General features: G+C 65.6%; 56 protein-coding genes and 1 tRNA gene. 28 read left to right on the top strand and 29 right to left on the bottom strand.

Annotated elements, in window-relative coordinates; genetic code table 11:
- Positions 1-82: 82 nt before the first annotated feature.
- Positions 83-158 (bottom strand) — tRNA-Lys (locus tag GSQ76_RS06515).
- A 139-nt stretch (positions 159-297) separates the two neighbouring features.
- Here GSQ76_RS06515 and GSQ76_RS06510 point away from each other — a divergent pair.
- Both GSQ76_RS06510 and GSQ76_RS06505 read left to right on the top strand, forming a co-directional pair.
- On the top strand, positions 298-1,290 hold the full coding sequence (locus GSQ76_RS06510) for a TRAP transporter substrate-binding protein (RefSeq protein ID WP_158743105.1): 993 nt from the start codon (positions 298-300) through the stop codon (positions 1,288-1,290).
- Between the two features lie 49 nt (positions 1,291-1,339).
- Positions 1,340-2,839 (top strand): ABC transporter substrate-binding protein, encoded by a 1,500-nt coding sequence (locus GSQ76_RS06505; RefSeq protein WP_158743104.1) that lies wholly within the window; start codon positions 1,340-1,342, stop codon positions 2,837-2,839.
- Here the strand turns inward: GSQ76_RS06505 and GSQ76_RS06500 are convergent.
- From GSQ76_RS06500 to GSQ76_RS06470, 7 genes are all read right to left on the bottom strand, one after another.
- Positions 2,829-3,983: an AGE family epimerase/isomerase gene (locus tag GSQ76_RS06500; RefSeq protein ID WP_158743103.1), complete on the bottom strand. Its 1,155-nt coding sequence runs from the start codon at positions 3,981-3,983 to the stop codon at positions 2,829-2,831. The two genes, GSQ76_RS06505 and GSQ76_RS06500, sit on opposite strands and share 11 nt — an antisense overlap.
- Positions 3,980-5,425 (bottom strand): D-glycero-beta-D-manno-heptose-7-phosphate kinase, encoded by a 1,446-nt coding sequence (gene rfaE1 / locus GSQ76_RS06495; RefSeq protein ID WP_158743102.1) that lies wholly within the window; start codon positions 5,423-5,425, stop codon positions 3,980-3,982. The genes GSQ76_RS06500 and rfaE1 overlap by 4 nt, the downstream gene beginning before the upstream one ends.
- 9 nt (positions 5,426-5,434) lie before the next feature.
- The gene (locus GSQ76_RS06490) at positions 5,435-6,175 is read right to left on the bottom strand and encodes an ABC transporter permease (RefSeq protein ID WP_158743101.1); all 741 of its coding nucleotides are present in this window, start codon (positions 6,173-6,175) and stop codon (positions 5,435-5,437) included.
- 208 nt (positions 6,176-6,383) lie between these two features.
- Complete coding sequence (locus tag GSQ76_RS06485) at positions 6,384-7,166, bottom strand: ABC transporter permease (protein WP_158743100.1); 783 nt, start codon at positions 7,164-7,166, stop codon at positions 6,384-6,386.
- A 33-nt stretch (positions 7,167-7,199) separates the two neighbouring features.
- Positions 7,200-8,027 (bottom strand): ABC transporter permease, encoded by an 828-nt coding sequence (locus tag GSQ76_RS06480; RefSeq protein ID WP_158743099.1) that lies wholly within the window; start codon positions 8,025-8,027, stop codon positions 7,200-7,202.
- A 10-nt stretch (positions 8,028-8,037) separates the two neighbouring features.
- The gene (locus GSQ76_RS06475) at positions 8,038-9,093 is read right to left on the bottom strand and encodes an ABC transporter substrate-binding protein (RefSeq protein WP_158743098.1); all 1,056 of its coding nucleotides are present in this window, start codon (positions 9,091-9,093) and stop codon (positions 8,038-8,040) included.
- Positions 9,090-10,172, bottom strand: a complete 1,083-nt coding sequence (locus GSQ76_RS06470; protein ID WP_158743097.1) for an ABC transporter ATP-binding protein — start codon at positions 10,170-10,172, stop codon at positions 9,090-9,092. Before GSQ76_RS06470 ends, GSQ76_RS06475 begins: the two co-directional genes overlap by 4 nt.
- A gap of 82 nt (positions 10,173-10,254) precedes the next feature.
- Here GSQ76_RS06470 and GSQ76_RS06465 point away from each other — a divergent pair, with 82 nt between their 5' ends.
- Positions 10,255-11,565, top strand: a complete 1,311-nt coding sequence (locus GSQ76_RS06465) for an NtaA/DmoA family FMN-dependent monooxygenase (protein WP_158743096.1) — start codon at positions 10,255-10,257, stop codon at positions 11,563-11,565.
- A 7-nt stretch (positions 11,566-11,572) separates the two neighbouring features.
- Here GSQ76_RS06465 and GSQ76_RS06460 read toward each other — a convergent pair whose 3' ends face one another.
- On the bottom strand, positions 11,573-12,481 hold the full coding sequence (locus GSQ76_RS06460; RefSeq protein ID WP_254070274.1) for a DUF3445 domain-containing protein: 909 nt from the start codon (positions 12,479-12,481) through the stop codon (positions 11,573-11,575).
- Between the two features lie 102 nt (positions 12,482-12,583).
- On the opposite strand from GSQ76_RS06460, the gene GSQ76_RS06455 reads away from it, so the two are divergent.
- Positions 12,584-12,880 (top strand): hypothetical protein, encoded by a 297-nt coding sequence (locus GSQ76_RS06455; RefSeq protein ID WP_158743095.1) that lies wholly within the window; start codon positions 12,584-12,586, stop codon positions 12,878-12,880.
- Here GSQ76_RS06455 and GSQ76_RS06450 read toward each other — a convergent pair.
- The 4 genes from GSQ76_RS06450 to GSQ76_RS06435 all read right to left on the bottom strand — a co-directional run bounded on the left by GSQ76_RS06450 (position 12,877) and on the right by GSQ76_RS06435 (position 16,746).
- A complete protein-coding gene (locus tag GSQ76_RS06450; protein ID WP_158743094.1) occupies positions 12,877-14,481 on the bottom strand; it encodes a DHA2 family efflux MFS transporter permease subunit in 1,605 nt (534 codons plus the stop codon). The genes GSQ76_RS06455 and GSQ76_RS06450 overlap by 4 nt on opposite strands.
- An 8-nt stretch (positions 14,482-14,489) precedes the next feature.
- Positions 14,490-15,590 carry an HlyD family secretion protein gene (locus GSQ76_RS06445; protein WP_158743093.1) on the bottom strand — a complete coding sequence of 367 codons (1,101 nt, stop codon included), beginning with the start codon at positions 15,588-15,590 and terminating at the stop codon, positions 14,490-14,492.
- Positions 15,590-16,045 (bottom strand): MarR family winged helix-turn-helix transcriptional regulator, encoded by a 456-nt coding sequence (locus GSQ76_RS06440; RefSeq protein ID WP_254070273.1) that lies wholly within the window; start codon positions 16,043-16,045, stop codon positions 15,590-15,592. The genes GSQ76_RS06445 and GSQ76_RS06440 overlap by 1 nt, the downstream gene beginning before the upstream one ends.
- A gap of 119 nt (positions 16,046-16,164) precedes the next feature.
- Positions 16,165-16,746 carry a hypothetical protein gene (locus GSQ76_RS06435; RefSeq protein ID WP_158743092.1) on the bottom strand — a complete coding sequence of 194 codons (582 nt, stop codon included), beginning with the start codon at positions 16,744-16,746 and terminating at the stop codon, positions 16,165-16,167.
- Positions 16,747-17,614: 868 nt separating this feature from the next.
- On the opposite strand from GSQ76_RS06435, the gene GSQ76_RS06430 reads away from it, so the two are divergent.
- From GSQ76_RS06430 to GSQ76_RS06415, 4 genes are all read left to right on the top strand, one after another.
- Positions 17,615-18,844, top strand: coding sequence for an MFS transporter (locus GSQ76_RS06430; RefSeq protein WP_158743091.1), 1,230 nt, complete (start codon positions 17,615-17,617; stop codon positions 18,842-18,844).
- 150 nt (positions 18,845-18,994) lie between these two features.
- The gene (locus GSQ76_RS06425) at positions 18,995-19,174 is read left to right on the top strand and encodes a hypothetical protein (RefSeq protein WP_158743090.1); all 180 of its coding nucleotides are present in this window, start codon (positions 18,995-18,997) and stop codon (positions 19,172-19,174) included.
- A gap of 22 nt (positions 19,175-19,196) precedes the next feature.
- Positions 19,197-20,084, top strand: a complete 888-nt coding sequence (locus tag GSQ76_RS06420; protein WP_158743089.1) for a TauD/TfdA family dioxygenase — start codon at positions 19,197-19,199, stop codon at positions 20,082-20,084.
- An 82-nt stretch (positions 20,085-20,166) separates the two neighbouring features.
- Entirely contained in the window at positions 20,167-21,051 is an 885-nt protein-coding gene (locus GSQ76_RS06415) for a lauroyl acyltransferase (RefSeq protein WP_254070272.1), read from the top strand.
- On the opposite strand, the gene GSQ76_RS06410 is transcribed toward GSQ76_RS06415, so the two are convergent.
- Positions 21,048-22,013 carry a D-2-hydroxyacid dehydrogenase family protein gene (locus GSQ76_RS06410; protein ID WP_158743087.1) on the bottom strand — a complete coding sequence of 322 codons (966 nt, stop codon included), beginning with the start codon at positions 22,011-22,013 and terminating at the stop codon, positions 21,048-21,050. The two genes, GSQ76_RS06415 and GSQ76_RS06410, sit on opposite strands and share 4 nt — an antisense overlap.
- Before the next feature lie 186 nt (positions 22,014-22,199).
- Between GSQ76_RS06410 and GSQ76_RS06405 the strand changes: the two genes are divergently transcribed.
- Both GSQ76_RS06405 and GSQ76_RS06400 read left to right on the top strand, forming a co-directional pair.
- Entirely contained in the window at positions 22,200-25,583 is a 3,384-nt protein-coding gene (locus GSQ76_RS06405) for an acyl-[ACP]--phospholipid O-acyltransferase (RefSeq protein ID WP_158743086.1), read from the top strand.
- 11 nt (positions 25,584-25,594) lie between these two features.
- Positions 25,595-26,086, top strand: coding sequence for a GNAT family N-acetyltransferase (locus tag GSQ76_RS06400; RefSeq protein WP_158743085.1), 492 nt, complete (start codon positions 25,595-25,597; stop codon positions 26,084-26,086).
- A gap of 185 nt (positions 26,087-26,271) precedes the next feature.
- Here GSQ76_RS06400 and GSQ76_RS06395 read toward each other — a convergent pair whose 3' ends face one another.
- Entirely contained in the window at positions 26,272-26,532 is a 261-nt protein-coding gene (locus GSQ76_RS06395; RefSeq protein WP_158743084.1) for a hypothetical protein, read from the bottom strand.
- 339 nt (positions 26,533-26,871) lie between these two features.
- Between GSQ76_RS06395 and GSQ76_RS06390 the strand changes: the two genes are divergently transcribed.
- A complete protein-coding gene (locus tag GSQ76_RS06390) occupies positions 26,872-27,522 on the top strand; it encodes a TIGR02466 family protein (protein WP_158743083.1) in 651 nt (216 codons plus the stop codon).
- On the opposite strand, the gene GSQ76_RS06385 is transcribed toward GSQ76_RS06390, so the two are convergent.
- From GSQ76_RS06385 to GSQ76_RS06370, 4 genes are all read right to left on the bottom strand, one after another.
- Positions 27,506-28,126, bottom strand: a complete 621-nt coding sequence (locus tag GSQ76_RS06385; protein WP_158743082.1) for a TetR/AcrR family transcriptional regulator — start codon at positions 28,124-28,126, stop codon at positions 27,506-27,508. The genes GSQ76_RS06390 and GSQ76_RS06385 overlap by 17 nt on opposite strands.
- Before the next feature lie 14 nt (positions 28,127-28,140).
- Positions 28,141-28,929: an SDR family NAD(P)-dependent oxidoreductase gene (locus GSQ76_RS06380; protein ID WP_158743081.1), complete on the bottom strand. Its 789-nt coding sequence runs from the start codon at positions 28,927-28,929 to the stop codon at positions 28,141-28,143.
- A gap of 29 nt (positions 28,930-28,958) precedes the next feature.
- Positions 28,959-29,330: a response regulator gene (locus GSQ76_RS06375; RefSeq protein ID WP_158743080.1), complete on the bottom strand. Its 372-nt coding sequence runs from the start codon at positions 29,328-29,330 to the stop codon at positions 28,959-28,961.
- Between the two features lie 112 nt (positions 29,331-29,442).
- Positions 29,443-30,345 (bottom strand): flagellin, encoded by a 903-nt coding sequence (locus GSQ76_RS06370; RefSeq protein WP_158743079.1) that lies wholly within the window; start codon positions 30,343-30,345, stop codon positions 29,443-29,445.
- A gap of 147 nt (positions 30,346-30,492) precedes the next feature.
- On the opposite strand from GSQ76_RS06370, the gene GSQ76_RS06365 reads away from it, so the two are divergent.
- Positions 30,493-31,092 carry a nitroreductase family protein gene (locus GSQ76_RS06365; protein WP_216850929.1) on the top strand — a complete coding sequence of 200 codons (600 nt, stop codon included), beginning with the start codon at positions 30,493-30,495 and terminating at the stop codon, positions 31,090-31,092.
- Positions 31,093-31,139: 47 nt separating this feature from the next.
- Here GSQ76_RS06365 and GSQ76_RS06360 read toward each other — a convergent pair whose 3' ends face one another.
- Complete coding sequence (locus tag GSQ76_RS06360) at positions 31,140-31,652, bottom strand: flavin reductase family protein (RefSeq protein WP_158743077.1); 513 nt, start codon at positions 31,650-31,652, stop codon at positions 31,140-31,142.
- Positions 31,653-31,696: 44 nt separating this feature from the next.
- Positions 31,697-31,912, bottom strand: coding sequence for a DUF6356 family protein (locus GSQ76_RS06355; RefSeq protein WP_158743076.1), 216 nt, complete (start codon positions 31,910-31,912; stop codon positions 31,697-31,699).
- Between the two features lie 129 nt (positions 31,913-32,041).
- Here GSQ76_RS06355 and GSQ76_RS06350 point away from each other — a divergent pair, with 129 nt between their 5' ends.
- Positions 32,042-32,506 (top strand): Lrp/AsnC family transcriptional regulator, encoded by a 465-nt coding sequence (locus GSQ76_RS06350; RefSeq protein WP_158743075.1) that lies wholly within the window; start codon positions 32,042-32,044, stop codon positions 32,504-32,506.
- A gap of 130 nt (positions 32,507-32,636) precedes the next feature.
- Positions 32,637-35,735: a DEAD/DEAH box helicase gene (locus GSQ76_RS06345; protein ID WP_158743074.1), complete on the top strand. Its 3,099-nt coding sequence runs from the start codon at positions 32,637-32,639 to the stop codon at positions 35,733-35,735.
- Positions 35,736-35,749: 14 nt separating this feature from the next.
- Here the strand turns inward: GSQ76_RS06345 and GSQ76_RS06340 are convergent, their stop codons facing one another.
- Positions 35,750-37,651 (bottom strand): chloride channel protein, encoded by a 1,902-nt coding sequence (locus GSQ76_RS06340; protein WP_158743073.1) that lies wholly within the window; start codon positions 37,649-37,651, stop codon positions 35,750-35,752.
- A gap of 199 nt (positions 37,652-37,850) precedes the next feature.
- Here GSQ76_RS06340 and GSQ76_RS06335 point away from each other — a divergent pair, with 199 nt between their 5' ends.
- The 8 genes from GSQ76_RS06335 (at position 37,851) to GSQ76_RS06300 (ending at position 45,891) form a co-directional block, all read left to right on the top strand.
- The gene (locus tag GSQ76_RS06335) at positions 37,851-38,684 is read left to right on the top strand and encodes an SDR family oxidoreductase (protein WP_158743072.1); all 834 of its coding nucleotides are present in this window, start codon (positions 37,851-37,853) and stop codon (positions 38,682-38,684) included.
- Positions 38,685-38,734: 50 nt separating this feature from the next.
- Positions 38,735-39,730 (top strand): NAD(P)H-quinone oxidoreductase, encoded by a 996-nt coding sequence (locus tag GSQ76_RS06330; protein WP_158743071.1) that lies wholly within the window; start codon positions 38,735-38,737, stop codon positions 39,728-39,730.
- A gap of 4 nt (positions 39,731-39,734) precedes the next feature.
- Positions 39,735-40,484 (top strand): alpha/beta fold hydrolase, encoded by a 750-nt coding sequence (locus GSQ76_RS06325; RefSeq protein WP_158743070.1) that lies wholly within the window; start codon positions 39,735-39,737, stop codon positions 40,482-40,484.
- Positions 40,485-40,560: 76 nt separating this feature from the next.
- Entirely contained in the window at positions 40,561-42,117 is a 1,557-nt protein-coding gene (locus GSQ76_RS06320) for an ABC transporter substrate-binding protein (RefSeq protein ID WP_158743069.1), read from the top strand.
- A 7-nt stretch (positions 42,118-42,124) separates the two neighbouring features.
- On the top strand, positions 42,125-43,072 hold the full coding sequence (locus GSQ76_RS06315; RefSeq protein WP_158743068.1) for an ABC transporter permease: 948 nt from the start codon (positions 42,125-42,127) through the stop codon (positions 43,070-43,072).
- Position 43,073: 1 nt separating this feature from the next.
- On the top strand, positions 43,074-43,949 hold the full coding sequence (locus tag GSQ76_RS06310) for an ABC transporter permease (protein ID WP_254070271.1): 876 nt from the start codon (positions 43,074-43,076) through the stop codon (positions 43,947-43,949).
- The gene (locus GSQ76_RS06305) at positions 43,946-44,917 is read left to right on the top strand and encodes an ABC transporter ATP-binding protein (protein ID WP_158743066.1); all 972 of its coding nucleotides are present in this window, start codon (positions 43,946-43,948) and stop codon (positions 44,915-44,917) included. The genes GSQ76_RS06310 and GSQ76_RS06305 overlap by 4 nt, the downstream gene beginning before the upstream one ends.
- Positions 44,914-45,891, top strand: a complete 978-nt coding sequence (locus GSQ76_RS06300; protein WP_158743065.1) for an ABC transporter ATP-binding protein — start codon at positions 44,914-44,916, stop codon at positions 45,889-45,891. Before GSQ76_RS06305 ends, GSQ76_RS06300 begins: the two co-directional genes overlap by 4 nt.
- On the opposite strand, the gene GSQ76_RS06295 is transcribed toward GSQ76_RS06300, so the two are convergent.
- The gene (locus GSQ76_RS06295; RefSeq protein ID WP_158743064.1) at positions 45,888-46,370 is read right to left on the bottom strand and encodes a peroxiredoxin; all 483 of its coding nucleotides are present in this window, start codon (positions 46,368-46,370) and stop codon (positions 45,888-45,890) included. The two genes, GSQ76_RS06300 and GSQ76_RS06295, sit on opposite strands and share 4 nt — an antisense overlap.
- Positions 46,371-46,507: 137 nt before the next feature.
- Here GSQ76_RS06295 and GSQ76_RS06290 point away from each other — a divergent pair, with 137 nt between their 5' ends.
- The gene (locus tag GSQ76_RS06290; protein WP_158743063.1) at positions 46,508-47,101 is read left to right on the top strand and encodes a YqgE/AlgH family protein; all 594 of its coding nucleotides are present in this window, start codon (positions 46,508-46,510) and stop codon (positions 47,099-47,101) included.
- Between the two features lie 2 nt (positions 47,102-47,103).
- Here GSQ76_RS06290 and GSQ76_RS06285 read toward each other — a convergent pair whose 3' ends face one another.
- Positions 47,104-47,955, bottom strand: a complete 852-nt coding sequence (locus tag GSQ76_RS06285) for a TIGR01459 family HAD-type hydrolase (RefSeq protein ID WP_158743062.1) — start codon at positions 47,953-47,955, stop codon at positions 47,104-47,106.
- On the bottom strand, positions 47,952-48,995 hold the full coding sequence (locus GSQ76_RS06280) for a quinone-dependent dihydroorotate dehydrogenase (protein WP_158743061.1): 1,044 nt from the start codon (positions 48,993-48,995) through the stop codon (positions 47,952-47,954). The genes GSQ76_RS06285 and GSQ76_RS06280 overlap by 4 nt, the downstream gene beginning before the upstream one ends.
- Positions 48,996-49,074: 79 nt before the next feature.
- Between GSQ76_RS06280 and GSQ76_RS06275 the strand changes: the two genes are divergently transcribed.
- Positions 49,075-49,317 carry a hypothetical protein gene (locus GSQ76_RS06275; RefSeq protein WP_158743106.1) on the top strand — a complete coding sequence of 81 codons (243 nt, stop codon included), beginning with the start codon at positions 49,075-49,077 and terminating at the stop codon, positions 49,315-49,317.
- Positions 49,318-49,324: 7 nt separating this feature from the next.
- Here GSQ76_RS06275 and GSQ76_RS06270 read toward each other — a convergent pair whose 3' ends face one another.
- Together GSQ76_RS06270 and GSQ76_RS06265 are read right to left on the bottom strand one after the other, a co-directional pair.
- Positions 49,325-49,558 (bottom strand): hypothetical protein, encoded by a 234-nt coding sequence (locus tag GSQ76_RS06270; protein WP_158743060.1) that lies wholly within the window; start codon positions 49,556-49,558, stop codon positions 49,325-49,327.
- Between the two features lie 47 nt (positions 49,559-49,605).
- Positions 49,606-49,974: a hypothetical protein gene (locus tag GSQ76_RS06265; RefSeq protein WP_158743059.1), complete on the bottom strand. Its 369-nt coding sequence runs from the start codon at positions 49,972-49,974 to the stop codon at positions 49,606-49,608.
- A 176-nt stretch (positions 49,975-50,150) separates the two neighbouring features.
- On the opposite strand from GSQ76_RS06265, the gene GSQ76_RS06260 reads away from it, so the two are divergent.
- The 4 genes from GSQ76_RS06260 (at position 50,151) to GSQ76_RS06245 (ending at position 53,041) form a co-directional block, all read left to right on the top strand.
- Positions 50,151-50,798 (top strand): helix-turn-helix transcriptional regulator, encoded by a 648-nt coding sequence (locus GSQ76_RS06260; RefSeq protein ID WP_254070270.1) that lies wholly within the window; start codon positions 50,151-50,153, stop codon positions 50,796-50,798.
- A gap of 72 nt (positions 50,799-50,870) precedes the next feature.
- Entirely contained in the window at positions 50,871-51,332 is a 462-nt protein-coding gene (locus GSQ76_RS06255; RefSeq protein WP_158743057.1) for a hypothetical protein, read from the top strand.
- 14 nt (positions 51,333-51,346) lie between these two features.
- Positions 51,347-52,069: a DUF1194 domain-containing protein gene (locus tag GSQ76_RS06250; protein WP_158743056.1), complete on the top strand. Its 723-nt coding sequence runs from the start codon at positions 51,347-51,349 to the stop codon at positions 52,067-52,069.
- A gap of 12 nt (positions 52,070-52,081) precedes the next feature.
- Complete coding sequence (locus GSQ76_RS06245; protein WP_158743055.1) at positions 52,082-53,041, top strand: aldo/keto reductase; 960 nt, start codon at positions 52,082-52,084, stop codon at positions 53,039-53,041.
- A 31-nt stretch (positions 53,042-53,072) separates the two neighbouring features.
- Here GSQ76_RS06245 and GSQ76_RS06240 read toward each other — a convergent pair whose 3' ends face one another.
- Positions 53,073-53,498, bottom strand: coding sequence for a tellurite resistance TerB family protein (locus tag GSQ76_RS06240; protein WP_158743054.1), 426 nt, complete (start codon positions 53,496-53,498; stop codon positions 53,073-53,075).
- A gap of 2 nt (positions 53,499-53,500) precedes the next feature.
- A partial coding sequence (locus tag GSQ76_RS06235; protein ID WP_158743053.1) for an ATP-dependent DNA helicase occupies positions 53,501-55,819 on the bottom strand: 2,319 nt, incomplete at its 5' end.

The following is a 55,819-nucleotide window of genomic DNA, read 5'->3' as shown; positions in this document are numbered from 1 at the left end:
CGCGGGCGGAGCGGCCCGGAGATAGAGAGGGTGGAAAGTACCCGTCCACCAGCCGCTACGTTCATGAGTGCCTGAAGAGGCATGGTGGGTGATGTTGGGTTCGAACCAACGACCCGCTGATTAAGAGTCAGCTGCTCTACCAACTGAGCTAATCACCCGACGGGCGCTGTATAGGCATCCGTGGCGGCAAAGGAAAGCCCCTTTTCACGGTTTGGCGCTTGCATGCCTCCCTTGCACATGGGGCATCGCCCGTGTTTTCTCCGCCTCGGCACTGCCGGACCGTAATGGAGGATGTCCATGCCGCATGATCCTTGGATGGGCCGCCGGGCCATGGTTTTGGCAGGGGGTGCGGCGCTGGTGGCGTTGCCGATACGCCGGGCCTTGGCGGAGGGCGCCACCTGGACCGCCGCCACCGAGTATCCGGCGACCGCCATGCCGGGCGTTGGGCTGGCCAGCCTGGCACGGTTTCTGGCGGCCAGCAGTGGCGGGCGCATCGTGGTGCAACCGGGGTATGACGCGCCGGGCGGATTGCGCTCGGCCACCATTCCGGCGGCGGTGCAGGGCGGGACGCTGGTGGTAGGGGATGCTTTTGCCGGGGCGTTGGATGGGCTGGACCCGGTATTCCAATTGTCTTCCCTGCCCTTCGGCGCCACCAACGCGGCGGAGGCGCGGCGGCTATATGATGCGGCACGGCCCCAATATGCCTCGGTCTTTGCGGCCCGGGGGCAGCGTCTGCTGTATGCGACGCCTTGGCCGCCCAGCGGGATCTGGTGCCGCAATCCGGTTCGCACGGCGGCGGACCTGAAGGGCCTGGCCATTCGCACCTATGATTCCGCCAGCACGTCGGTGTTTGCCGGGGCGGGGGCGGCGCCGGTGCAGCTGTCGTTCGCAGATGCGATGACGCGGTTGAAGGACGGCAGCCTGGCCGCCGTTTTGTCCAGCGGGGATGGCGGCGCCGGGCGGCGGCTTTGGGACGAACTGCCCCACTTCACCGCGATCGGCTACGCCATGCCGCTGTCCTTCACGACGGTGAATACCGCAACCTATCAGGCGCTGCGGCCCGATCTGCAGCAGGCGGTGGACCAGGCGGCAGCGCAGACCGAGGCCGCGCAGTGGGCCTTGCTGGGGGAGCGGGAGGCCGCGAACCAGACCGCCATGCGGGCACACGGGATGACGATCGACATGCCGGACGCCACGCTCGACTCCGATCTGCGCCAGGCGGCGGTCGAGACGGTCGCCGCCTGGGTGAAATTGGCCGGCCCAGACAAGGCGGCCGTATTGAAGCATTAGCTGGCAAGGCGATTGCTTGCCTCGGGCCTGATCTACGAAGGACATGCGCATGCGCCGTTGGCTTTTCCTGGCTGCCCTGTTGCTGCCGACCGCCGGGCACGCCGCCGGTACGTTGCGGTTTGGGCTGGATTTCGACCCCGATTTCCTCGATCCGGCCCGTAGCACCTCGTATATCGAGCGGGTGGTCGCGACCTCGATGTGCGACCAGCTGCTCGGGCTGAACGCGAAGCTGGAATACGAGCCGCAATTGGCAACGGCGTGGGAGTGGTCGGACGACCATCTGGCGCTGACGGTGCATCTGCGCGCCGGCGTGCAGTTCCAAGATGGCGCGCCGTTCGATGCGGAGGCGGTGAAGGCCAACCTCGAGCGGTATCGCAATGCGCCCTACAGCGCCCGGCGGTCTGAGTTGAAGCCGGTCATCGGGGAGGACGTCATTGATCCACTGACCATCCGCATCCGGCTGTCCGCGCCCTACGCGCCGCTGTTGTCGCTGCTGGCGAACCGGCCGGGGGAGATGCTTTCCCCGCGCATCCTGGTGCTGTCGCCGGACGCGATCGCCGCCCACATCGTCTGCGCCGGGCCGTTCTCGTTCGTGGAGCGGGTGGCGCAGGATCACATCACGCTGCAGCGCTTCCCGGGGTATTGGAACGCCGCCAATGTGAGCCTGGACCGGATCGAGTTTCGGATCATGACCGATTCGACGGTGCGGCTGGTAAATTTGCAGTCCGGCCAGTTGGACATTGCCAATCGCATGGCCCCGACCGACCTGCCCGCCGTGCTGGCCAACAAGCAATTGACGGTGGCGACGCAGCCGTCCATCGGATTCGAGATGTTGTCGTTCAACCTGGCGCGCGGCCCGCAGGCGGACACGCCGTTCGCGCATGACGTGCGGGTGCGTGAGGCGTTTGCCAAGGCGATCGACCGGGAGGGCATCAACCAGGCGGTGTTCGACGGCAAATTCGTGCCCAGCAACCAGACGGAGGCGCCCGGCAGCCATTGGTGGGACACGGCCCACCCGGTGCCGAAGCGCGACCTGGCGGGCGCGAAGGCGCTGCTGGCGGCGGCCGGCGTGCCTCATCCGAAGCTGACGCTGAGCGTGGTGAACAACCCGGTTGAAGTTCAGGTGGGCGAGGTCATCCAGTCCATGGTGAACGAGGCCGGGTTCGAAGTGGAGTTGCGCAAGGGCGAGTCGGTGTCGCAAACCGCGGCGGCGACCAATGGCGACTACCAGGCCAACATGGTGATCTGGAGCGGCCGGCCCGATCCGGATGGCAATATCTCGTCGTGGATGCGCTGCGGCGCGCCGTTGAACTGGACCGGCTGGTGCAGCCCGGCGTTGGATGCGGCGCTGGACAAGGGCGCGGCGGAGTCGACGGATGCCGGGCGGATGGCGGCGTATCACGAGGCGGAAAACCTGTGGATGGCACAGATCGCCTATATGCCACTGTACCATTTCACGTGGTTTTGGGGGCTCAGCAACAAGGTCGCAGGCTTTAACCCGCGGCCGGACGGGCTGTTCCGGCCGATTGGGGTTTCGATCAAGCCGTAGGCGGCGCGGCCAATCCCTCCAGCTCCGCGAATGCCATGAACAGGTGGTAAAGCGAGCTGGCGGGGATCTTGTCGGCGATGTTCTCGCCACCGACGGAGGCGAAGTGTTCCCGCCACATGCCGCGGGGGCTGTGGGCGAGGTGCTGGTCCATCAGGTGGTTCAGCCCGGTTTCGATGCGGGGGCTGGCGTCGGCGCCGTGGCGCAGCATGGCAGCGTGAGCCTTCAGCGCCTCGGTTTGTGGCCATAGGCGGGATGAAGCGTGGCGCACCGTGCCGTCCCGGTGCAGCACGTCCAGCACCGCGGCGCCGGTGGGATCGCGGCCGTAGGTTTCGGCAAAGCGGTAGAGTTGGTCGATCTCGGTTTGCAGCGATACACCGAATAGCTTGGCGTAGCGGTCCAGCAGCCAAGCCCATTCGTATTGATGGCCGGGTTCGACATGGGTGCCGGCCTCGGCTGGGGCGGGTTGCAGCAGGTCGTCGTAGAACTCGCCAAGCGTGCCGCTGGCCGGGTGGTGCAGGTGGCTGCGGAACAGGGCGACCAGTTCGTGCGCCAATTCGGCGAAATAGGAGTCGTGGCTGGCCTCGTATAGGGCGAGGGCGGCCTCCAGCAGGTGCATGTGCGGGTTTTGTTGGCGATGGCCCGGCTCCACGGGCAAGGCATTGTGGTAGCCGCCGCCGGGCACGGCCATGTTTGCGCGGATCCAGGCAATCGTCTGGCGCGCTTCGGCGAAGGGGGTGGGATCGCCAGTGGCGCGGGCGAACCAGGCGAGCGCGAACAGCACGAAGGCCAGGTCGTATAGATCGGCCGCCGGATCCAGCACGCCACCGCGCCGGCCCATGCAGCGCACCCAGGCACCATCCGCTCGTTTGCCGTTCGCGACGATGAAGCGATAGGCATCAGCGGCCAAATCCGCACCGGCGGGGAAGCCTAAAAGATGGGCATGGGAGAAGACGTAGATCTGGCGCGCCTGCACCCGCATGCGCTTGAACGGTACATCGGCCGGGATGCCCGCCAGAGTCATATGCTCGCGAAAGCCTAGGCCGGGCTCGTCGCGCCCGGTGGTAGACCAGACGGGCAGCGCGTCGTCGAACATCCAGGCGCGAAACCGGGCCTGCGCCTTGCGAGCGCCCGGTTGCAGCATCATTCGGGATCGACCTGCATCCGCTGGATCGTGGCGGTGGTGGATTGGCCCGGCACCAGTGTGGCCAGGAACACGCGGCCGCCGGCAGCCTGCACGATGTCGGCGCCAACCGTGGTCGCAATGGTGTAGTCGGCGCCCTTTACCAGCACGTCGGGTAGCAGGGTTTGGATCAGTTCGAACGGCGTCGGCTCGTCGAAGGCGACCACGCAGTCGACATAGACGATGGCAGCCATCACCTGGGCGCGGGAGTTCAGGTCGTTGACCGGGCGCTGCGGACCCTTGAGGCGGCTGACGCTGGGATCGGTGTTGAGGCCGACAACGAGGCGGTCGCACTCGGCGCGAGCAGCCTTTAGCAGGGCGATGTGGCCGGGGTGCAGGATGTCGAAGCAGCCATTGGTGAAGCCGACGCGCAGCCCCTGCCCCTTCCACCGGGCCACCATCGCCTGGGTTGCGGCCAGGGAGTGCAGGCCGAGCAGCGCATCGCTGGTAGCGGCGCTGTCGCTCTCCAACTCGTGCAGCACCTCGTTCACCGTCACGGTGGCGGTGCCCAGTTTGCTGACGACGACGCCGGCCGCCGCGTTGGCGATGTGCATGGACTGGCTGAGCGACATGCCGGAGGCGTGGGCCAGCGTCATGGCGGCGATGACGGTGTCGCCGGCACCGGACACGTCGAACACCTCGCGCGGTCGGGCACGGACGGCATTGGTGGGTCCGCCAGCCTCCACCAGCATCATGCCCCGTTCGGAACGCGTGGCCAGGATGGCGACAGCCTCCGCGTTGGCCAGCACGTGACGGGCTGCAGCCTCCACCGCGGCGTCGCTGTCGACCGGCATCTTGCTGGCGGCGGCCAGTTCTAGCGTGTTGGGGGTGATGCAGGTGGCGCCCCGGTAGCGGCTGAAATCGTCGGTCTTCGGGTCGACGAAAACCGGGATTCTGGCGGCGCGGGCGCGGTCGATGATAAGTTCGATGATCGCCGGGCTCAGCACGCCCTTGCCGTAATCGGACAGGATGACGGCGCTGGATAGGGGCAGCTGCTGCGCCACTACGGCAAGCAGATCCTGCTCCTCGCTGGGTTGCAGCGGCAGGCGGCTTTCCTCGTCGGCCCGGACCACCTGCTGTTGGGAGGCAACGAAGCGGGTCTTGCAGATGGTGGGGCGGAGCGCGGTGGGCACGAAGCAGGGGGTGATGCCGGGGATGTCGGTCGCAAGGCGGTGCATTGTGTCCGCCAGCGGATCGGCGCCGACCAGGCCGACCAGCAGCGCCCGGCCGCCGAGCGTGGCAATATTATGGGCGACGTTGCCGGCGCCGCCCAGCATCTCCTGCGTGCGGGTCAGGTGGATGACGGGGATCGGCGCCTCGGGCGAAATACGTTCGATCCGGCCGTGCTTGAACCGGTCCAGCATCAGGTCGCCGACGCACAGCACGGTGACGTGGCTGAAATTCATGCGGCGGGCCTAGACCCAAAAGGCCAGTCGCCCGCGAACGCGTGCGAACATCAGCCACGCCACGATCACTAGCGCGACGCTGAATACGAGGGCGCTGGTCCAGACCACGCCGCTGGGGGGGGTGCCGTAGAGCGGGCCGCGCACGATCTCCAGAATCACGTAGACGGGGTTGAGCGGCATGAAGCGCGCGCCCTCCCGGATCTGATCGACCTTCCAGACGATCGGGGTGGCGTAGAAGGCGATCTGCATGATGCTGCCGACGATTTGCGGGATATCGCGGAAACGCGCGCAGATGGCGCCGAGCAGCATGCAGGCGGCGACCCCGTCGACCAGCCAGACGAGCAGGCCCGGGATGGCCCATAGCGCATTCCAGCCCGGCCAGGTGTCGTAGATCGCGAAAACGAGCACCACGATGATGAGATTGTGCAGCAACAACAGGAAGTTGCGCGTCATCACTCGCCAGATATGCACACTGAATGGCATCCGCATCGAGCGGATCATGCCCTCCGCCTGGGTGAAGGTGGTGCAGGCGTCGGTTACGACGAGGGACATCGCGGTCCAGAAGACCAGCGATAGCGACAAATATGGCAGGTAGTCGTGCATGTCCTGGTCGAACAGGGTCGAGTAGACCAGGCCGAGCGCCGCCACCATGACGCCCGTCGACATCGTGACCCAGAACGGGCCGAGGATGGAGCCGCGGTAGCGGAGCTTGATATCTAGCCAGCTCAGCGTGGCGATGAGCTTCCACATGGAAGCCGCGCCTGCCATGTCGCGGCGCGCCAGCATCTGCCGGTAGCCGAACGCGGTGGGCGAGCCCAGGTCGCCGACGAGACTCAGATCCGATTCGCTCAGCGGTCTATCCCTTCGAAAGCAGGCCCTGCCGGGTCGGGGATGCCCCCAGGCAGGCTGCAACCCGGCAGGCAGATAGCTCAAGTTTCCGCGAAAGGCCAACCGGCGGTTAGGTTTGCTCCCGCCGGGCGCGCAGCCATAGGTCCAGGAACAGCAGCGCCGCGCTGAGTATCACCAGCAACACCGCGACGGCGGCCAGGGTTGGGTCGAGCTTGTCGTTGATACCGTCCCACATGCGGCGCGGCAGGGTGAAGACCCGGCGGCCGGCAATGAACAGCACGATGACCAGCTCGTCCCAGCTATGGACAAAGGCGAACAAGCCGCCGGACAGCATCGCCGGGCGCAGCAGCGGCAGCAAGACGCGGCGCATGGCGACGATGGGGCCGGCGCCGAGGGAGCGGGCCGCCTGCTCTAGCCTGGCGTCTACGCCGGACAGGCCGGTGGAGACGATGACGACCACATAGGGAATCGCGGTGACGGCATGGGCCAGGATGATGCCCAGCAGCGTGTCGAGCAGCCCGAGCTGGGCGTAGAAGCGATAGAGGCCCAGCGCGTAGACGATGGTGGGCACCACGATGGGGATCAGCATCAGCGCCTGGATCGCCTTGGCCCAGTGATCGCCCATTCGCCAGCAGCCGATGGCGCAAAGCGTGCCCAGGATCACGGCGATCCCCGCCGAGACGCAAGCGACCAGCAGGCTTTGTAGGATCGACGATTGCCAGTCCGCCGAATGCAGCAGGTTGGCGTAGTATTGCAGGCTGAGCGTGTGCAGCGGCAGGGAGAGGTACGGTTGATCGGTGAGCGAGACCGGCAGAACCACGGCCAGGGGCAGCAATAGGAACAGGATCACCGTCCAGGCGGTGCCGCGAATGCCACGGCCCGGTCCTTCCATCAGTAGGGTCCTTCCATCAGTAGGGCCCTTCCATCAGCGTGCGCCGGACAAGGCCCGCAGCCCGACGGCGCGGGACAGCAGGAAGAGCAGCAGGCCGATCGCCGCGATCAAGGCCGTCGCCAGCATCGTGCCGGTGCCCCATTGCAGCAATTCCTGGATCTGTAGGCTGATATACTCGGCCACCATCCGAACCCGGCCGCCGCCCAGCAGAACGGGCGTGACGTAGAAGCCCAGCGAGAAGATCAGCACCAACACGCCGGCCCCGATGACGCCGGGTAGGCTCAGTGGCAGGAAGACCCGGCGGAAGGCTTGGGCACGGCTTGCGCCCATGCCGCGGGCGGCGGCCATCAGCGCGGGGTCGAGGCCGCGCATGTGGCTGGCCATGGGGAGGATGGCGTAGGGCAGCATGGTGTGGATCATGCCGACGGACACGCCGAACTCGTTCCACATCAGCGGTAGGGGTGACTGGATGAGCCCGGCGCCCATCAGCACACTGTTCACCACCCCCTCCCGCCGCAGCAGCGTCACCCAGGCGAAGGAGCGGGCGAGCACGGACACCCATAGCGGCAGCAGCACGCCCACCAGCATCAGCCGCCGCACCGCCGGGCGCGCCTGGGTCATGCAATAGGCGACGACGTAGCCAAGCACGAGCGCGGCGGTCGCGGTGATGACGCAGATGCGCGCCGTGGTCGCCAGCACCCGCGCGATGGAGGGGCTGGTGACGAGCAGCGCGTAGTTCCCCAACCCCAACTCCGGATCGGTGACCGAGATCATCAGCACTTGCGACAGCGGCACCAGATAGGCCAGCACCAACAACAGCAGCGCGGGGATGGGGAACCAGCGGTAGGCGCCGGAGTTCATGCCGGTTGGCCTATGCGGACAGGAAATCCAGGAAGCGCTTGAAGGTCTTGCCGTGATTGTCGTGATACCAATCGGCGTTGATCAGCGACTGGACTGCGGCGTTCGAGGGATAACCCGGGTCGATCGAGCGCAGATCCTCCGGCACCAGCGGCGCGGCCTTCGGGTTGGCGGGGCCGTTGCCCAGCGCGGAGAGCAGCTTCACCTGGTTGGCCGGGTCCTGCATGGAGGCGATGGCCATCATGGCCTGCTTGCCCGCCGGGTTACCCTTCGGCACGACCCACAGGCCGGGTTGCAGCACGCCGCCGGTGAAGTTCCAGTCGATCTTGCTGTTCGGCTCGCGCTTCAGCAGCGTGGCGCGGGTGTGCCATAGCCAGCCCATCGACACCTCGCCGTCGCGTAGCAGGGATTGGCTCTGCGCACCCGTGTCCCAGGTGAGGATCGAGTCTTTGATGGTCTGGAACTTGGCGATCGCCCGATCCACGTCCATCGGATACAGCTTGTCGATGGGGACGCCGTCGGCCACTAGGGCCATTTCGATCATGGCCTGGCTGTCCTTGCGGATCATGCGCTTGCCGGGAATTTTCTTCAGGTCGAAGAAATCCGCCATGGTCGGCGTGCCCTTCACCCGGGTGGTGTCCCAGGCCATGACGCTGCTGAACATGTAGTTGCAGACACCGTATTCGTAGGCGAAAGCGGGCTCGACCTTCGATTTGTCCACGACGGTGTAGTCGATCGGGGCCAGCAGGTTGCGGGTGGCCAATTCGGCCAGCCCGGTGACGCCGCTGTCGCATAGATCCCAGGAGACGTTCTTCGCCTCCACCATCGCGCGGATCTTGCCGTTGGTCGGGCCGCTGCCGTCCAGCACGAGCTTGCCACCGGTGGAGGTTGCGTAGGGGCCGACGAAGGCGTCGTTGAACGCCTTCATCGCGTCGCCGCCCCAGTTGCACATCACCACCTCCGGCACGGCGGCGCGGACCAGGCTGGGGGCGAAGGACGCCGCTGCCACGCCGCCCAGCAGCCCGCGCCGGCCGAGCAGCCGAAGGTCGTCACCGAATTCCTGTGTCATGCCGTGTCCCCTTCACTATCGTCGATGATTACGCTGGCATCGGCGTCCCAGCCGATGCGGATCGCCTCACCCATGTGCGGCGGGGTGCGGCGCCAGGTGGGTAGCATCGCCTGCATGCGGCCCAACCCGTCCACATCCAACTGAACCAGCCAGGAATCGCCGCCATAACTGGCGGTCGCGATGGTGCCGGACACCTGGTTGGCCGGGCCGCCGGCACCCTCCAGCACCATCAGCTTTTCTGGGCGCAGAGACACCAGCACAGCGGGGCCTGGCGGTTTTCCTGCCTGGTGCAGACGGTGCCCACCGGCCATGTAGGTGAACCCGGCAGCATCCTGCGCCGCGACACGGCCCTGCCAGAAATTGCTGCGGCCGAGAAAGCCGGCGACGAAGCGGTTGGCCGGCCGCTCGTAGAGTTCGGCCGGGCTGCCGATTTGCACCAGGCGGCCGCCGCGCATGATGGCGACGTCATCGGACATCGCCAGCGCTTCCCCCTGGTCGTGGGTGACGAAGACGAAGGACAGCCCGACCCGGCCATGCAAGTCGCGCAATTCGTCCTGCATGCTGAGCCGCAGGGTCTTGTCCAAAGCGGAAAGTGGCTCGTCCAGCAGCAGCAGGTTGGGGCGGAACACCAGGGCGCGCGCCAGCGCCACGCGCTGTTGCTGTCCGCCGGAGAGTTGTTTCGGCATGCGGAAGGCCAGGTGGCCGAGTTGCACCAGGTCCAACGCGGCCTTCACCCGTTCGGTCGTTTCGGCCTTGCCGACGCGGCGGATCTGCAGGGGAAAGGCAACGTTCTCGGCCACGGTCAGATGGGGGAACAGGGCGTATCCCTGGAACACCATGCCGAAATTGCGCTTTTCAGGCGCCAAATGCCCAATCGGCGCGCCGTCCAGCGTCAGCGACCCGCTGTCGGGCTGCACGAAGCCGGCAATCGCCATCAGCAGCGTGGTCTTGCCCGACCCGCTCGGGCCTAACAGGGTGACGAAGCGACCGCCGCCGACGCGCAGCGATACGTCGTCCAACGCCGCGACGGTGCCGTAGCGTTTGCACAGACGATCGGCTTCTAATACGTGCGCGGTCATGGGCCGCGAACAAGCAAGCGTGATGCCACTGGTACAAAGCTTGCCTGCCCTGCCCCCGACGACAACAGGATGACACAGGCGCATGCCCAACCGTTTCCATCTCGGCTGGTTCTTCCAGGGCTCCAGCGCCCAGGCCTGGGGGGAGCCGTGGACAGGCGCGATCGGCAGGGACTGGATGGCGCCGGACCTGGTCGTCGACGTCGCGCGCGCGCTGGAACGCGCCTGCCTGGATTACATGTTGATCGAGGACTCGTCCTATGTCGGGGAAAGCTACGGCGCCTCCCGCGACATCTATTTGCGCAATGCGCTGGCGGTGCCACGGCAGGACCCATCGGTGGTCGCCACCATCCTGACGCAGGCGACGTCCCGCATCGGCATCGTGCCGACCTTCGCAACGTTCGCCTATCCGCCCTATCTGCTGGCGCGGCTGATGGCCACGTTGGACCAGGTATCGAATGGGCGAATCGGCTGGAATGCAGTCACCGGGTCATCGGACATAGCGGCACGCAATTTCGGCTTCGACGGGCTGCCGGAGCACGACACCCGGTACGACATGGCGGACGAGTATATGTCGGTCGTGAACGGGCTTTGGGGCTCGTGGGAGCCGGGTGCCATCGTCAATGACGAGGCGAACGGCGTGTTCGTCGACCCGGCCAAGGTGCATAGCATCGATTTCGAAGGGCAGCATTACCGCAGCCGGGGGCCACTGAACTCCGGCCCGGCGCCGCAGGGACGGCCGGTGATCGCGCAGGCGGGCGGATCGCCACGGGGGCGCCAATTCGCGGCGCGGTATGCCGACACCATCGTTGCGGCGGTGCGGGGGCCGGAGGCGATGAAGGCGTATCGCGACGATCTGCGGGCGCGGGCAAAGGCGCAGGGGCGCAACCCCGATGATTGCAAGGTGCTGTTCCTGGTAGCGCCCATCCTCGGCGAGACGGAGGAGGAGGCGCAGTTGAAGAAGCGCTATCGGGCGGAATGGGCGGTGCGCAAGATCGATACGCGGCTGGCGTTCTTCTCCAAGATCACCAACATCGATTTTGGCGCGATGGATCTGGACACGCCGATCGGCGAGTTGACCACCAACGGCCACCAGCAGAGCCTGGACGAGTTCAAGCGCCGGGCTGGCAATCGCACGCTGCGCCAGACGATGTCGGATTTCGAGAGCACGGTGCAGTCGGTGGAACTGGTCGGGACGCCCGATGCGGTGGCAGCGCAGATGGGCGAGGTGATGCAGCATGTGGGTGGCGACGGGTTCCTGTTCTCGCTCCCCAATGTCAGCCGGCGCAGCGTGGCGGAGATCGCGGATGGACTGGTGCCGGCGTTGCAGAAGCGTGGGTTGACGCGCACGGCGTATGCCCACGCGCAGTTCCGCGACAATCTGCTGGAGTTCTGAGCCCGGGCTACGCGACGTCCAGACAGCCGAGCAAGGCATCCCGGAAGACAGGGATGCTTTTGTAGCGGCCAAAATCCTCCGGCAGGGCGCGGATCGCGGCGGCGAGGTCCGCCGCGGCGCCGGGCACGGTGGTGACGCGGGCGATCGGGTAGCTGTGGACGTGGATCGCGAACAGCACGGAGCCGCTCTCGGGCAGGCGGATGAGGGTTTGCCGTTCGACCCGCAGGAACAGCCGCTCGGCCGCGTTGTCGATCGTGATGGATGGGTCGTGGCCGGTGCGGTGCTTGCCGCCGACCTGGAACAACGCCGGGTCGTCGACGACGCTCCAATTCACCCGCTCCGCCAGTTTGCCGGGACGCAGGGCGTTCATGAAGCGGTCGACGGCGGTGGAGAGGCGGTCGGCGTAGAGCGGGACCGGGCCGTGCACATCGGCCAGGGGGCGCCCGATCTTGTCCGCCAGGCGCCAGCGGCTTGGGGCGCAGAGGATGGCGGCGGCCAGCACCGGGGATGGCCCGGCGGTATCGATGATGCACAAATCTTCCTGCACCATGCGGCCGGCGAGTTCCAACGGGTCGACCGCCGGGTGGCCGACATTCCAGGCCTCCCCCGTCAGGTCGTTGTGCAGGGTAGTGCCGTCGCGGGTGAACCAGCTGGGGTAGCGGCGGGGTAGCAGGCTGGCGACGATGGCCAAAACCTCGGCACGGGCGGAGCCGGAGCCGGGTTCGGCGGCGAAAACGTCGGCGTGGCGTGTGGCCAGAAGGTCCCGGCGTTCGGCCATTTCGTCGGGGTAGCGCTCGTCGATCTCCAGCAACTCGTCGGGGTCGCGGCCCTGCAGGCCCATCGCCATGCGGAACGGCCCGGATGAGAACGGCAGGTAGAGATGTTCGGGCGGTAAAGGCGGCAGGTCGTCGGGCACGGGACATCCTGGAGAGCGGCGGCGCCAGTGTCATCCTGGTGGCGCGTCCCCGCAAGGACGGCTATTCTGGCCGAAGCGCCACGACGAGGAGAGATACGCGGAATGGCGGAGGTGCTGGGGTTAACGCCACGCCCGGTCGCGACCGGCGAGGATTCGTTATGGGCGGTGATCGCCTGGCTCGGCTCGCAACGGCGCGTGGCTGAGGTCTTCCCATCCCGCGCCCGCGCGCTTGCCGACCGAGATTGGCGGGAGCGAGAGGTCCAGGCCTACCGCACTGTGTTACTGGGCACGACGCATCCTGTGCCGCGGTATAGCGTGGCGCCGATCCGCCGGTCGGATTTGCCGAAGCGCTGGCGCCCCCTGCCCGCACTGGGATTTCTGCGGGGGCAATTCATCTAATCCATCGCGGCGTGCGCATCCGCCGGCAGCGCGAGCATACGGCTGGGGCGGCGCAGCAGCAGGAGCAGCAGCACAGAGGGCGCGGCGGCCATTAGCATCAGTTTGAAATCGTCGAGGTAGGCGATGATCGCGGCCTGGTGGTTGAGCATGCCATCCAGCATGACGGCGTTGCCGTTTGGCATGTTCAGCACCTGGCTGCTTACCATGCCGCCCGGCACGACGAGGGGCGCGATGCCGGGCGTGGGGTTCAGCATTTGCTGGACCATTCCGCCGCCCTGCAATGCGCGATCGAAGGGAGTGATGCGCCCGGCCAAATCTGCATGCACCGCCTGGATGTTGCGGGCCAGCATGGTGGAAGTAACGGAGACGCCGATGGCGCTGCCGACGTTGCGGAATAGGCTGAGCAAGGCGGTGCCGTCGGTTCGCACCGAACCCGGCAAGGTGGCGAAGGCCACGACCTGCAGCGGGATGAAGACGAAGCCCATGCCAGCGCCCTGGATGATGGTGTTGACCACGACGCTGGTTTGGGAGGCGTCGGGCGTCCACCCGGTCATCGTCCAGAGCGAATAGCAGATCAGCACGATGCCGAACGCCATCAGTTTACGCGGGTCGACGCGGCCGGACAGCCGGCCAGCCACCATCATCGCGCCCATGGTGCCGATGCCACGGGGGGCGAGCAGAAGGCCTGCGGCTTCGACCGGGTAATTGCCCAGCGTCTGCAGCCATGGCGCCAGCAGCGCGGATGTGGCGAGCAGCAACATGCCGACCGAGAACATGATGACGAAGCTGACGGTGAGATTGCGATCGCGAAACACGAGCGGCGAAATGAACGGCCGCTCCGCCGTGGCCATGTGGACCACGAATAGGTACAGCCCCAGCCCGGCGAGCACGCCCTCGATCACCACTTCGCGGGAACTGAACCAGTCCTTCGTCTCGCCACGGTCGAGCATCAGTTGCAAGCCGCCAATGCCGATCGCGAGGACGGCGAACCCGAGCCAGTCGAATTTCATGCCGGATTGCTGCTCGGTTCGCGGGAGGAACAGCGCCATGCCGATGACGGAGAGGACGCCGAATGGCAGGTTGACGTAGAATACCCAACGCCAGTTGTACAGCTCGGTCAGGTAGCCACCGAGGGTTGGGCCGAGGATGGGGCCGACCATGACGCCCATGCCCCAGATCGCCATGGCGGAGCCACGTTGCGCCGGGGGGTAGATGTCCAGCATGGTGGATTGCGACAGCGGGACCAAAGCTGCACCAAACACGCCTTGCAGCAGGCGGAACAGCACCATTTGCTCCAACGATTGCGCCACGCCGCACAGCATCGAGGCGATGGTGAACCCGACCAGGCAGGTCATGAACAGGTTCTTGCGGCCGAACCGCGCCGCCAGCCAGCCTACCGGCGCCGTCATGATCGCGGCGGCGACGATATAGGACGTCAGCACCCAGGTGATCTGGTCCGACGTCGCGGACAGGCTGCCTTGCATATAGGGCAAGGCTACGTTGGCGATGGTGGAATCCAGCGCCTGCATGAGCGTTGCCACCATCGCGCAGATGGTGATGAGCGTGCGGTTACGAACCGGCACATCGACGGCGGCGTCCATCGGAGCGGTTAGAAAAGATCGTGCAGCGTGCGTTTATGCCCGGTGTCGACGTCGACGATCACGCTCATGCCTGCACGCAGCGGCGGATCGCCGGGCTTGCGGTCCACCCGCACGCGCAACGGAATGCGCTGCACGACTTTCACCCAATTGCCCGACGAATTTTGCGCTGGAATAATGGAGAATTGAGAGCCGCTGCCGGCGGAAATGCTGTCGACCGTGCCGGTCCAGACGCGCCCGGGATAGGTGTCGATTGCGACCTGAACCGGATTGCCCGGCTGCACCCAGGTTAAATCGGTTTCCTTCGGATTGGCGTCGACCCAGACATGGTCGGTCGAGATCAACCCGAAGGCGGAAGTGCCGGCTGGAAGAAACATGCCGGGCTGCAAGGTGGAGACTTGGGTGACGATACCGTCGAATGGCGCGCGCACCACGGTGTCGGTCAATTGACGCTGCGCCTCATCCAGCTTGGCTTGGCCTTGGCGGTACATCGGCAAGGTGGTGACGTCGACCTGCGCATCGCCGTTCAGCCGGGCAAGCTGCACCTGCGCTGCCAGCGTGCTGGATTCGACGCTGCGTTGATTGGCGGCAAGCTTGTAGCGCGCATCATCGAAATTGGAGCGGGATAGATCGCCCTTCCCGACCAAGGCCGCGTAGCGATCGTAGGTCGCCTGATCCGCCTGCACTTGCGAGGATTTCACGGATGTGTCGCGCACCATTCGCTCGTAGTCGCGCTTCATCGATTCGAGCGTTAGCCGGGTTTGTTCCAGATCAGCCTTCGCGGCCTCCACCGCAATGCGGGTCTGGCGCGGATCCAGCCGGAACAGCACGTCGCCCTTATGAACCTCCTGCCCCTCCCGCACCGGGATGTCCAACACCAGGCCCGACACGTCGGTCGACAGCGCGACTTTGTCGGCGTTGGTGTAGGCGTTGTCGATCGACACGTAGCGGCCGCCTGTCAGCCAGGCGTAGGCTCCACCGATGGCGACGACGCCGACGCCGCCCAGCATCAGCACGATCCTGCTGAGCTTTCGGCGGCTGGTGCGGTGACGGATGGCGTTGCCAGCCTGCTCCCTGGGCAGGCTGGTGGGGATGGACGATGCTTGGGACATCAGGCGACCTCTTTCGTGTCGGCGCGCCGTTCGGCGCTTAGGATCGATTTCATCGTGAGTAGGGTGTCGACGAACCTTGCCTGGGACGCCGCCGGCATTCCCTGCGTAAGTGCAGCGGACATCGCGGCGCAATTGGATTGAATGTCGTGCAGCACCGGGGTCGTGGCCGGCGTGAGGTGCAGGCGCCAGATCCGCCGGTCATTGCCGTCGGCCCGGCGCTCGACCATGCCGCGCGCCTCCAACCGGTCGACCAGCCGGGCGACGGTGATCGGCTCGACTTCCAGGATCTCAGCAAGCTCGCGTTGCGAGAGGCCGGGCTCGCGCGCGAGCCACAGCAGAATACCCCATTGCGCCCTGGTCATCCCATGCACCTTGGCACGACGGTCGGCCTCGATCCTCAGAAGGCGGCCAACGTCGTTGAGAAGAAACAAGAGGTCGCGGCTGTAATCGATCACCGCCGCATTATGATAAGCAGCGTTACGATTAGACAGGCAAAGAGCGCAGGTTACACCTGCGCGCGACGCATGCCGCGGCGCGCGCGATGGCGGACTTGCGTCCGCCGCTTGCTTTGCGTTTAGCGTTTAGTCGTTTTTGCCTTAGTGGTATTCAGCCACCACTTTACGGGCTGCGGCTCCTTGACGCGGGCAGTCGACACACGCGGAGTCTTCGGCTTGGCAACGCGCGGCGTGCGCTTCGGACGTTCCTTTGGCTGTGGCGCTTCCAATAGGTCCGGCACATATGCGGTGGGCTGGAGCACGAGTTGCTCGGAAACGTGCTCGCGCGCATGGAGAGCGGTTTGCAATGCTGTCTCCGCCTGCTCCCGCGCAGTACGCTCGGTCGCCAGCGTTTCCTGCGCCGCTATTTCGATATGCGCGAGTTTGGTTTCCAGCGCGTGGATCTGCGCCAAGCTGGCGTTCACCGACTGATCGGCCCGGGCGCGGGCCGCCTGCTCCGTCTCCAACGCGGATTCCAGCGTGGTGATGCGGGCGCGTAGGGTGGTGGAGCTGTCGCTGTCGCGGTTTCCAGGGCTGAGGTGAATCACTGGCACCTCGCCATCCTGCACGAACCGGTGCCGCTGCTTGTTTGCGGTGGGGGAGGTCGGCTGGGACCGGATTTGGGGGCGTCCACGCCCCGTCAGCCCCAGTGTTTCACGCATATGAAGCTCATCGACATCCAGATTACTGTCGAGGCTGAGTTGTTGATTAGATTGTCCGATTTTCGAGTAGTCCCGGTCTGACACTATGGTGCTCAATCACTATGGAGAGAATAAACAAGCGGCTCGGCACGTGTTAAGAGGGGGCGGCTTGGTAGTAGAGGGTTTACCAACCATCGAGTCTTCGACACTTGCCTTACCTGAAACGCGCTAGGCGTTATTTTCGCGAGAAGTTCTGGCCCATGCCGGATCACATCATTCGCCCATCCTGATTAGCGGCTTGGTTGTTGCAGTGCAAATTGAATTTTTGGGTTTTACCACCGTAGCGCTCTCGAACCACGATGAAACACTGTGACCGAATATTGCTCGAAATCAGGCAGATCCAAACAATGCTCCCGTTTTCACAGTTTTAACCGTAACGAATTGCTTAGTCCCGGGAATGACCCTAGACGAAACTCCCGCTGGCGCAATCCAACACTTGCCAAACGGCCTTATCAAGTCACCGAACAGCAGCCGGAATTTGCCGGGGCTTATTGACACTCCTCATAACTAGCATGCTGATCCGGCAAATCAATGTGTGGCCATGCTACCAGAGTTGAAGAAAATCAGATGAGATGGCGCAGGTGTTATTTCCAGTTGTGAATGATGCTCAGAATTCAACGTAAAAACTCAGATTATATATCGGTTTCCCAAATATGAGCATCCAGTAGACGCACGCACAAAGCGACTCCAATCTCGCGAACGGGCACAAAAGCGCCCGGCTTGTTCCCTTTAAATTGGGGCCCCACTGGCATCTGGGGAGACAAGGGATACAACGGGCGCGACAGGTCGGTTGTCCTATCGGGCACACTGGCCATGAACGGAGAGGTGGATGCAATCAACGTACTGGCGGCGCAATCTGTATGTTTGCCTGTTCGGATCGTTCACGACGCTTGTCAGCATGACGTTACTCCTCCCCTTCCTGCCACTGTATGTTGAACAACTTGGCGTGAGCGACCCGGCGGCCATCGTGCAATGGTCTGGCATCGCCTTCGCCGCGACTTTTCTGACTGCGGCGTCGGTGCAACCGCTTTGGGGCTGGTTGGCCGACCGATATGGTCGCAAGTCGATGCTGATCCGCGCCAGCCTGGGCATGGCGGTCACGATGTCGATGATGGGGTTGGTGCAAAATGTCTGGCAGTTGGTGTTGCTGCGGCTGCTTGTCGGCCTCGCCGGCGGATACTCCTCTGGTTCGATCGTGCTGGTGGCGACGCAGACACCGCGGGAGAAATCGGGCTGGGCCCTGGGTACGCTGTCGATTGGCGTGCTCAGCGGCAGCCTGGTCGGCCCGCTGATCGGCGGCGTGTTGCCAGATCTGATCGGCGTGCGGGAGACCTTCTTTTTCGGCGGTGGGATGATCGCAGTGGCCTTCGTTGCCACCTGCTTGCTGGTGCGCGAGGACCGGGTGGTGCGCAAACCTGGCACCCCGAAGGCCAAGGGCAACGCGTGGCGCCAAATTCCGGATCTGCGTCCGGTCCTGGCGATGTTGCTGACGGCATTTCTGCTGCTGCTCGCCAACATGTCGATCGAGCCGATCATCACCATTTACGTCTCGACCCTGGACCCGGGCAACACGCATGTGGCGCGTACTGCCGGGTTCATCATGGCGGCAGCGGCGCTGGCCAGCATCATCGCAGCCCCCAGGGTCGGCCGGCTTGCCGATCGGTTCGGGCCCTGGACAGTGGTCATGGTGGGACTGGCAGTGGCAGCAGCACTGCTACTACCGCAGGCACTGGTCACCAATGCCTGGCAGTTGATGGGGCTACGGTTTTTGATGGGATTGGCGCTGGCGGGGCTGCTGCCCTCCATCACCTCGATCATCCGGCATAGCGTGCCGGATCATGTCGCGGGGCAGATATTAGGGTATTCCCAGTCGGCGCAATTCGCCGGGCAAGTCATCGGTCCGCTGATGGGTGGATTCGTCGGCGGACATGTTGGCATCCGCTCGGTATTTTACGTGACAAGCGCGCTGATGCTGTGCGGCGCCGGAATTACTTGGCTGGCGCATTCGGGCATTCGGATGCGCGCGTCCCGCGACCGCAGCGAGGCGGATTTACGGTAATTCTGTGGCACTTGCGAGTTTGACGCGAATTCTCGTCGTCGATCAAAATTCGTTTACTAACATCAGTAGTTGTACGGATCACAACAATCGCGATTGCGGAACATATAACCTTTCGAGGCACAATGCTTCAGACACCAAGCGAGGTTGACCATGACCTTCCAGCCGCCGACCGTGTTGCTGCGCGAGCGCATTCAGATCAGGCTTCGTGCGGAGGAATGCGTGCAACTCGCCGACCGCGCGCTGCTCGAGGCTCGCTTGCATGATGCGGAACGGCTGATCGAAATTGCCTATCACCTCTATGATTCTGAGGTTGCCGCCATCGAGGGTTAAAACAAACAAGAAGAGGCAAAAAATGGGCATCGTGATCGAGCAGGTGGGGCCGACACTGGCTGCACGGCTCACCGGACTGGATCTCACCAAGACACTGGCGTCACATGATATTGCCGCGGTCGATTCGGGGATGGACCGATACGCCGTTCTGGTCTTTCCGGCACAGGCATTGACCGACGAACAACAGATGGCGTTCGCGAGTCACTTCGGCCAGCTCGAGGGCAATGCAGGCGGCAACATCACCAAGCCAGGTGAGCACCGCCTGCCCCCTGGTATGAACGACGTGTCGAATCTGGGCCAGGATGGCAAGCCATTGGCGCGGGATGACCGCCGGCGGATGTTCAATTTGGGCAATCAGCTTTGGCATTCGGACAGTTCGTTCCGCAGCACGCCGGCCAAATACTCCATCCTATCGGGCCGCATCGTGTCGGAAACGGGCGGCAACACGGAATTCGCAGATATGCGCGCCGCCTACGACGCCTTGGACGAGCGCACGAAGCTGGAGGTCGAGGACCTTGTTTGCGACCATTCGCTGATTTATTCGCGCGGCACGCTCGGCTTCGATGACCTGACCGAGGAGGAGCGTGCGGCGTTTCGCCCGGTAAAGCAACGATTGGTGCGCACCCATCCCGTGACCGGGCGCAAATCGCTGTTCCTATCGTCCCATGCGGGGGCGATCGAGGGTTGGCCGGTGCCAGAAGCACGCGCCTTCCTCCGCGATCTGGTCGAACACGCCACCCAGCCGCAATTCGTCTACGTGCATCGTTGGCGGCAATACGACCTGGTTATGTGGGATAACAGGCAAACCATGCATCGCGTTCGCCGGTTCGACGCCGATACCGTGCGCGACATGCGGCGCACGACGGTGGCCGGGGACGGACCAACCTATCAGGAGGCGAACGCCGCCTGATATCCCGGCCCTGGCCAATCGGCCAGGAGATGCCTTATGTTATGGTATGCCCACCTGGCGTCGAACTCCGTCGTCTCGTTCGGTGCAGTGGCTGCAGGCTGCGGCGTTGCGTTGCGGGATCGGCGCGCTCCGTCTGCTGGGGCCGGTTCGATCGTCCAATCTTGGTGGCTGGATCGCCCGGCAGGTGGGACCTCGGCTGCGGGTGACGCGCGTGGCGGACGGCAATCTGCGCCGGGCCATGCCGGAACTGAACGAGGCGGACCGGACGCGCATCATTCGCGCCGTGTGGGACAATCTGGGCCGCACCTCCGCCGAACTGCCGCATCTTGCCGGGTTCGACCGCACGTTGGCCGGGCCGGGATGGGAGATCGAGGGAGAGCGGCACATCGAGGCGCTGAAGCGCGACAAGACCCCCGTGCTGTTCTTCTCCGGCCATTTCGGCAATTGGGAGATGATCCTGCCGATTGCCACCATGCTGGGGCTGACGGTGTCCGGCTTCTACCGCGCCGCATCGAATGCGGAGGTCGACGCAGTGATCCAGGGCATGCGCCAGGCCGCGCTAGGGCCAAACGTGTCGATGTTCGCAAAGGGCGCGACGGGGGCGCGGGCGGCGTTGGCGCATCTGGGGCGCGGTGGCTCGCTGGGGTTGCTGATCGACCAGAAGATGAATGACGGCATCGCGGTGCCGTTCTTTGGCCGCACGGCGATGACGGCACCCGCGCTGGCACAATTCGCCCTGCGGTTCGGCATCCCGATCGTGCCCGTCCACGTCGTGCGCCTTGGCCCGGCGAGGTTTCGCATGGTGTGCGAGGCGCCAATGCAGGTGCCGCTCACCGGGCAGCGGGCGAGCGACACCTATGCGATCTCCCTGGCGATGAACGCCACCGTGGAGCGGTGGGTTCGCGCTGAGCCGTCCTCCTGGCTTTGGCTGCACAAAAGATGGCCGAAGGATGCTCCGGCGATCTAGTCGTCGGGCAGCAGGTTGATGGGGCTTCCTGCCATCCATGCCTCGATGGCGCCAAGCACTTGGGGGAAATAGCTCTCGTAGCTCTCGCGGGTGGCGTAACCGAGATGCGGGGTCAGAATCGTGTTGGGCGCGGCGCGAATCGGCGCGTCCTTCGGCAGAGGTTCCTGGTCGAACACGTCCAATCCGGCGCCAGCGATGCGCCCCTCGGTCAACGCGGCGATCATTGCCGGCTCGTCCACCAGGGCGGAGCGGGAGGTGTTGATCAGGTAGCCCCCGGGCTTCATCACGGCGAACTCGGCCGCGCCGACGATGCCGCGGGTGCGCGGGCTGGATACGACGTGCAGGCTGACGAAATCGGCCTGGCGGAACAGATCCGCCTTGTCCACGCGGCGGCAACCGAGGGAGGCGGCGTGCTCATCGGTCAGATTCTGGCTCCAGGCGATGACGCTCATGCCGAAGGCTTGGGCGAAGTGGGCCATTTCGGCGCCCAGTTTGCCCAGGCCGAGCAGGCCGAGCACCCTGCCCTTCAACATGAAGCCGATTGTCGGCGTCTCCCATTGCCCGGCGCGGAGGGCGCGATCCTCGGCGACGATGTTGCGGGCCAGCGCCAGCATCAGCCCGAACGCGAGTTCCGCGGTGGGGGAGCCGCCGCCTTTCGTGCCGCACACGGGAATGCCGCGGTCGCGGCAGGCGGCCAGGTCGATGCCGCGGTTGCGCATGCCGGTCGTGGCGAGCAGGCGAAGGTTCGGCAATTGTTCGATCAGGCTGCGCGAAAACGCCGTGCGTTCGCGGATTGCCACGAGCACGTCATAGGGCAGTAGGCGCTGCAGTAGCGCATCGTCACGCAAGTTGTCGGTGAAGAATGTCACCTCCGCCTTTCCATTCAGGCGGCTCCAATCGGCCATGGGCCGCGCTGCGTTCTGGAAATCGTCCAGCACGGCAATCTTCAAGGGTGCGGTCATGCAGGGTCTCCTCCGGCGGCGTGCGGCGGATCAGCGTTTCGTCCGGCGTCACGCGCGCTTGCAGACCAACACCGCATCCGCGAGTTTCGCAATGGGCGTGGGCGCCCAGCCGGAGCAAGCGTGGAAAAAAGCTTGAACGGCGTTCAAGAGTAGATATTGTGAACATGGTTCACGAAAGGCTGGTCCATGTCCCTGCTCCGTTCCCGACGCCTTGCGCCGCTGCTGGTTACCCAGACGCTGGGCGCGATCAACGACAATTTGTTCAAGAACGCGCTGGTGGTGCTGGTGCTGTTCCAGGTCGCCCAAGGTGGGGCGGCGATGGTGGCCGCGGCGGGGGGCGTGTTCATTTTCCCCTACGTGCTGCTGTCGGCGACCGCCGGACAGATCGCTGATCGGTTCGAGAAGCAGCGCACGATCTTCTGGGTCAAGGTGGCGGAGCTGGGGCTGATGGTGCTGGCTGCCATCGGATTCTGGCTCGGCAGCTTGCCAGTGCTGTTCGCGGTGCTGTTCGGCCTGGGGGTGCAGGCGACGTTCTTTAGCCCGCTGAAATATTCGATCCTACCGAACCACTTGGCCGAGTCGGAATTGGTTGCGGGCAATGGGTTGGTGGAGGCCGGAACCTTCCTGGGCATCCTGATCGGCACCATCGCTGGCGGGGCGCTGTATGCGCTGGATGATGGGCCGGCCATCGTGTCGATGGTGGGGCTGGCAATTGCGGTGGGCGGGATCGCGAGCGCGTGGTTCATCCCGGTGGCGCCATCTGATGCTGCCGGGTTACGGGTCGGTTGGAACCTGGCGCGGGAGACCGGGGTGTTGCTGCGAACGGCCCGGGCGAACCGGCCGGTGTGGCTGTGCCTGCTGGGGCTGAGCTGGTTTTGGGTGGTAGGCGCCACGCTACTGGCCGAGTTGCCGACACTGGTGCGCGACGACATGGGGGCCGACGCGCATGTCGTGACGCTGATGCTGACCTTCTTCTCGATCGGCGTGGGCGCCGGGTCGCTGCTGTGCGCGCGCATCCTGAAGGGTGAGGTCACGGCCCGGCATGTGCCGTTTGCGGCGATCGGGCTGTCGATCTTCATCTGGGATTTCGCCCATGCGGTAACTCATGCGCATGGGCTGTCGGACGTGCATGCGGTGCTGACGACGGTGCCGGGCTGGCGCATGCTGGCGGACCTGCTGCTGCTGTCGATGTGTGGCGGGCTGTATTCGGTGCCGTTGTACGCGACAATCCAGGAACGCTCTGCCCCGGCGGCGCGCGCGCGGATGATTGCGGCGAACAACGTGGTGAACGCGGTGGCGATGGCTGGCGCCGCCGTGGTGACGGCGCTGCTGGCGCTGGCGGGCGTGGCGCCCGTCACCATTCTGCTGCTGACGGCGGTGGCCAATCTGGCCGTGGCGATCTGGATCATGCGGCTGCTACCGCAGGAGACGTTGCGCGCCCTGTTCCAGCGGTATTTCGAGACGTTCCATGGCGTGGATCTGGTGGGGCTGGGGAATGTGCCGCCGGCGGGCCAGCGGGCGATTTTCGTGGTGAACCATCAAAGCTTCCTCGATGGCTGCTTTCTGGCGGCGTTTCTGCCTGGAAGCCCGATGTTCGCGGTGGACATCAACACGGCGCGGCTGTGGTGGGTTCGCCCGTTCATGGCGGCGATCCGGCATTTCGACGTCGACCCGGCCAATGCGTTCAGCACCAAGGCGATGGTGGAGGCGGTGCGCCATGGCGAGCGGTTGGTGATCTTCCCCGAGGGACGCATCACCCGCACCGGCGCGCTGATGAAGGTATACGACGGCGCCGGGCTAGTGGCCGACAAGGCGGATGCGGTGATCGTTCCAGTGCGGATCGACGGGCTGCAATTCTCCCGCCTGTCACGGATGGATGGGCGCGTTCCGCTGCGCTGGTTCCCGCGGCTGGCGATGACGGTGCTTCCGCCGGTGTCGCTGAACCTGGGCGACGATTTGCATGGCCATCCGCGGCGGGATGCCGCGGGGGCGGTCCTGCAGGGGATCATGGAACAATCGAGCTTTGGCACGACGCGGACCGACCGCTCGCTGTTCGGCGCGCTACTGCACGCCCAGGCCCGGTTTGGCGCCAGCATGCCGATCATCGAGGATATCGACCGCAAGCCACTGGCGTATAAGCGGGTGGTGCTTGGGGCGGCCGTGCTGGGCCGGGCGCTGACGAAGCTGGCGCCGCAGGGTGGTGCGATCGGGGTGATGCTGCCGAATGCGAACGGCGCCACCGTCACCTTCATGGCGCTGCAGGCATTCGGCCGGGTGCCGGCGATGCTGAACTTCACCGCCGGGGCGGAAGGCATGCTTGCGGCCTGCACCGCGGCGGGTGTGCAGATCGTGCTGTCGTCGCGCGCGTTCGTTGAGAAGGCTAAGCTGGAGGCGGTGGTCGAGCGGATGAGCGAGACAGTGCGCTTCGTCTGGCTGGATGATGTGCGGGCCAGCCTGGGGCTACGTGCGAAGTTGCGCGGCATTTGGGATGCCCGGCGCGCTCACCGCCTGCCCGGCGCCACCATCGATACCAACCAGCCGGCCGTAATCCTGTTTACCAGCGGATCGGAGGGGCTGCCGAAGGGCGTTGTGCTTAGCCACCACAACATTCTGGCCAATATCGCCCAGGCGGCCGCAGTGGTGGATTTCCACTCCGCCGACCGGCTGTTCAACGCGATGCCGATGTTCCACAGCTTCGGACTGACCGGGGGGACGCTGCTACCGCTGTTGTCGGGGGTGCGGGCGTTCTATTACCCGTCCCCGCTGCACTATCGCATCGTGCCGGAGCTGATTTACGGCACCGACAGCACCATCGTGTTCGGTACCGATACATTCCTGACAGGCTGGGCAAAGTTTGCGCATCCGTACGATTTCTACTCGGTGCGATACATTTTCTCCGGCGCGGAAAAGCTACGGGAGGAGACGCGGCGGAATTACGCCGAGCGATTCGGGGTGCGGGTGCTGGAAGGATATGGCGTGACGGAGACGGCGCCGATCCTGGCGCTGAACACACCGATGCATTGCCGCCCCGGCACGGCGGGCCGGCTGGTGCCGGGCATGGAGTACCGGTTGGACCCGGTGGAGGGAATCGACGAAGGCGGCCGATTGGTGGTGCGCGGGCCGAACGTGATGCTGGGCTATTTGCGGACCGAGGCGCCCGGCGTGCTGGAACAGTTGGAGGATGGTTGGTACGACACGGGCGATATCTGCACTGTGGACGAGAATCGCTTCATCACCATTCGCGGCCGGGCGAAGCGGTTCGCGAAGATCGCTGGCGAAATGGTGTCGATGCCCGCGGCGGAGGCGCTGGCCGCCGGGTTGTGGCCCGACGCGATGCATGCGGTGGTGGCGGTGCCGGATGGGCGCAAGGGTGAGGCGCTGATCCTGCTAACCACGCAGCGCGATGCCACCACTGGGGCGTTGCAGGTGCATGCCCGCGGCCGCGGTGTGGCGGAGATTGCGGTGCCGCGCAGTTTGCGGGTGGTGGAAGTGCTGCCGCTGCTGGGGACCGGGAAAATCGACTATCCGAGCGCCACTCGACTGGCGATGGAGGAGCGGGTGGCAGCGTAGGGGCCGCGGCGATGATACGGATCGGCCCAGAAACACCCGATCAAAACGCTGTCCGCGTTCTGCTGGACGAGGCGGAACGTCGCACCGCATCGTTGTATCCGGCCGAAAGTCAGCATGGGCTGACGATCGACAAACTGATTGCGCACAGCGTCCGGTTTTTCGTCGCGCGGTTGGACGGTGATGCGATCGGGTGTGGTGGATACATCGTCGCTGCCAAAGACACAGCTGAAGTCAAACGCATGTTCGTCGCCGAACGGGCCAGAGGCAAGGGCGTTGGCCGATTGCTTCTGCAAACTGTCGAGGATTTCGCCCGTGCAGAAGGGATAGAATTTCTGCAACTCGAGACTGGCGTGAAATCGGCGGAAGCGCTCGGCCTCTATCGGCGTTTTGGATATCAGGACCGTGGGCCGTTCGGCAGCTATCAACCCGACCCGCTGTCGGTGTTTATGGAAAAGATCTTGCCGCAGGTGCCGGTTCAGGGTTTGACGCCATCCGACACATGACCGCCCGCAGCCAATGGTCCGAAAGCAACCGAGAACGGGAGGCCGGTATCAGACAAGTTAGGAAGACGGCAAAACTGCAGCTTCGTCCACTCTGCCCTTAGGCGCATCCGATTGCCGTGCCGGATCAACGCTCGGCACGGCAGCCAGATTTGGATTTGGTTTCTCCTGGGTGAATGCGTCGACCCTCAGACGGTGGTATCGAGTAGCGCGGACGAGGATGATGCCGGCGTGGTCGTGGCGCCTTGCGACGTGTTCGCGGCTGCTGGTGGCGCTGCGTCGCCGCCACCGTGATGGTGATGGTGCGCCTTGCCGGCCTTCTGTGTCGGGTCGGCGCTACCATCTGCTGCTGTTGCGGTGGTGGACGCGCCCGCCTGGGTTTGGGCCTGGTTTTGGGCCTGCCAAGCGGCTGCTGCCGAAGACGATGACGATACGCTGCTGATGCTCATAGTCAGGTTCCTCAATCACTGTTTAACGGTGTCGAGTTTGGATTTGGCAGGTTTACGACGCCTTAAGGGTTTGTCACTGCTTTGTAAGCAAAAGTGACGGTATTATTCAAAGCCATATGCCAGATTTTGTTACACGACGCGGATGGCATCCGTAACGTTACTTCCTAAACTCGATGTTAGCTGACAGGCCGAGCGTCCTTCCGTTAACCATGGCTCGTCCAAACTCGGCTTACCATCGCGTGACGCGCGCATGCGGGCGCTGGAGGTCTATGCGACATGCCAACGTATCGGGATGACCGAACTGCCGGGGCATTGGCGCCCGATACGGACGGAACGGATATGTTCGACGCATGCATCCAGCCGGGCAGCTTCGGTGTGGGCGGTCTGTTTCCAACCCCGTTGGTCAACGCGGAACTGGTGGGGCACGAGACGATCAATGCCACACTGGCGCCCTTGATCCTGGCACGCCAAACCATCGAGCGTGGTGTGACCGTCAGCAACGTCGATGGCTGGCATTCGGTTGAGTTCCAATCGTGGTGTGGACCCGCCGGTGAGGCCGTGTTGCAGGCCGCGCGCCAGATCGTCGACCGCATGACCCTGATCGAAATGGGCGACGAACTTCTGCCGGCCGATATTACCTGGCGCCTCTCGGCATGGGCCAACGTGAGCATCGCGGGTGAGGGAAACCGTCCGCATGGCCATCCTGGCGCGTTCTGGTCCGGCATCTATTGGGTCGATGATGGCGGTGTTGCCGAAAACCCGGCGGCGGGTGGTTTGCTGGAACTGGCCGATCCGCGCGGTGTCATGCCGGAGATGCACGCGCCGCATTTACGGTTTGCCGTGAAAGACTGCCTCAGCGCCGGGCGGGGCGAGGTCATCACCCCGCAGGCCGGCCGGATGATCATGTTTCCGTCGTGGCTGATCCACTCGGTCACCCGTTTTCATGGCGGCCGGCCGCGAATTTCGATCGCGTTCAACTTTTCGGCGTAGCAGCCGATTCAATCAGCCCGCGCGCCATCGCGGATACGACAGTCGCGACCTGATCCTGCAACACCGGCAGCGGCATGGCGGCCACCTTCTCGTCCAGGCCGAGTGCGACCATGCCGTGCACCGCCGCGAACAGGCTGCGGGCCAGCAACGCGCAAGGCTGTGGCGCCAAATCGGGGCATAGACGCGCAAGCGGCGCCTCGATGTGGGAGAAGGCGGCCTCCTGCTGGCGCGCATACCAATCCGGCGCGCTGCACCCGTTGGCCATGGTGTGTTGGAACAGCGCGGCCCAGCGCGACCGGTGCCCGGCGGCGTATGCCAGATAGGCGTGGGCCAGGTGCACCAACTGGCTTGCCGGATCCGATACCTCGTTCGCGCCGGACAAAGCGGTGTCGATATCGGTGAGGGTTCGGGCGTTCACGGCCAGGATGATGCCGTCGAGATCAGGAAAGATCGTGTAGATCGCGCCGACGGAACACCCTACCTGGTCGGCCAAGGCGCGCGCGCGCAGGGCGCTCAGACCCTGCATCGCGATCACCTGCTCGGCCGCATCGAGCAGCGCGGTTTGCAGTTTTTCATGGCGGCTGGCGGTGGCGGGGCGGGCCATCGGACGGGCCGTGGTTACAGAGCTGTCTTCTTGTCCTGGTGAACCGTCAGCGTGCCGATCGAGTTGCCGCCATCGACCGCGATGGAGGTGCCGGTGATGTAAGAGGCTGCGGGCGAGCACAGGAACAGCACGGCGTTGGCCGCATCCTCCGCGTTGGAGGCACGGCCCAGTGGGATGCCTGCGACGGTGGCCTTCACATGCGCCTCGGTCAGCGGGCTGGAGGTACTTCCGGCGGCGAAGCCGGGTTCGACGGCGTTCACGCGGATGCCGTATTCGGCCAGTTCCAGCGCGTAGCCCTTGGTCAGGCGGTCCAGGGCGGTCTTGGACAGGCAGTATGGCACGACCGAGCGGCGCATTTTGCGCGCCGCGCCGGAGGAGATGTTGATCACGACGCCGGGTCGCTGCTGGGCGATCATCAGCTTGGCGATTTGCTGCGTCAGTAGAAACGGCGTGCGGACGTTAAGGTCCATGATGCGGTCCCACTCCGCCGCATCGATGTCCAGCAGGAAGCCGCTGGGATAGACACCGGCATTGTTCACCAGAATGTCCGGCGCCCCCCATTCCTCACCCAGCCGGGCGGACAGAGCGGCGAGATCGGCATCCGTGGTGAGGTCGCCGGGAACGGTGAAGCTGCCGGGGGCTGGAGAGAGTTCGGCCAGGGTCGCCTTCAACGCCGCCGGGTCCCGGTCGGCGAGGCAGAGGCGGGCGCCGGCATGGGCGAAGGCGGCGGCAATCCAGGTGCCGTAGATCCCGCAGGCGCCCGTGATCACCACGCCCTGCCCGGCGAACGAGTCGGTTTTCATCGAAGGCTCCTGTCTGGTCGGGCGTCGCCTCAGCCGCCGAGTTCGCGAACCGCGGTCAGCAATTGGGACATGGCGAAGGGTTTCAACAACGCACGCTCCCGCTCACCAAGGGTGCGACGGCGGACGGCGATATGTGTGCCGGAAATGTAGATGACCCGCAATTCGGGGAACCGCTCCAACGCCTCGGACGCGAGTTGGAAGCCGTTCGGCCCTTCGGCATCGACGGCGCGGTCGGCGACCAGAATGGTCAGCCCCTCGGTCGCGGCCAGGGCGGCCTGCGCCTTTGCTCCGGTTGCGGCTTCAACGACGGTATAACGCGCATCCCGCAGGCCATCGGCCAGGAGGTCGCGGAAGACGGCGTCATCTTCCATCAAGATGATGGTGGCGTTCGGGTCTGTCACCAGGACAGCATAGTCGGCCCAGGTAATTCCCGCTAGTTCACGTTCCCCGGCAAGCCGAGCAGGCGGCGGGAGGGGGTCAAACTACCCCTCCCCTACCCGGGACTGCGATGGACTACTTGAACAGGCTGAGGAGCGACTGCGGCGATTGGTTGGCAATGCCGAGCGCCTGAGTGCCGAGCTGCTGTTTGATCTGCAACGACTGCAGAACCGCCGATTCCTTGGACAGATCGGCGTCAACCAGGGCGCCGAGACCGGAGTTCAAGCTGTCGATCTTGTTGCTGTTGAAGGTGATCTGGGAGTCCAGGTAGTCGGAGTCTGCACCGGCCTGGTTCAGCTGGTTGTTCACCCCCGTCTGGGCGGTATCGAACCCGGCTCCGACTTGCAGCGAGGCCAGGGCTGCTGTCTGCGCATCACTGGCCGAAGCCGGATCGGTCACCGTGTCCACACCGGCACTGCTGCGGCTGAAGGTGGCACCGATCAACGCGGCCAGCTGATTGGGCAGTTGGCTGACGTCTTCCGCGTTCAGCGTGGCCGTGGCGCCGGCCTCGTTGTTGATGACCGCCTTGCTGGTGGCGGCCACCGTGCCGGACGCCGAGCCAAGCAGTGTCTGGCCGTTATAGGTGGAGTTGTCGACGCTGTCGGCGACCGACTTCACCAGCGACAGGTAGGAGGTGACGTACTGGTCGCGCTGGTCGGCGGAGATGCTCTGGTCGCCGATCTTGACCAGCAGCGCCTTGGCCGAGGTCACCGTGTTGGAGATGCTGGTGAGCGAGGAGAGAGCGGTGGTGACCAGCCCCTTTGCCGTGCCGAGCTGCTGGTTGACGCTGGTGAGCGCTCCAACGTCGGACCGAACCTTCTGCGCTACGGCGAAGGCGCCCCCATCATCGGTCGCATCGGCGACGCGGTAACCGGTCGAAATCTGCTTCTGCGTGGCCTGCAGGGCCGAGCTGGTGTTATTGAGAGACTGCAGCGCAACATAGGCAGCATTGTTGGTGTTAACTGATCCAACGCTCATGGTATTTTACCTGTTCAGTCGACCGCCATTCTGCGGACAACCAAACCTTATCGCTGATTTATGAACGCTCGCTTAACGAACACATTCACTGCGACAAGCTCACTCTCCGCTGATAGAACCGCCGCAGTTTCAACGAAGGAGCCTGTCGTGACAGACGCCAATACCCGCCAATCCGACCACCCGATCGATAAGCTGTTCCTGGAACGCTGGTCGCCGCGCGCCTTCACCGGCGAGGAAATCAGCGAGGCGGATCTGATGACTTTGTTCGAGGCCGCACGGTGGGCGCCGTCATCCTACAACTCACAACCTTGGCGCTTTATCTACGCGCGCAAGGGCACGCCGAATTTCGAGAAGTTTCTGAACCTGCTGATCCCATTTAACCAGAGCTGGGCGAAGAACGCGTCCGCGCTGGTGGTGCTGGCATCCAGCTCGCTGATGAAGGTGCCGGGCAAGGATGCCCCGGTGCCGTCGCATAGCCATTCCATGGATGCTGGCGCCGCGTGGGGCTTCCTGACGCTACAGGCTACGCTGTCTGGCTGGCATACCCACGGCATGGTCGGCTTCGATATCGAGAAGGCGTTCGCCGAACTCGGCCTGCCGGAGGGTTACCGGGTGGAACAGTGCTTCGCGATTGGCAAGATTGCCGACAAGTCGACATTGCCCGAGGCGATGGCGGCGCGTGAAGCGCCGAGTCCGCGCAATCCGCTATCATCCATCGCGATGGAAGGCTCGTTCAAGGCGGGCTGAGCTATTTGGCCCCCGCTCGCACTCGCGGGCGGGGGTTATCCAGCGGGCTAGATCTTGCCGTAGGCGCCGGCCTTATACACGAGGTTGGGCACGTCGCGGGCCACGGCGGCGACGATGGCGCCGATGAAGATCGTGTGCGTGCCGGCCGTGATCGTCTGCACGATCTTGCAGTCGAAGGCCACGGCGGCGTCCTTCAGCAGCGGCACGCCGGATTCCAGTTCCACCCAATCGCCATGGTCGAACCGGTTGTCCAGCGAGGCGGAGAAGGCGTTCGCGACGGCTTCCTGCTCGTGCGACAGATAGCTGACGCCGAAGCGGCCTGCGGCGACGATCACCGCTTCGGCACTGCTGGAGCGATTGACACAAACCAGCATCTGCGGCGGCTCGGCACTGACGGAGCAGACGGCGGTTGCAGTGAGGCCGCCCCGCGTGCCCTCGTGCACTGTCGTAATAACGGTGACCGCCCCCGGCACCTGGCGCATGCAGGCGCGGAAGGTGGCGAGGTCGATCATACTCTCGGGCAAGGCGATGCCCACCCCTGACTCAGCTTGCGTGTCCATACCCCCGCTCTAGCACGAGGGGGGGTATGCTGGGCAATGCGCCTTTAGTGTGAAATGGCCGCCCTGTTTTTCACCATGCGGTCGTGCAGGCGGCGAATGGTTTGCGACCCGGTGGTGGTGAACATGAACGGCAGCACCGCGTGCACGGCGCACGCCAGGCCACCGGCGATCATTGCGACGGAGAAGCTCATCGCGACGCCAAAATGCTCGGTGTAGGTCTCGCCGACATCTTTGGGGTGCGAGGTGAACGAAACGGCCATGGGAGCCTCCTGATCTGATGGGTGCATCTTGCCAGGGGCGCCGGGCGAAATGGTTGCGTCTTGGCGGCGATCTTGGGTGTGCGAAGAAACATGGTTGCGCGTCGAGGCCGATAGTTGGAATGAGATGCCATGGATGAGATTGATCGCCGCATTCTGTATTGGCTACAGCGCGATGCTGCGATGCCTGTTGCCGACCTGGCGGACAAGGTGGGCATTTCCGCCTCGCCATGTTGGCGAAGGGTGCAGAAGCTGCAGGCGGATGGAATCATCGCCGCGCGCGTGGCGCTGCTGGACCCGAAGCGGGTGAATGTCGGCGTCAACGTGTTCGTCAGCGTGCGCACCAACCAGCATCGCAAGGAATGGGCGGACCAATTCTATCGCTGCGTGATGAATTTGCCGGAAGTGGTCGGCTTCTACCGGATGGCAGGACAGGTGGATTACCTGTTGCACATCGTCGTGCCGAGCATCGATGCGTATGACGCCGTCTACACGCGCCTGATCGCGCAGATCGACCTGTATGACGTGAGCGCCGCCTTCGCGATGGAGGTGCTGAAATCCACCACCGCGCTGCCCCTGGATTACGTGGGACCGTAGGCGACGCAATCCGGCCCTGCGAGGTTGGGGATGCGTTGTGCGCAGTCGGTGCTATACTGCCGCGCCCGGCTGCACTGCGAGTCGGCCTTTTTGGGCAGAATTGCCTGCGTCATCCGGGATTAACAGCTATATGCCGACGCCTTACTCCGCCGAAGACCTTCGCGCCCTGTTCGAGCCACGGGCCCTGACGCGCGGCCGCACCTTGGTGCTGCTGGGTGCTGTGGACGTTGCCATCGACGGTGAGTCGATCTCTGCGAAGGTGTCCGATGCCGGGGAGCGCCGGACCGCGACACTGACCCCGCTGCCGCGTGGCAGCCGGATCGGGTTCGGCACACGCTGCACGTGCCGCCAATCGGCCTGCGCGCATGTTGCGGCCGCCGGGCTGGCGGCGTTGGACCGGTTTCCGGTGTTGCGCCGGGCGGCGACGGTAGCGACGCTGGATACGCCCGGCCCGGCCAGCCAGGCGCCACGCCGGCTGCTGTTCGACGTATCGCCCGCCAGCCCGCCGCTGGCCTGCATCGTGTCGGCCACGTTGTTGGACGAGTCGAATGGCCGGACGGAGGGGACGACACCTGCGCGGATCGCGGCGGATGACGGCGCCTCCGCCGACGCGAAAGCCGTCGCGGCGCTGCTAGAAGGTGCGCGGACCGAGGTGGCGCCCGAGCGATTGGGTGCCCTGGTGGGGGCGCTGCTGCAGTCCGGCCAGGCGCGTTGGGTTGCGACAAGGCGGCTGATGCGACCGGGGCCGCCACGGTCGTTCGACGCGGCACTACCGCCGGCGCTGCCGCCGCGCTCTGCCGTGCTGCTGGGAACGGATGGGAATTGGTACGTGGATGCCAGCACTGGCGCCACCGGCCAGGCTCGCTTCGTCGCCGCGGCCAAGCCGGCCGGTAAGCCGGCGCGGGGTCGTCGCCGAGCGCCGATTCCGTTGCCGGCGCTGCAGAGCGACCATGTGATCGTCGAGACCAAGGCCACGCCGGTGCTGCGCATGCGCAAGCGTTATGGCCCGGCGGAAGATGGCACACTCACCCTGCTGGACACGCTGACACTCGATTTCGACTATGCCGGCGAGAACGGCGGCAGCGGCCTGGCGGAAAGCGATGACGAACGGCAGTTCGTGCGCGTGGCCGGCGGCAAGGGCTCCGAATTCGTTCGGCGTGACCCGGTGGAGGAAGAGAAGCAGGCGCAGACGCTGGCCGATTACGGCTTCGTCCAGCTTCGCGTGGCGGATGGCAGTACCGGCAAAGGTCGCCGCGTCCACGTGCTACGTGGCGCTGATGCGGCGGAGCAGTGGCACCGGTTTCTCCTGGAACGGGTTCCGGCACTGCAGGAACAAGGCTGGACGGTGATCGTGGAGGCCGGGTTCGGTCCGCGCGTGGCCAAGTCGGTCGGCGGCTTCGATGCCCGCGTCAGCGATGCAGAACGCGGCAGCTTCTCGCTGGATCTGGGGATCGAGGTGGACGGCGTGCGTGTGCCGCTGCTGCCGATCCTGGTGCGGCTGATGGAGCGTGGGCCGGAAGCCATGCGCACCATGGGCGACGAATTGGTGACCAGCCTGGAGGACGGCCGCGTGGTGCGCCTGCCGGCGGAGCGGGTGCGCAAGCTGCTGGCGGTGGTGGGCGATTTGGTGGAGGCGGCGGCCAATCGAACCGATTCTGCCCTGGTGCTGCCGGATGGCGAGGCCGCCGCCGTGCTGGACCTGGAGGAATTGCTGACCACGCGCTGGCAGGACGCCGCGGACGTGGCAGCAACGGTGGAGCGGTTCCGCGATCTGCCGGAGATGGTGGACACGCCGCTGCCCGCCAGATTTACCGCCACGTTGCGCCCCTATCAGCAGCACGGCCTGAATTGGCTGCAGCATTTGCGCCTGCACGGGTTGGGCGGGTTCCTGGCCGACGAGATGGGCCTGGGCAAGACCGCGCAGACCATCGCGCACATCGCCGCCGAGCATGAGGCGGGGCGGTTGGATCGGCCGGTGTTGGTGGTGTTGCCGACCAGCCTGGTGGCGAACTGGCAGGCCGAGTTGGCCCGGTTCGCACCGCATTTGAGCGTGGAGGTGCTGCACGGCCAGGGCCGCGAAGCACGCCGGGCCAAATTGCTGGGCACGCATGTGGTGCTGACGACCTACGCCGTGCTGGCCCGCGATGCAGAAGCGATGAAGGAAATCGCCTGGCACATGATCGTGCTGGACGAGGCCCAGGCGATCAAAAGCCCGGAGGCGAAGGCCACACGCGCAGTTTGCCAGCTGGAGGCGCGTCACCGGGTGTGCCTGTCCGGCACGCCGATCGAGAACAATCTAGACGAGTTGTGGTCCCAGTTCGCATTCCTGCAACCAGGGCTGCTGGGGGATCGCAAATCGTTTGGCAAGCGCTTCCGCTCACCGATCGAGAAGGAGGGCGATCCGCTGCGCCGTAGCCAGCTCGCCCGGCGCATCCGCCCCTTCATCCTTCGCCGCACGAAGGCGGAAGTGGCCGCAGATTTGCCGCCGAAGGAGACGATCCTGCGGCACATCACGCTGGGGTCGGAACAGCGCGAGTTCTACGACACCATTCGCGCCACCCTGCACGACAGCGTGCGCGATCAGTTGGCGGAGTTGGGGCCGAACCAGGGCCGCTTCGTGGTGCTGAACGCGCTGCTGAAACTGCGCCAGGCCTGCTGCGACCCGCGCCTGGTGAAGCTGACCACGGGGCCGAGCGAAGCCGGGTCGGCGAAGTTGGACACGCTGATGGAGATGATCGACGGCATGTTGCCGGAGGGCCGGCGCATCCTGCTGTTCAGCCAGTTCACCTCGATGCTGGATCTGATCAAGCCGCGGTTGGTAGAGGCCGGGCACAAATTCGTCGAATTGCGCGGCGACACGCGAGATCGGGCGGAACCGGTGCGGTCGTTCCAAGCGGGCGAAGTGCCGCTATTCCTCATCAGCCTCAAGGCCGGCGGCCGCGGGTTGAACCTGACGAGCGCCGACACCGTCATCCACTACGACCCGTGGTGGAATCCGGCGGTGGAAGACCAGGCGTCCGACCGTGCGCACCGGATCGGGCAGACCAAGTCGGTATTCGTCTACAAGCTGATCGCCGCCGATACGGTGGAGGAGCGGATCATCCAGTTGCAGGAGCGAAAGGCCGAACTGGCAAACCTGGCGTTCGATGCCGAGGTGGATGCGGCTGGGCTCGATTCGGACGATCTGGAATTCCTGCTGGCGTCGGAAACGCAGCGCCGGGCAGCGTGATGTAAAGGCGCGGCCTACTCCCCGGAGAGGTCGCGCCGCAGCCGGTCCAATTCTTCGGTGTAGCGGCGCAGGGCATATTGCTCGGTCAGCAGGCCGATCACCTTGCGGGTGTCGACGCCGTCGACCACGGCCAGCGCGTCCGATTCCGTCGATTCGAACATCTGTACCGCTTCCTTGATGGTCATCTGCGGCAGCAGCACGTTCTTGGCGTAATGCAGGATTTCCGACAGGCGGATGACGGTTTCGTCGGTGCCGTGCGCCTCCGGCGTCAGTACCACGCCGGCGTAGCGGCCGGCCTCGTCCAACACGATGACCCGGTCGGCGGAGCCCAGCGGCACCTGGCGGCGGAAGGCGCTGATGGTGGTGTCGGACCGGATGGTGCGCATGTCGCGTCGCATCATGCGGCCGACCGTCAGATTACGGACCCAGCCGATATCCACGGCGGACCGGATCGCCTCCCCTCGCAGATGGAAGCGCCAGGTGGCGAAGGAGTAGCCGAAGGTGCGGCGCACGGTGATCGCCGACACGACGGAGGCGGCGAGCACGGCAACGGTCATCGGCAAGCTGCCGGTGCTCTCCAGCGCCAGGAATGCCATGGTCAGCGGGCCGCCGACGACGGCCACCGCCATGGCGCTCATGCCGACCAGCGCGCAGACAACCGGGGGCAAGGCCTGGGTGGCGGTGATCGTCGCGAGCCCGGCGGCGAATAATTTTCCCGTGAGTGCGCCGAGGAAGAGCGAGGCGAAGAACAAGCCACCGCGAAACCCCGAACCGATCGACACGGCGGAGGCGATGGATTTCGCCAGGATCAGCAGGGCGATGTGGGTCGCGGTATAGGGTGAGTCGAGGCCGAGCCGCAGTGCCTCGTGGCCGGAGGACAGCACTTGCGGGGACCATAGCGCCAAGCCGCCCACCACCGCGCCGCCAAGCACCGGGCGCAGCCACACGGGAACGCCGCTGCGGCGGAACCAGGATTCCACCAGCGTCACGCCGCGCATGATGAGGATGCCGCCGAGGGCGCAGATCATGCCGAGGGCGAGCACGGGCAGGTAATCCACCGCCTCCAGCGCCGAGGGCACGCGGATGTCGAAGCCGGCGGTATCGGTGCTCAGCACATGGGTGACGAAGACCGCGACGATGGCGGACACCACCACCGGCGCCAGCGTTGCCAGTGAGTACGTGCCGATCACCAATTCGAAGGCATAGAACGAGCCGGTCAGCGGCGCCTGGAAGGCCGCGGCGATGGCCCCTGCCGCGCCGCAGCCGACCAGCAGCCGCAAATCGTTGCGTCGTACGCGGAAGGATCGGCCGAGCCGGGACGCCAGGGCGGAACTGATCTGGGTGTAACCGGCCTCCAGTCCGACAGATGCGCCGACGCCGTTGGACAGAACGGTTTGCAACGTGACGAGAAGGCTGTCGCTGAGCGACATGCGGCCGCCATGCAGCGCATTCGCCTCGATCGGGTCGACGGTGCGGCGGTTCCACCAGCGCGTAATGGCCCAGCCGGCCAGGCCCACCAGCGCCCCGCCAAGCGTGGGCACGAGTACGGTGCGGATGCGGTCGACGTCCACAGTGCCGGACACCCGATCGCCGCGCTGCAGGTTGAACAGTATTTCGTGGCTCGCCTGGGTGGCGATGGTCATCAAGTGGACGCATAGCCCGGCGCCGACGCCAACTAGAGCGGCCAACACCACCAGCCACAATTCATCCGCGCGAACCAGGGCACGGAAGGTATGCGGTGCGTGCAACACCCACTCACCAAGGCCGCGGCGGACACCTTGCGCGCGACGCTCACCGTCTGGGGGCGCCGCGGTCGGGCTGGAGGGCACGTTGCTCCCTGCCGCATTCGCCGTTGCGGCATTCTGGGATGGCGCTTGGATCGTGGCGGCACCGGCACCCGCAGATCGCAAGGACATCGGGCTGGCCCGCTCCTTCCTCAGAAATAGTTTCGGTCCGGCAATTATCCGGACAAGCTGTGCCTTCATGGAACCATCGGCCTGTCCACACAATGCGCCATCGAAAAATCTTTATTTAATTCGATGAAATGTCTCCGCCGCGGCGAACCAGGTAGAGCCTTCTCGGCTAAGACTATGGTCGAATTGGGGAGCGCGCCGGTTGGCTGACCAGAAAATTGCCGTCATTACCGGGGCGACGGCCGGGCTGGGTCGTTGGGTTGCATTGGGTTTGGCGCGCGCCGGGTATCACACGGTCATCGTCGCGCGCGACGCCGCACGGGGCGAGGACACGCGGCGCTGGATCGCCAGCCAGGCTCGCGGTGCAGTGACGGAGCTGATGCTGGCCGACCTGTCGTCGCTGAAACAAACGCGCGAGGTGGGCCAGGCGATCGCGGCGGCGCATCCGCGGATCGACGTGCTGGTGAACAATGCCGGGCTGATCACGCCGAAGCGACAGGTGACGATGGAGGGACGGGAGATGATCCTGGCGGTCAATCACCTGGCGCCATTCGTGCTGACAGACGCGCTGCTGCCGGCGCTGCGGGCGGGGGCGCCATCGCGGGTGGTGAATGTCGGCTCCACCGCGTCCGACCGGGCGAACCTGAAGGTGGACGATCTGGAGGGGGAGCGGTCGTGGTACGCGATGTCCGCGTATTGCCGGTCGAAACTGGCGCTGATGATGGCGACGTTCGAGCGGGCGCGGCGGCTGGAGGGCACGGGCGTTGCAGTGAACGTGGTGCATCCCGGGGTGGTGGCGACCACGCTGGGCACGGTGCCGGGCCCGGTCGGCTGGGGCTGGGCGGCGCTGAGGCCGTTCATGATCACGCCTGAGCAAGGGGCACGCACGCCGCTGCATCTGGCGCTGTCGCCGCTGGTGGAGGGGGCGACCGGGCGATATTGGAAGCGCAGCCGCCCTGCCCGGCCCAACCGGCAGGCGCTGGATTACACGCTGGTTCGGCAGCTTTGGCGCGAGACCGAACGGCTGATTGGTTGACGCGGACCACTAGGCTGCCGAGATAACGGCAAAGGAAACCGGAGCCCGCCATGACCCTGCCCCAGACCATGCGATTCATCGAGGTGGCGGAACCGGGCGGCCCGGAGTCGATGACGGTGTCGCAGGGACCGTTGCCTACACTGCGCGAGGGCGAGGTTCTGATCCACGTCGCTGCCGCCGGGGTGAACCGGCCGGACGTGCAGCAGCGTAAGGGATTGTATCCGCCGCCGCCCGGCGCCAGCCCGCATCTGGGACTGGAGGTTGCTGGCGAGGTGGTGGCCGTTGGACCGGGCGTGACGACGCCGATCGGGGAGAAGGTTTGCGCCCTGGCCAATGGCGGCGGCTATGCCGAGTATTGCGCCGTGCCGGCCACGCAATGCTTGCCCTGGCCGAAGGGCTACGATGCGGTGCGTGCCGCGGCGCTGCCGGAGAATTTCTTCACCGTCTGGGCCAATATGTTCGACATCGGCAGATTGTCGGCCGGCGAATCCGTGCTGATCCATGGCGGCAGCAGCGGCATCGGCACGACGGCGATCCAATTGGCCAAGGCGTTCGGCGCCCGCGTCTATGTCACCGCTGGGTCGGCGGAGAAATGCGCGGCTTGCGTGAAATTGGGGGCGGATGCGGCGATCAATTACACAGAGGCTGATTTCGCCGTCAGCATCAAGGAACTGACGAGCGGGGCGGGCGTCGACGTCGTGCTGGACCTGGTCGGCGGCCCCTATGCGCAGCAGAATTTGCGATGCCTGGCCATGGATGGGCGACTGGTGCTCATCGCGTTTTTGGGCGGGCCGAAGGTCGACAAATTCGACCTGACCACGGTGATGACCCGGCGGCTGACGATCACCGGTTCCACGATGCGGCCGCGCACTGCTGCGCAGAAGGGCGCCATCGCGCAGGAACTGCTGACAAAGGCATGGCCGAAGCTGGAGGATGGCAGCGTTGCACCGGTGATCCACGCGACGTTCCCGTTGGCGGAGGCTCCGGCGGCGCATGCCCTGATGGAAAGCAGTGCGCATATCGGCAAAATCATGCTCACGGTTTGATCGGATGCTGCTTGCCACCCGCGATGCCGGGCAGGGTAGCCCGGTGGTTCTGCTGCACGGTTTGTTCGGATCCGCCCGCAATTTGGGCTTCATTGCCCGCGGACTGATCGATCGGCACCACGTCATCTCCATGGACATGCGCAACCACGGCGACAGCCTGCACGCACCGGGCATGAGCTACGAGGCGATGGCAGAGGACGTGGCGGAGACGATGGACTCGCTGGGGCTGTCGTCCGCGGCGGTGCTGGGGCATTCGATGGGGGGCAAGGTGGCGATGCGCCTTGCCCTGTCCGCGCCGGAACGCGTGACGCGGCTGGTGGTGGCGGATATCGCGCCGGTGTCCTACCCGTCGCATTTCGGCGCCTTCGCGCGGGCGATGATGGGCGTGCCAGCAGCGGCGTCGCGCAGCGCGGCGGACGCGCAATTGGCGCCGGATGTGCCGGATCCGGCGATCCGCTCGTTCCTGCTGCACAACTTCAAGCCAGGCGTCGGATGGCGTGTGGGGCTGGCGGAAATCGTCGAATCGCTGCCACGGATCGAAAGTTGGGGTGACGAGACGAGCAGCTATGCCGGGCCGACGTTGTTCGTCACTGGCGCACGGTCGGATTACGTGCAGCCAGAGCAGCATCCGCGCATCCGCGCGCTGTTTCCAGCAGTGCGGTTCGTGGCCATCAAAGATGCCGGGCATTGGCTGCATGCGGAACAACCGGCGGCGTTCAATGCGACGGTGGGGCCGTTCCTCGACGCGGCATAAGGGCAATGCTGGTGTCTTGACGGCGTAGCGATTGGCATGTGCAGCTTCGTTGCATGACAATTGCAAGGCTCGCGGCATGACACGAAGCGCAATCCTCCTTCTCACCGCCGTGGCCTCCATCGGCACCGCCTCCGCCGCACCGTTTGCCTGCCCCAAGAAGGGCGGCACGATGGTGTTTGGGCAGGAGGCGAACCTCAACAGCCTGGACCAGCAGGCGTCGAACACCATTTCCACCCGCAACGTGGCGATGAATATTTTCGAGGCGCTGCTGACCCGCAGCGAGGACAACCAGACTATCGGCGACCTGGCCGATAGCTGGACCGAGTCGCCGGACAAGCTGACCTACACGTTCAAGCTGCGCAGCGGCGTGCATTTCCACAACGGCAAGCTGCTGACCTCGGCCGACGTGGTCGCCTCGTTCGATCGCTACAGCAAGGTCGGGTTGGAGCGGTCCAACCTCGCGAACGTCGACAAATGGGATGCGCCGGACGCGGACACGTTCGTGATCCACATGAAGCAGGCGCAGCCGACGTTCCTGGAAAGCATGTCGTCGTTCAGCGTGCCGATCGTGATCTTCCCGGCGGAGTTCAAGGACGATCCGGCGCTGCGCCTGCATACGATCGGCACCGGGCCGTTCATGCTGGACGAGTTCGTGCCCGGCGGTTTCGTGCGGCTGAAGCGGTTCGATGCCTATTCCCCCAACACGCATTACGAGCAGCGCAGCGGCTTCGGCGGCTACAAGGTCGCGTGCCTGGACACCGTGACGGTGCGGATCGTGACGGAGCCGGGTGCGCGCGTTGCCGGGCTGCAAACGGGCGAATTGCAGGCGGTGGAGGATGTGCCTGCCACGAACCTCGCCGATCTGAAGAAGAACAAGGACATCACCCTGCTGCCGCTGGCGAATTGGTGGATCCAGATCACGCTGCCGAACGTGCAGAAGCCGCCGACCGATAACGTCTATTTCCGCCAGGCCGTGCAGGCCGCGCTGAATATGGACGAGATCATGGATGCCGCGACCGACGGCAATTACAAGCTGAACGTCGGCTTCCAATTCCCGGGCCGCCCCGGCTACACCGATGCCGGCAAGGAAACCTACAACCAGCACGACCCGGCAAAGGCCAAGGCGCTGCTGGCGAAGGCTGGCTACAAGGGTGAGCCGGTCACGATCCTGACGAACAAAGACTATACCTCCATGTACAACGCCGCCGTGGTGCAGGCGGAGGAGATGAAGGCCGTCGGGATCAACGCCGAGATCAAGGTGGTGGACTGGCCGACATCGATCCAGATGTATCTGCGGGGCGATACGGGCTGGAATTACTTCCACACCGGTTGGGGCACGCAGCCCGCACTGGGCGCGCTGTCCACCATGGCATTCTTCGCGCCGCCGAACGCCAGCTACCGCCCCGATGCAGGGAAGGATGATCCGGATGTGGTGAAACTGTGGAACGACATGAACAATCTGCCGGACGAAGCCGGGCGGCAGGATGCGTTCGTGAAGCTTCAGGCGCTGGTGCTGGAACGCGCCTATGCCGTGCCCTTCGGCAGCCTCACCAAGGTGCAGGCAGTCCGCTCCAACGTGAAGGGTTTCGTGCCGTTCCGCATTCCGCGCTTCGCCAACGTATGGGTCGAGTGATCGCGGCGTGATCGGTGTCGTCGTCGCCCGGCTATTGGGCGCGATCCCGACCTTGCTGTTGGTGAGCCTGATCACGTTCGCAATCCTGCACCTGATCCCGGGTGATCCTGCGGTGGTAATGGCGGGGTTGTCCGCCACACCGCAGGACGTGGCGCAGATCCGCAGCGATCTGGGGCTGGACCAGCCGCTATTGGGGCAGTTGGTGCATTGGTATGCGGGGCTGCTGCACGGCAATCTCGGGCGCTCACTGCTGCTGGGTCAGGACGTGCTGGAGGCGATTTTGCAGCGTCTGCCGGTCACGTTGTCGCTGTCGCTGTATGGGCTGGTGCTGACGCTGCTGATCGGGGTTGCGGGCGGGGTATTGGCGGCACTGAAGCAGAATACCATCGTGGACCAGGCGGCGATGATCGGGGCGATGATCGGCATCTCCATGCCGTCGTTCTTTTTCGCACCACTGATGGTGCTGGTGTTCGCGGTGCATTTCGGTTGGCTGCCGAGTGGCGGCTACGTGAACTTCATCGACAGCCCGCTTGGCTGGCTGCGTGCCGCGACGCTGCCGGCCGTGTCGCTGGCGCTGTTGCAGGTGGGGCTGCTGGCGCGGATCACGCGGTCCACCATGCTGGAGGTGCTGCGGCAGGATTACGTGCGTACGGCGCGCGCGAAGGGGCTGTCGGGCATGAGCGTGGTGGGCAAGCATGCGCTGGCGAATGCGATGATCCCGATTACGACGGTGGTGGGCATTGCGATCAGTCTGCTGCTGTCCGGCTCGGTGGTGATCGAGACAATCTTTTCGGTGCCGGGGATCGGGCAGTTGCTGACGCAGGCGGTGCTGAACCGGGATTATCCCCTGGTGCAAGGCGGGTTGTTGGTGCTGACGACGGTGCTGGTGCTGGTGAATATCGCAGTCGACGTCGCATATGCCGCGATGGATCCGCGGGTGCGGTTGGGTGGCTAGCGTGAGCACGATCGAAGATGATGACGAAGCGCCGTCCCGTCCCTGGCGCGACACGCTGGTGCGGCTGATGCATCACCGGCTGTTCGTGACGGGTCTGGTGTTATTTGGGATCGTGCTGATCGCTGGGCTGGCGGCGCCATGGGCGGCCGGGGTGGATCCGTCGAAGATCGGGATGCGGACGCGGTTCAAACCGCCCTCGGCGGATTTCCTGTTCGGCACCGATAATCTGGGCCGGTCGCTGTGGTCACGCACGCTGTGGGGCGCGCAGCTTTCCATGATCATCGGCGTGTCGGTGGTGGCGTTGAATGCGGTGTTCGGCACGATCATCGGGGCGCTGGCTGGGTATGTGCGATTGCTGGACAAACTCATCATGGGGTTGAACGACGCCATGATGGCGTTCCCCGCGGTGCTGCTGGCGATCGGGATTACCGCCGCGCTCGGGTCCAGCGTGCTGAACGTGATCATCGCGCTGTCGATCGTCTATATTCCGCGGACCGCGCGGATCGTGCGGGCCAGCGTGATCGTGCTGCGGGAGATGGAGTATGTGCAGGCGGCGGTGGCGGCGGGCGCCGGGCATTGGCGAATCCTATCCCGCCACATCATGCCGAACGCTCTGGCGCCGCTGATCGTTCAGCTGTCATTCCTGTTCGCCTACGCGGTGCTGACGGAGGCGACCTTGTCCTTTCTTGGGCTGGGTGCCGTGCCACCGACGCCGACCTGGGGCAACATCATGGCCGATGGCCGCCAGTATCTGACCGACGCGCCCTGGATCATCACCATACCCGGCGTCGCGTTGATGCTGACGGTGCTGGGGCTGAACCTGCTGGGGGATGGGCTGCGCGACGTGCTGGACCCGAGGCTGCGCATCCAACCATGAGCCTGTTATCCGTCGAAGGGCTGACCGTTGCGTTCGCGACGGGGCGCGGCCCGATCAATGCCGTGGAGTCGATCGATCTCTCGATCGCGCCGGGTGAAATCCTGGGGATCGTGGGCGAGAGCGGCAGTGGAAAGAGCGTCACCGCGTTGGCGATCATGGGGCTGCTGCCGCGGCCGCCGGCGAGGGTGGTGGCCGGGCGGATCGTGTTCGAGGGCGTGGATCTGCTGACCCGATCGGAACGGCAATTGCGCCGGCTGCGTGGCCCGGGGATCGGGATGGTGTTTCAGGAGCCGATGTCCTCGCTGAACCCAGTGTTCACCATTGGCGACCAGATCAGCGAGATGATCCGCGCGCACGAGCGATTGGGCCCGGCGGCACGACGCGCCCGGGCGATTGCATTGTTGGACCGGGTCGGCATTCCCTCCGCCGCGCGCCGGCTGCACGATTATCCACACCAGATGAGCGGCGGGCAGCGGCAACGGGTGATGATCGCGATCGCGCTGGCCTGCAACCCGCGCCTGCTGATCGCGGACGAGCCGACGACGGCGCTGGACGTGACCATCCAGGCGCAGATCCTGGATCTGCTGCTGGAATTGCGGGCGGAGCGTGGGATGGGCGTCATGCTGATCACCCACAATATGGGCGTGGTGGCGGAAACCGCGGACCGGGTGCTGGTGATGTATTCCGGCCGGGTGGTGGAGCAATCGGCCGCGACCACGCTGTTCGATGGGCCGGCGCATCCGTATACGCGCGGGTTGCTAGCCTGCGTGCCCTCGCTGGATGAGGATTTACATCGGCTCAAGGCGATCCCGGGCTCCCTGCCCGATCCGGCGCGGCGGCCGCCCGGGTGCCGGTTTGCGCCGCGTTGCGAGTTGCGTCTTCCACGCTGCGAGGCCGCCATTCCGCCGTTGTTGCCAATCGGCGCCGGGCACGAGGCTGCTTGCATCCGCGTGGGAGAGACCGCGTGAGCACGCCTTTGGTCGAAGCCCGCATGCTGTCGCGCCATTATGCGGTGCGGACGGGCGGGATCTTGCGGCGGAAGTTCACCCCGTTACGGGCGGTGGACGAGGTGAATTTGTCCGTCGCGTCCGGCGAAACGCTGGGATTGGTGGGCGAGTCTGGCTGCGGCAAGTCTACGCTCGGGCGGATGCTGGTGAAGCTGAACCCGCCGACCTCGGGCGATTTGCTGTTCGAGGGGCAGGATGTCACGGCGATGCGCGGCGCCGATCTGCTGCGGTTGCGGCGGTCGATGCAGATCGTGTTCCAGGACCCGTTCGGCTCGCTAAACCCGCGCATGAGCGTGGAGAGCATCGTGATGGAGCCGCTGCTGATCCATGGCGCCAAGGCAGACGCGGCAGCGCGGGCGAAGGTGGCGGCGATGCTGGAACAGGTGGGGCTGCCCGCCAGGGCCGCTCGACGCTTTCCGCACGAATTCAGCGGCGGCCAGCGGCAGCGCGTCGGCATTGCCCGGGCGCTGATCCTGAAGCCGCGTTTCCTGGTGTTGGACGAACCGGTGTCGGCGCTGGACGTGTCGGTGCAGGCGGGGATCGTGAACCTGCTGCAGGATCTGCAGGCGGAACTGGGGCTGACTTACCTGTTCATCGCGCATGACCTGGCGGTGGTGAAGCACATCTCCGACCGGGTGGCGGTGATGTATCTGGGCCGGGTGGTGGAAGTGGCGGACAAGCGGGCGATCTACGCCAACGCGCTGCACCCCTATACCGAGGCACTGATCGCCGCTGCCCCGGCGGTGCGACCCGGCCGGGTGCGGCCGCCGCGGGCGCCGGGGGACGTGCCGTCCGCGCTCGCTATGCCGGCCGGCTGCCGGTTTCATCCGCGCTGCCGGCACGTCATGGAGGTCTGCCGGGCGGTGGAGCCGACGCTGACCCAGCCGCAACCGGGTCACTTCGTGGCGTGCCACCTGACCGGGGTGGGTGGCTAAAGCAGCTCGAGGACCGATTCGGCGCGGCTGACGTCGAAATCGCCCGGCGCCTCGATGGAAAGATGGGTGACTTTCTTGTCGTCGACCACCAGGGCGAAGCGTTGGCTGCGAACGCCGAGGCCGCGGGCGGTGAGGTCCAGTTCCAGGCCCATCGCCTTGGTGAGCGCGGCGGAGCCGTCGGCGAGCATCACCAGCTTGCCATCGACGCCCTGGTCCTTGGCCCAGGCACCCATGACGAATGGATCGTTAACGGCCATGCAGACGATCGAGTCGACGCCCTTGGCCGTGAAATCCTGCACGCGCTGGATGAACCCGGGGAGGTGCTTGGCGCTGCAGGTCGGGGTGAAAGCGCCGGGTACGGCGAACAACACGACCTTTTTGCCGCCAAAGAGGGAGGCGGTGCTTTCCTCCTTCGGGCCGTCCGGGCCGGCGGTCATCAGCTTCATTTCCGGCAACGTGTCGCCTACCTTGATTGTCATTATCCGGCCCTCGTCATGATGGGCGGACGCTACTGCCATGGCTCGCCCGTGTCACCGGGGAGGTTAACGTGGCAATTCAGCGCTGAACTGGCTCGTGGGTCATTGCAGCGGGCGAAAACCGCGCCAAGATGTCATCCATGTCCCAGATTGCGCCCAAAACGCCTCACGTGCCGGATGACGCCCGGCTCACCGGTCAGTTGCTGATTGCCATGCCGGCGATGGAGGATCCGCGCTTCGCCCATAGCGTGATCTACCTGTGTGCGCACACCGAGGATGGGGCGATGGGCCTGGTGGTGAACCGTCCACTGGCCAGCCCGACGTTCGAGGATCTGCTGAAGCAGTTGGACGTCGTCCCTACTCCGCCGGCGCGGCAGATCGCGCTGTGCGATGGCGGCCCGGTGGATGGCGCGCGCGGCTTCGTGCTGCACACGGCGGACTGGACGGGCGATGGCAGCCTGCAAGTGGACGAAGCGGTGGCGTTGACCGCGAGTCTCGACGTGCTCAAGGCGATTGCGGCCGGGGAAGGCCCGCGAGAGGGGTTGCTGGCGCTGGGTTATGCCAGTTGGGGCGCCGGGCAGTTGGACGAGGAGATCCAGCAAAACGCTTGGCTGTCCGCCCCGGCCTCGCTGGATCTGATGTTCGACGACGACCACCCGACGAAATGGCGCCGCGCCTTCGCGATGCTGCGGATCGACCCGGCGCTGCTATCGGGCGTCGCCGGGCACGCCTGATTCTACCAGACGAAGCGGGGGACGATTGCCACGGGGCTGAGCCCAGCGGCGTGCGCCTCCGCTTGGGCGGCGCCATGGTCATCGCCGAGCGCCTCACCATGGATGCCGCCGAGCACCCAACAGGAATCGATGCCGGCCGCGGCGGCACCGGCGATGTCGGTGCGAAGTGAGTCGCCGACGGCAATCGTGCGGTGCTTTGGCGTGCCGAGCATTTCCATCACCGGGCCGTAGATTACCGGGTCCGGCTTGCCGATGGAGCGAACGGTGCCGCCCATCTGCTGATACCGCTCCCCCAGCGCGCCGGCACAGATGACGCGCACGCCACCGCGGATCACTTCCAGATCGGGGTTGGCGCAGATCATCGGCAGACTGTGACGGGCGCAGTCCTGCAGCAATTCCTCGAACGGTTCGACGCTGGTGGGGCCGCGATGGTCATCCGGGCCGGTGTTCAGCACGAAATCCGCCTCGGCGGGGGTGGCGACCTGTTCCAGGTCCAGGCCTTCGATCACGTTGCGATCCCGCTCCGGCCCCAGGTGCCAGACGCGGCGGCCTAGGCCGGCGAACCATGGGTCGGTGCGGCGTTGCAGTTCCAGGTGCACTGCCTCCCCCGAGGTAAGCACGCCGGTGTAAAGATCGCCCTCCAACCCCATGCGGCGTAACATTTTTTCGGCGGCGAAGTTGCGGCGTGGGGCGTTGGAGAGGAGCACGCAGCGCTTGCCGGCATCGCGCAGCTGGGCCAGGCAATCGGCCGCGCCAGGGTATGGGTTCACGCCATCATGGATGACGCCCCACAGGTCGAGAATGAAGCCATCATAGCGATCGGCCAGCGTCGCCATGCCCGGATATGACGTCATGCCCCTGTCCCCACTGCTTCGGCCACGCTCTTGAACCCTTCGCGACGCAGTGCCGCGGCGAGTTCGGTTTTGATCCGCGGCAACAACGCCGGGCCATGTACCGCAAAGGCGGCGTAGATCTGCACCAACTGCGCCCCGGCGCGCAATTTGGCCAGCGCGTCGGCCCCGGTGGTGACGCCCCCGGCGCCGATTAGGACTAGGCGGCCAGCGGCCAAGCGGTAGGCCTGGGCCAGCATCGCTGTGGACAGCGCCAACAATGGGGGTCCGGACAGTCCGCCAGCCTCACCGATGTGGGGACCGCCGAGGCCGGGCGGGCGGGATAGCGTGGTGTTGGAGATGATGAGGCCCTCAACCCCCGTCGATACGGCGACGGCGACGATGTCCTCCAGCGCGCCGGGTGCGAGGTCTGGCGCGATCTTGACGAAGATCGGGGGGCGGTCTGGCAGCGCCATGACGCCCTGCAGGATGGATCGCAGCCGCGCCTCGTCCTGCAAGCCGCGAAGGCCCGGGGTGTTGGGGGAACTGACGTTGAGGGTCACGTAGGCAGCGTGGGGGGCGACGGCGGCGACCAGGGCGGGGTAGTCGCGCTCGGGGTCGGCACCGTCCTTGTTGATGCCGACATTGGCGGCGATCAGCGTGCCGGTGGGGCGGGTCGCGCGAGAAATGTTCCGCAAAAACAATTTGATACCAGCGTTGTTGAAGCCCATGCGGTTGATGACGGCCCCGTCTTCCAGGCGGAAGACCCTGGGGCGTGGGTTACCGATCTGCGGGCGTGGGGTGACGGTGCCGACCTCCACCGCGCCGAAGCCCAGGCGCAGCAGCCCAGTGGGCGCGGTCGCGTCCTTATCGAACCCGGCGGCGAGGCCGATCGGGTTTGTTAGAGGATGGGCCAGCAGGGTAGTGGCGAGGATTGGATCATCTGGACGGGCGTTGCGGCCGACCAAGCCCCAGGCCAGCGCCTTCAGCGCCAGGCGATGCGCCTGCTCCGGATCCAGGCGGCGCAGGGCGGGCAGGAAGGCAGAGGCGATGGCGGGGGTCATGGAGAGCGCTTTTAAGGGTCCACCCGGGGACGGCAAGTGGGGTTGCCATGCCGGGGCGTTTGGCCACATTGCTGCGCGCATGTGGGACGAACCGTATCTCGAGACTTGCTGCCGGTCTGCGTTGCATCGGTTGCTGCTGGTTGGGCAATCCGGCCGACCGGGTGGATTGAAGGACGGGCCGTGCCTGGCGCGGTTGCAGGGGCTGGGGTTTGCGCAAGAGCGACCCGACTCCCGCTTCGTCGCGACGGAGGCCGGGCTGGCGCGCCATGCGGTGGAGATCGCCCCCACAGCGATGGAAAAACGGGCGCGCCGCCGGGCGTAAAGCGAGGTTAGGCCAGGGCGGCGGCGATGACCCTGCCGTCCTGCTTGGCGATGCAGAGCACGCGGCCGCCTTCGGGTGCCGAGACCAGCACCATGTCGCCGCCGGCCAACATGTCTGCGGCATCGTCGAAGAAGCCGGGGCGCGACATGTTGGACAGCGTGTCGCCGTCGCCCTTGTAGTGCCAGAGGGTGAAGCCGTTGGCGTAGGCGAGGACGGACAGGCTGCGGATGGCGAAGTTCATGGTTGGTCTCCTTGTGGTAGGTTTTCGGTCCTAGGCGCAGGCATGGTTCAGCGGACGATGCCGCGGGCGCGCAAGGTCCATTCGAGTTGACCGAGCGCCTGGTGCCATAACCGCCAGTCGGATAGCTGGCCGGGGCGGTTGGCGTGGGGGCGGGATTGGCGTTCGCCCCAGATCCGCAGGATCCGGACGTGCAGTAACTCGATGCTCCGCTGGCGATACAGCGTGTCCAGGCTGCGTAGAATGTCGTCCGGGTCGCATGGGCGCTGCGGACCTTCGGGGCGCCATGATACGCCGGCGCCGTCGCGCCGGGCCATGAGGGCGGCCATGGTCCATAGCCACGCCTCCTCGGCGGACCGGAATGGCTGTGGCGCAGCATCGCGCCCGCGGATGGGTGCCGACAGGGAAAGGGCGTGCATGGGCGGGTCTCGCGCTTGAGGAGCGTCCTGAGATGAGAACAGAACAGGAACATAAACCCACACAACGCGCCTGGCCGCAACCAGAAGCGGCGTTAATTCCTATCGTGCTCGGCGTTAATTCCCATTAGACTTGCTGGCAGCGTAGAATCGCGCACGAGTTCATGGAGATTGGGCGGGTGAAGCACGAGGATATTTGGCGTGCGCTGGATACGTTGGCGGCCGAGAACGGATTGTCGGTTTCGGGCCTGGCACGCGCTGCCGGGCTGGATCCAACCACGTTCAACCCATCCAAGCGGTCGATGCCGGATGGCCGCGCGCGCTGGCCCAGTACGGAGAGCCTGGCGAAGGTGCTGAATGCCACTGGGGCGACGCTCGAGGCATTCAGCACGCTGGTGTCTGGGGCGCGGGCGCTATCGTCCAATCCGCGGATGCAATCGCAGCGGCGCATCCCGCTGATCGGGCTGGCGCAGGCCGGGTCGGACGGGTTTTTCGACGATGGCGGCTACCCGGTCGGTGGTAGTTGGGACGAGGTGAGCCTGCCGGAGATCGGCGACCTGAACGCCTATGCGCTGGAGATCTCCGGCACGTCGATGGAGCCGGTATTTCGGGACGGCGATGTGGTGATCGTCTCCCCCGCCGCGCCGATCCGCCGGGGCGACCGGGTGGTGGTTCGCACCGTGAGCGGGGAGGTCCTGGCCAAGCAATTGGCCCGCCGGTCGGCCCGGCGGGTGGAATTGAGAAGCCTGAACCCGGCGCATAAGGATCACAGCTTCGACTTGAAAGACGTCGCCTGGGTGCATCGCATCGTTTGGGCTAGCCATTGAGCCGGGGTGGGCGCAACAATCTGGGAGACCGCGCGTTCTTGCTGCACTGAATGTTCATGAAGGTGCGCAGTTATGAAGACCATTACCCGCCGTATCGTTGGCGGTTTCGTCCTGGCAGCCAGTGTGGCTGCCGCGGCCCCGGCGTTTGCGCAGCGTGACCCGGCAGCCCCGGGCCCGGTGGTCGGCCGTGTTACCATCACCGCGAAGGCTGCGGCGGTGGGCGTTGGCTATACCTGGGGCAATGGCGTGCTCACCTACGCCGGGCATCGCTATCGCTTTACCGTCAAGGGCGTGACGGTCGCCGATGTCGGGTTCAGCACGATAGTTGGACACGGCCGAGTGTATAATCTGCACCGGCTGAGCGACTTTAGCGGCACATACGCCGCCGCCACCGGGGAGGCGACGTTGGGCAACGGGCTCGGCGGCCAGTTTCTGAAGAACGGCCAGGGCGTCGAATTGCGGATTGATGACGTGACCAAGGGTGCGCGACTGTCCGGGTCGGCAGACGGCATCCAACTCGAAATCGTTCGATAAGGCGGCGGGCCGGGATGCGCTACTCCATCCTGGCCGTCTGCTTCACGCTTGCCGCCGCCAGCGCGCCGCGCGCGGCCACGGCTCCGGTGGATGTGGCCCTGGTGCTGGTGACGGACGTATCCCGCTCCATCGACGACTCCGAATTCCAGCTTGAGAAGACGGGCTACTCCACCGCCTTCAGCGATCCGCATGTGATCGCGGCGATCCAGGGTGGGCCGAATGGGCGCATCGCCGTCGCCTATGTCGAATTTTCGAGCACCGAGCAGGTTCAGGCGCTGACGGGTTGGACCGTCATTTCCGACGCGGCGTCTGCCAAGGCGTTCGCCGGCACGCTGATGGCGTTGCCGCGCAGTTCGTATGGCCGCACGTCGATCAGCAGCGGCATCGATGTGGCGGCGAAGATGCTGATCGACGGCAAGTTCGGCGATGCCCGCAAGGTGATCGACGTCGCCGGGGATGGCACCAACAATGCTGGCCGGCCGTCATCGGATGCGCGGGACGATGCCGTTGCGTCCGACATCACCATCAACGGGCTGACGATCATCAACGACCACCCGGTGTCCTATACCTTCGCCCATGTGCAGCCGCCGGGCGGGCTGACGAATTGGTATCGGGAAAATGTCACGGGCGGGATGGGCAGCTTCGTGGTGGAGGTGCATGATTTCGCGACGTTTGGCGAGGCGATGTCGCGCAAGCTGTTGAACGAGATCGCCAGCCTCCCTCTCCACCGCGGCTAAAGGATCTTCCTCATGGACTACCGCACCCTGGGCCGCTCCGGCCTGCAGGTCTCGACGATTGGGCTGGGCTGCAACAATTTCGGCGGACGCATCGATTTGGAGGCGTCGCGGGCGGTGGTGCATGCCGCGTTTGACGTGGGCATCACCCTGTTCGACACGGCGGACGTTTATGGCGCGGTGGGGATTGCAGGCGCGCATAAGGGCGCGTCGGAGGAAATCCTGGGGCAGATCATCGGGCCGAAGCGCAAGGACATCGTGCTGGCGACCAAGTTCGCCATGCCGATGGACGAGGCGGAGACGTTGAAGGGGGCTTCCCGCCGCTACATCGTGCGTGCGGTGGAGGACAGCCTGACCCGGTTGAAGACCGATTATATCGACCTCTATCAGCAGCATCGCTACGACACGAAGACGCCGCTGGAGGAGTCGATGAGCGCCCTGGACGACCTCGTGCGCTCCGGCAAGGTGCGATATGTGGGTTGTTCGAACTTCGCGTCGTGGCAGGTGGCCGATGCGATGTGGACGGCCGATGACCGGCATCTGACTCCGTTCGTGTCGTGCCAGGACGAGCTGTCGTTGCTGGTGCGCGATGCCGACAAGGAATTGCTGCCCGCGATGGACCGGTTCGGGCTGGGGCTGCTGCCGTATTTCCCGTTGGCGAGCGGGATGCTGACGGGCAAGTACCAGCGCAATGCCGTCATGCCGGAGGGTGCGCGGCTGACCAATACGGCCCGGCTGGCAGACCGCTATCTGACCGATGGGAATTGGCCGAAAGTGGAGAAGCTGGCCGATTTCGCCAAGGCCCGCGGCCGGACGATGGTCGAGTTGGCGTTCAGCTGGCTGCTGTGCCGCAGCCCAGTCGCCAGCGTCATCGCCGGGGCGACGAAGATCGACCAAGTGGCGGAGAACGCAAAGTCCGGCGGCTGGAAGCTGACCGCGGAGGAAATGGCGGAGATCGACACGCTTACGGCCTAGGTACCGCCTGAACGCGTCGCATGGGTGGAGGCTAGTCCTCCACTTTGCGATACCGGGCGCGGGTACCGCGTTCGATGGCGGCGGCGACGAGCGGGTCGATGTTGAGTTCGGTCAGCACGAATTCCAGCATCTGCAGCGTGGCCTGGGCGGCGAAGCCGTCGCCGGCGATAACTTCACAGGCCAAGGCATAGGCGGTTTCGCGCAGGCGAACGGGCAAAGCCTCGCGAATTAGGCGGCCGGCATGGGCCAGGCCTTCATCCTCGCGCAGCAGGTTGATCGCGGCCTCGGTCGCGGAGTCCAGCTGGTCGGTGGAGAAGCCGTTGAAGGCCGGAAGCGTTTGCACGAGGGCGGACATGACGCCGATCTCGCGGTCGGTGATCCCGCCATCCGTCGCGGCGACCAGCACCATCGTGCAGACCAGCGCCTCCTGCGGATCAAGACCCAACCGTGCCAGCATCGTCACTCCCCAAAATCAGCCGCTAAACCGCTTGTCGAACTGGGCGGGACCCTGATCGAACCCGGCGTCGAGATCAAGGGGGCTGCCGAACAATTCAAGAACGCGCGTGTGTGTGCAGCGACTTCGGACAGGCCCAGGCGCTGCACCGCGACCCCCGGCGGCAGCGCGGATAGTAGGCGGCTTGGAGCACGGCGGTCCAGCAGAACGAAAACGCCCTGGTCACCGGCGGCGCGGATCAGGCGGCCAAAGGCCTGGCGCAGGCGCAGGCGGGCCACTGCGTCGTCGAATGCGCGGGGTGCGCCGGCGGAGAGATGGATGCGGCGTTCGCGGTGCAGGATGTCGGGGCGTGGCCAGGGCACACGCTCGAACACCACCAGGCGCAAGGCCCGGCCGGGGACGTCGACGCCGTCGCGCATCGCGTCGGTGCCCAGCAGGCAGGAGTCGATTTCGGTGCGGAAGACGTCCACCAGGGTGGAGTTGTCCATGGCGTCCACGTGCTGGGCCAGCAGGGGGATGCCGGCTTGCTCCAGCGCTGGGGCGATGCGGGTGTGGACGGCTTGCAGTCGGCTGATGGCGGTGAACAGGCCCAACCCGCCACCGCCGGCTGCCAGGAACAGGGTGCGGAAGGCTGTGGCCAATGCCGGGATGTCGGCTGCCACGTCCGTTACCACGAAGGCCCGGGTTTGGCGGGCGTAGTCGAACGGGCTGGCGACGGCAGCGCGGATCGCGGGCGATGGCAGGTGGGGCGCCCCCACGCGGGCCTCGGCGGCGGCCCAGGCGGCTTCCGGTTCCTCCTCGCCACCGTCACGCAGGGTGGCACTGGTGATCAGCAGGCCGTGGGCGGAGGCGGCGAGCGTGGCGGCGAAGGGCACGGTCGGGTCTAGCCAGTGGCGATGGATTCCGGCGTCGCGGTCCCCTGCCTCCCGCCGGTCGAGCTGGAAGAAGGTGACGTGGGTTGGGCGTTGGCCTGGTTCGGCGGGCGGGTTGGCGAGTTCGCCCAGCATGGCCTGCCAGGCGGACAGACGATCGATGGCGCGGTGTTTCAGCACGCGGGCAGCGGCTTCGATCCGGGCGCGGGTGGCGGCTTCCAACTCCTCCGCCTCGGTGTCCAAGCGGTCGTTGAGGCGGGTCACCAGGGTGCGCAATGGCTCGGCGATGCGGCCCAGGGCGCGGTCCAGGCGGGTGGCGGCCTCGGTGAAGCCGTCCACGAGTGGTTGCAGGTCGCAATCCAGCAGGGCGCGGCGGCCCTCGCTGGCCTCCACGTTGGGGGCGCGGGCCAGCACCTGGTGGCGGACCAGGTGCAGCAATGCCTCCGACACGTTGGTCTGCCCGGCCTCCAGCCCGCCCACATCGGGCAGTTCCTCGGACAGACGCATCGACCAGCCGGGGGCGGGCAAGGCACGGCTGGCTTGCAGGGCGGCTTCTAGCGGGGCTTCCAGTTCCGGGCGGCCGCCGACCAGTTCCTCCAGGCGGCGGCGGAGGCCACGGGCGCGGGAAGCACCGCCCTCTGCGCCCAGCAGCCAGCGACGCAGTTCGGCGCCCTCGATGCCGCTGAACACGGCGGCGAAGGCGCTGTCGGCGGCGTCGAACAGGTGGTGGCCTTCGTCGAAGACGTAGCGGGTGGGGACCGCGCCGCCATCGATGCCGCCATTGCTGGAGCCGTCGGAGAAGCCGTGGGCGGCCTGGATCATCACCAGGGCGTGGTTGGCGACCACCAGCTCGGCAGTGCGGGCGCGGCGGATGGTGTGTTCGACGAAGCAGCGGCGGTAGTGGGGACAGGCGCCGTGAATGCACTCGCCCCGGCGGTCGGCCAGGCCCAGCAGCGCCGCCGGGCCGAAGAGTTCGCTGAACCAGCCGGGTAGGTCGCCGCCGGCAATGTCGCCATCTGCCGTCGCCAGCACCCAGCGTGCGATCAGGCCCAACGGGATGACTCCGGCCGAGCCGTGGGCGCCGGCCAGGCCGTTCACGCGGTCCTCCAAATTCAGCAGGCACAAATAGTTTTCGCGACCTTTGCGGACGACGACGCGACGGCGGCGCTGCACCGGATCGGGATGCAACCGGGCCAGCTCGCCCTCTACCTGGCGCTGCAGGTGCCTCGTATAGGTGCTGATCCAGACGGGGGCGCCGTTGCGCTCGGCCCACAGGCTGGCGGGGGCGACGTAGCCGAGCGTCTTGCCGGTGCCGGTGCCGGCCTCGGCCAGCACGGTCGCCGGGTCGCCACGGGTCTCGCGCGGTTCGAAGGCGGCGGCGGCGGCGGAGGCGTAGTCGCCCTGCCCCGGCCGCTGTTCTGCGCCCGGGCCCAGGATCGCGGCGAGGCGGCG

It is taken from the genome of Acidisphaera sp. L21 (genome assembly GCF_009765685.1).
Classification (GTDB): domain Bacteria; phylum Pseudomonadota; class Alphaproteobacteria; order Acetobacterales; family Acetobacteraceae; genus LMUY01.
The sequence above is the reverse complement of the archived record's forward strand: the minus strand, read 5'-3'. Positions and strand labels throughout refer to the sequence as shown.

Coding starts and splice junctions, on each gene's coding strand:
- GSQ76_RS06330 (WP_158743071.1), top strand. CDS start 38,735: ATGACCCTGCCCCAGACCATGCGATTCATCGAGGTGGCGGAACCGGGC.
- GSQ76_RS06385 (WP_158743082.1), bottom strand. CDS start 28,126: ATGGCCCGCCCCGCCACCGCCAGCCGCCATGAAAAACTGCAAACCGCG.
- GSQ76_RS06360 (WP_158743077.1), bottom strand. CDS start 31,652: ATGGACACGCAAGCTGAGTCAGGGGTGGGCATCGCCTTGCCCGAGAGT.
- GSQ76_RS06425 (WP_158743090.1), top strand. CDS start 18,995: ATGACCTTCCAGCCGCCGACCGTGTTGCTGCGCGAGCGCATTCAGATC.
- GSQ76_RS06480 (WP_158743099.1), bottom strand. CDS start 8,027: ATGAACTCCGGCGCCTACCGCTGGTTCCCCATCCCCGCGCTGCTGTTG.
- GSQ76_RS06485 (WP_158743100.1), bottom strand. CDS start 7,166: ATGGAAGGACCGGGCCGTGGCATTCGCGGCACCGCCTGGACGGTGATC.
- GSQ76_RS06350 (WP_158743075.1), top strand. CDS start 32,042: ATGGATGAGATTGATCGCCGCATTCTGTATTGGCTACAGCGCGATGCT.
- GSQ76_RS06305 (WP_158743066.1), top strand. CDS start 43,946: ATGAGCCTGTTATCCGTCGAAGGGCTGACCGTTGCGTTCGCGACGGGG.
- GSQ76_RS06510 (WP_158743105.1), top strand. CDS start 298: ATGCCGCATGATCCTTGGATGGGCCGCCGGGCCATGGTTTTGGCAGGG.
- GSQ76_RS06255 (WP_158743057.1), top strand. CDS start 50,871: ATGAAGACCATTACCCGCCGTATCGTTGGCGGTTTCGTCCTGGCAGCC.
- GSQ76_RS06500 (WP_158743103.1), bottom strand. CDS start 3,983: ATGATGCTGCAACCGGGCGCTCGCAAGGCGCAGGCCCGGTTTCGCGCC.
- GSQ76_RS06245 (WP_158743055.1), top strand. CDS start 52,082: ATGGACTACCGCACCCTGGGCCGCTCCGGCCTGCAGGTCTCGACGATT.
- GSQ76_RS06475 (WP_158743098.1), bottom strand. CDS start 9,093: ATGACACAGGAATTCGGTGACGACCTTCGGCTGCTCGGCCGGCGCGGG.
- GSQ76_RS06380 (WP_158743081.1), bottom strand. CDS start 28,929: ATGAAAACCGACTCGTTCGCCGGGCAGGGCGTGGTGATCACGGGCGCC.
- GSQ76_RS06355 (WP_158743076.1), bottom strand. CDS start 31,912: ATGGCCGTTTCGTTCACCTCGCACCCCAAAGATGTCGGCGAGACCTAC.
- GSQ76_RS06320 (WP_158743069.1), top strand. CDS start 40,561: ATGACACGAAGCGCAATCCTCCTTCTCACCGCCGTGGCCTCCATCGGC.
- GSQ76_RS06250 (WP_158743056.1), top strand. CDS start 51,347: ATGCGCTACTCCATCCTGGCCGTCTGCTTCACGCTTGCCGCCGCCAGC.
- GSQ76_RS06405 (WP_158743086.1), top strand. CDS start 22,200: ATGTCCCTGCTCCGTTCCCGACGCCTTGCGCCGCTGCTGGTTACCCAG.
- GSQ76_RS06400 (WP_158743085.1), top strand. CDS start 25,595: ATGATACGGATCGGCCCAGAAACACCCGATCAAAACGCTGTCCGCGTT.
- GSQ76_RS06410 (WP_158743087.1), bottom strand. CDS start 22,013: ATGACCGCACCCTTGAAGATTGCCGTGCTGGACGATTTCCAGAACGCA.
- GSQ76_RS06435 (WP_158743092.1), bottom strand. CDS start 16,746: ATGCGTGAAACACTGGGGCTGACGGGGCGTGGACGCCCCCAAATCCGG.
- GSQ76_RS06445 (WP_158743093.1), bottom strand. CDS start 15,590: ATGTCCCAAGCATCGTCCATCCCCACCAGCCTGCCCAGGGAGCAGGCT.
- GSQ76_RS06455 (WP_158743095.1), top strand. CDS start 12,584: ATGGCGGAGGTGCTGGGGTTAACGCCACGCCCGGTCGCGACCGGCGAG.
- GSQ76_RS06265 (WP_158743059.1), bottom strand. CDS start 49,974: ATGCACGCCCTTTCCCTGTCGGCACCCATCCGCGGGCGCGATGCTGCG.
- GSQ76_RS06240 (WP_158743054.1), bottom strand. CDS start 53,498: ATGCTGGCACGGTTGGGTCTTGATCCGCAGGAGGCGCTGGTCTGCACG.
- GSQ76_RS06430 (WP_158743091.1), top strand. CDS start 17,615: ATGCAATCAACGTACTGGCGGCGCAATCTGTATGTTTGCCTGTTCGGA.
- rfaE1 (WP_158743102.1), bottom strand. CDS start 5,425: ATGAATTTCAGCCACGTCACCGTGCTGTGCGTCGGCGACCTGATGCTG.
- GSQ76_RS06470 (WP_158743097.1), bottom strand. CDS start 10,172: ATGACCGCGCACGTATTAGAAGCCGATCGTCTGTGCAAACGCTACGGC.
- GSQ76_RS06420 (WP_158743089.1), top strand. CDS start 19,197: ATGGGCATCGTGATCGAGCAGGTGGGGCCGACACTGGCTGCACGGCTC.
- GSQ76_RS06295 (WP_158743064.1), bottom strand. CDS start 46,370: ATGACAATCAAGGTAGGCGACACGTTGCCGGAAATGAAGCTGATGACC.
- GSQ76_RS06390 (WP_158743083.1), top strand. CDS start 26,872: ATGTTCGACGCATGCATCCAGCCGGGCAGCTTCGGTGTGGGCGGTCTG.
- GSQ76_RS06270 (WP_158743060.1), bottom strand. CDS start 49,558: ATGAACTTCGCCATCCGCAGCCTGTCCGTCCTCGCCTACGCCAACGGC.
- GSQ76_RS06395 (WP_158743084.1), bottom strand. CDS start 26,532: ATGAGCATCAGCAGCGTATCGTCATCGTCTTCGGCAGCAGCCGCTTGG.
- GSQ76_RS06280 (WP_158743061.1), bottom strand. CDS start 48,995: ATGACCCCCGCCATCGCCTCTGCCTTCCTGCCCGCCCTGCGCCGCCTG.
- GSQ76_RS06340 (WP_158743073.1), bottom strand. CDS start 37,651: ATGTCCTTGCGATCTGCGGGTGCCGGTGCCGCCACGATCCAAGCGCCA.
- GSQ76_RS06285 (WP_158743062.1), bottom strand. CDS start 47,955: ATGACGTCATATCCGGGCATGGCGACGCTGGCCGATCGCTATGATGGC.
- GSQ76_RS06345 (WP_158743074.1), top strand. CDS start 32,637: ATGCCGACGCCTTACTCCGCCGAAGACCTTCGCGCCCTGTTCGAGCCA.
- GSQ76_RS06450 (WP_158743094.1), bottom strand. CDS start 14,481: ATGGACGCCGCCGTCGATGTGCCGGTTCGTAACCGCACGCTCATCACC.
- GSQ76_RS06490 (WP_158743101.1), bottom strand. CDS start 6,175: ATGTGGAAGCTCATCGCCACGCTGAGCTGGCTAGATATCAAGCTCCGC.
- GSQ76_RS06325 (WP_158743070.1), top strand. CDS start 39,735: ATGCTGCTTGCCACCCGCGATGCCGGGCAGGGTAGCCCGGTGGTTCTG.
- GSQ76_RS06370 (WP_158743079.1), bottom strand. CDS start 30,345: ATGAGCGTTGGATCAGTTAACACCAACAATGCTGCCTATGTTGCGCTG.
- GSQ76_RS06465 (WP_158743096.1), top strand. CDS start 10,255: ATGCCCAACCGTTTCCATCTCGGCTGGTTCTTCCAGGGCTCCAGCGCC.
- GSQ76_RS06290 (WP_158743063.1), top strand. CDS start 46,508: ATGTCCCAGATTGCGCCCAAAACGCCTCACGTGCCGGATGACGCCCGG.
- GSQ76_RS06505 (WP_158743104.1), top strand. CDS start 1,340: ATGCGCCGTTGGCTTTTCCTGGCTGCCCTGTTGCTGCCGACCGCCGGG.
- GSQ76_RS06275 (WP_158743106.1), top strand. CDS start 49,075: ATGTGGGACGAACCGTATCTCGAGACTTGCTGCCGGTCTGCGTTGCAT.